Here is a 57,671-nt window from a genome sequence, read left to right as displayed (position 1 = left end):
CGCACGGTTTTAGATCGACACTCATCACCCGGTGACCTTGATCAAGCAGGTATTTGACAGCGTGACGCCCGGCCTTGCCAGCGCCGCCGGTGAAGAAGATCCGCATTGTGGGTTCCCAGCTTATGTTTGCGCTAACGATATCAATTTCACTGGGAACCGTCGAGGTAAAATCCGGTGCCTGTTTGAACTCGTTGTAGTAGATCGCCATTCTTACGGGCGAACCTTGTGGAGACAATTGCACTTACGCTGTCCGTCGTCAGGGTTTTGGGAACCAAGAGTTGCTTAAACAAGTAAAGAGTTTGGCTCGTCTGGTTGATGTTATTATGCGGCGCGCTGTCTGTGATGCAAGCGCCGCGCTTCGAGCGTCTTTCGTTTGATCCTTTCCCGTTGTCTTAGAATGGCTTTGTCACGCCCGAAGTAGACGTCGGCGGGTGTGACGTTGTTCAGGCTCTCGTGGTAGCGCTTGTGATTGTAGTGATCGACGAAGGCTTCGATCTGGGTTTCGAGGTCTCCCGGAAGGAAGTAGTTCTCCAATAGGATGCGGTTCTTCAGGGTTTGATGCCACCTCTCGATCTTGCCCTGTGTCTGGGGATGATATGGTGCGCCCCGAGAATGCTTCATGCCTTTGTCCTGCAGCCATTCAGCCAGATCGCCAGAGACGTAACTGGACCCGTTGCCGCTGAGGAGGCGGGGTTTGTGGATGACGTGAACCTGATCGCACCCTGATGCTTGTAGCGCCAAATCCAGGGTGTCCGTCACGTCCTCTGCCCGCATGTTCGTGCAGAGTTTCCACGAGATGATGTAGCGGCTGTAGTCGTCCAGGGTTGTGCTGAGATAGAACCAGCCCCAGCCAAGCACTTTGAGATAGGTGAAGTCGGTTTGCCAAAGCTGGTTGATCGCAGTGGTCTTGTCTTTGAACTCGTTTGCCGCCTTGAGCACGATAAAGGCCGGGCTGGTGATCAGATCGTGGGCCTTCAGGGCCCGATAGACTGAAGATTCCGAGACGAAGTAGCGCTCCCGATCCGTGAACGTCACTGCCAGTTCGCGCGGCGACAGCTCCGTCTCCTGCAGCGCCAGCTTGACGACCTTGCGCCGGACTTCGTCGGGGATGCGGTTCCAGACATGTCTGGGCTTAGGCGCTTGATCCACAAGGCCAGCGTCGCCGCGCTGCCGATACCGATCATACCAACGGTAAAATGTGGTGCGGGGGATGCCCAGCTTTGCCAATGTTCGACGAGCAGACAAATGCGACCCCTCAACAAGCCGGATGATCTCCAACTTCTCAGATGCAGCATACCTCATTCTTGGTCGCCCCCACCGCCGGTCATGCTTTTTTTGAGAAGACGCAGTTCCAGTGTTTGCTCGGCAACGACCTCCTTCAGGTCTCGGGCTTCGCGGCGCAGGTCCTTGACTTCGTCGGTCGTAGCCGCACGCGCCGTATCTCCAGCAAGCCGCCGTTTGCCAGCTTCCATGAAGTCCTTGGACCATTTGTAGTAGATACCTTGAGATATTCCCTCACGACGGCACAACTCAGCAATGCTGTCTTCGCCACGCAAGCCATCCAGCACGATCCGGATCTTCTCTTCTGACGAATACTGTTTGCGCGTCGCGCGCTTGATCTCTTTGACGATCTTCTCGCCGGGGCTCCTGCGAGTTCCAGTTGTCTGTCTCATGTCCCACTCCTCAGTGGTTACGATGAGCCAACAAAACTCTCTTATCAAATTAACCTAATTGGACCCATAGGCGCTGACTTCAGACACACTTACGCCTTGGCTGTCAAATCCGCCAAATTGCCGCGTGAGGTCAATTTGGGCTTTCGCATCCGGCGGGACCGTGAAATAGGGAGGCGTCAAACGAACCCTCCCGAGGAGACTTTCCATGGAGATTCGCGAGGCACTGACCTTCGATGATGTTCTACTTGTTCCGGCCGCTTCAAGTGTGCTGCCGTCAACGGCTGATACGCGCACAAAAGTAACGCGCGCGATTACAATGAATATCCCACTATTAAGCTCGGCGATGGATACAGTAACCGAAGGGCGAATGGCGATCGCCATGGCTCAGGCCGGCGGCATGGGTGTTATCCATCGCAATCTGGATGTGGAGCAGCAGGCCCGCGAAGTGCGGCGCGTAAAGCGGTTTGTCAGCGGAATTGTATATAGTCCGATCACACTAACCCCGGATCAGACACTGGCGGACGCCAAAGCGTTGCAGGCGCGGTACAGCGTGACCGGGTTCCCTGTGGTTGATGACGCAGGGCGGGTTTTGGGTATCGTGACCAATCGCGATATGCGCTTTGCCGAGGATGAAAAAACGCCGGTTCGGGTCATGATGACGTCCGACAATCTGGCGGTCCTGACGGAACCGGCAGATCTGGACGAAGCAAAGTCTTTGATGAAGGCGCGTCGGATTGAGAAATTGTTGGTGACAGACGGGCAGGGGAAATTGACCGGTCTGTTGACACTGAAAGACAGTCAGCAAGCGGTGCTAAATCCGCAGGCTTGCAAGGACGAGCTGGGTCGTTTGCGGGTAGCAGCGGCGACAACGGTAGGAGACGCCGGATTTGAACGCTCGGAGGCCTTGGTTGAGGCCGGCGTGGACATCATTGTGATTGATACTGCCCATGGACATTCCGAAGGTGTGGCTCGGGCGGTCGAGCGCGCCAAGTCCTTGTCTAACGAAGTTCAGATTATTGCCGGGAATATTGCAACTTCGGATGGTGCCAAAGCGCTGATTGATGCCGGTGCGGATGCCGTAAAGGTGGGAATCGGTCCGGGATCGATTTGTACAACACGTATGGTTGCAGGTGTTGGGGTGCCACAGATGACGGCGATCATGGATGCGGCATCGGGTGCTGGTGACACGCCGGTTATCGCAGATGGTGGCATCAAGTTTTCGGGCGACTTTGCCAAGGCAATTGCTGCAGGGGCGTCTTGTGCAATGGTCGGTTCGATGATTGCGGGAACGGATGAGTCACCGGAAGAAGTTATTTTATATCAAGGACGTAGCTTCAAAAGTTACCGCGGAATGGGCAGTTTAGGAGCCATGGCGCGCGGCTCGGCTGATCGATATTTTCAGAAGGGCGCCGCAAGCGACAAATTGGTGCCAGAAGGCATTGAAGGACAAGTTCCCTACAAAGGGTCGGCTGCGGCAGTAATACATCAACTTATCGGGGGATTGCGTGCCGCGATGGGGTATACAGGTTGCGAAACAGTTGAAAATATGCGACAAAATTGTCGGTTTGTGCGGATAACTGGCGCAGGGCTTAAAGAGAGCCACGTTCATGATGTCCAGATTACGCGCGAAAGCCCGAATTACCGACTTGGGTAAATCGGGTTGTGGGGTCCTCGGGTTGTTGCCTTCGTTTTGAGGGTTTTGTGTGTTGTATGAGTGTAGCGAGGGGTCATGGCAGATAGAGCTGTCCGTTCCGAAAATGAAAAAGATGAAGTCATTGACCTGTCCAATGACGAGCGCTGGCAAGCACGGCTTGAAGAGGCGCGTACAAGGCGTGCCGAGGCCCTGAAAAAGAAGGGCCAAGAGGATGCGCCGGTGCGCCGTCCACGAAAGCCCTGGGAAGATGAGCTGGACGCCAAGGCGCCGTTGCCTGATCCGATTATTTTCGATGAAGACGATGATGACGACGGTTTTGATTTTTACGACAGACTGGATGCGCTGAAAAAGGCGACAAAGGCGGCTGAGAAGAAAGCCGCACCGGCAGCCAAGCAAACCGCGAAATTGAATGAGCAGGATGCGCCTGAGCGTCCGGACAGCAATTATCATCCTGTCATGCGCAATGCTGGCATGGTTGGGTTGCCACCCAAGAAAGCCACGAAGGCACCGGAAGAAAAGCCGAAGGCAGAGGCCTCTGTACCAGCGACACCCGCCCCGAAGGCGGAACATGCGCCCGTTGACAGTTTCTTTGAGGAGATGTCGGCGAGTGGCCGTGTTCAAAGCGACAGCGCGGACGTCGAGGAACAACCCGTTTCGATATTGCTGAACGTTGAACCGAAACGCGCGCCTGAGGCACCGAGCCGTCCATGGTTGAATGATCGTGACGATGAGGAGGAAGAGAGGGCGGCGAAACGAGTTCACCTTCAGCCTCAGACCGAAGAAGAACCGGCGAAGAAGGGGTTTCGCGGTGGTTGGTTGGTTGTCGGTTTGATGGCTTTGGCTATTGGCCCTGTAATTACACTGGGTCCAAGTTGGATCAGTGGCGCGACTTTTGATGCTGGCCCATATTTTGCGACGGAACCGGCGCTTGGTGTTCCGGCGGCGTTCGTTGAGTTTCCGGTTGAAACGGTTTCTGGCGAATGGACCCCGATGACCAAAAGAGCGCCCGGTGGCCCGCTGGCGAAGACGCCGCAGGTTCCGCCTGCGTTTGCCACAAGTGTTGCGGCGTTGGTCTTTGTACCTGCGTCTGACCTTGCACCCGATATGCCGGCATCCAAAGCGCGACCTTACGACATTGCGCCAGGTGGTCGGACAGAGCCAGTTGCGTTGCCGTACAATATTTCGATGACGGATCGTATTGGGTCGGATCCAACTGCGTTTGTTGCTCTGCCTGCTGTTTTGGCCGGTGTGCATCCAAATTCGATCTATCCATCCCAGCGACCTGAAGAGCTTCCGCTGACGCAGTAAGGCTTGCGCGTCGTTCGGCACTTTGAAATGAGGCGTCAACGAAGCGACAACAGGTTTTGCCATGACACCGGCCGCACGATTACAGGCATCTGCAGATATTCTGGATCGGATTCTGGCGGGCGAGGCGGCGGAAAAAGTCCTGACCACCTGGGCACGCAAGAACCGCTATGCCGGATCGGGCGATCGCGCGGCCATTCGAGGCATCGTATTTGACGCCTATCGCCGCAAACGCTCACTTGGCTGGTTGGGCGGTGAGGAGACTGGGCGTGGATTGATCATTGGCAAATTGCGGGATCAGGGAACCGAGGTTTCTTCGATCTTTGATGGCCAGGGGTATGGACCCGTTGCACTTTCGGAGGACGAAAAAACCGCTGGCGTTGCGTTAAAAGATGCGCCCGCTGCGGTGCGTTTGGATGTGCCGGACTGGCTTGCCGAGACACTCATCGACGACCTTGGAAGTGAAGCTGAAGTTATTCTGGGGGTCATGCGTCATCGGGCTCCGATTTTCTTAAGGGCCAATCTGGCAAAAACGGATCGTGTGGGCCTTTTGGACAGGCTTGCGACGGAAGGCATTGGTGCCGGGTCGCACGCCTTAGCTGAGACGGCTGTCGAAGTTGAGGGTGAGCCGCGAAATCTTACGCGTTTGCCGTCCTTTGAGGACGGTTTGTTCGAGTTACAGGACGCAGCGTCGCAAGCGGTGATCGAACGGTTGAAGGACCATTTGGCTGGTGCGCGAGTGTTGGACTATTGCGCAGGCGGCGGCGGGAAGTCGTTGGCCATGGCCGCATTGGGAGCGAAAGAGGTCGTGGCCCATGATGCCGAACCTGGTCGGATGCACGACTTGCCAGCAAGGGCCGCGCGAGGTGCAGTATCGATAGAAATAGCACACGACCCACGCGGTATGTTTGATGTGGTTTTGTGCGATGCGCCCTGTTCTGGCAGCGGTGCCTGGCGACGACAGGTTGACGCGAAATGGACATTGACCGAAACGCGATTAAAAGAGCTTTGCGTTATTCAGCAGGACATATTGGAAAAGGCAAAGACGCTGGTGCAACCAGGTGGGACGTTAGCCTACGTCACGTGTTCGATGTTGAAAGTAGAAAACCACGTGCAGGTTCAATCTTTTCTTGATGCCAATCCCGGTTGGGATGCCGAGCTGATTGAGCAACTGACTCCGCTACAAGGCGGAGACGGTTTTTTCGCAAGCATTTTGCGCGCGCCAAGCGCTACCTGAACAATGGTGTTAACAGCCGGTTAACAAAGTTAACGCATCCTGACGCGGATCAAACGCTAAAGGGCGCGCAGTGGCGGATATTTCAATAACTTCTGGCATGAACCCCGAGGATCCGGGCTATGTCGTGCGACCGATGCCATTGCTGGTGCTGTCTGGGATTGCCTTGGGTCTTTCGCTGATTGCACCAGCAGAGTCCTGGAATGTCAGCCTGGTCGGCGCGGGTGCAGGGCTTATGACAACGGCCTCGATGTTGTGTCTGGTGCAGCGGGCTGACCGTATTCGCCACGCGATGTTGCGACATCGACTGGGGCCGATTGTGGCCCATGACCCAATGCCGGTTCTGGTCAGCAATGCGCGCGGTCGAATTCACCTGGCCAATGCAGCCGCCGAAAGAGAGTTCGGAATGACTGGCGCACCCAGATTGCCGGGTGTCCTTGGTCAGCGGCTGGCCGCCGGACCCGAGATCGTCGATCGTATGATACGCCGGGCCAAATTGTCCGGTCAGACTTCGGAGACCTTTGCAGATGGTTGCGGAAGCTGGAGTTTATCCGTCCAATTGGTTGGCAGCGCTCTGTTCCTTTGGCGAGTGCGCGACACTGGCGACTTCCCTGTTAGCTCTGAAACAGAAGATGCAGCGTCAGAGCCGGTCGCTGCGCTGAGGGATATTGATATTCTCGAGTTACTGCCTGTCCCAATCCTTAAGATTTCCAAGGAAGGCGCGACGGTCTCCGCCAATGTCTCAGCACGCAAGTTGCTGGAATTGAACAAGGGCGGATTGCCGCCGCTATATGATTTGGTTGAAGGAATGGGGCGTCCCATCAGCGAATGGCTAAGCGATGCGGCAGACGGCATTGGATTGATGAAGCCCGAGATAGTGCGGGCTAAAATACCCGGCAAAGAGCTTTATTTGCAAATTGCGCTTGGTCGGGTCGTGGAGGACGACACACCGCATCTGATTGGGATTCTGAACGACGCCACCGAACTGAAAACACTCGAGGCGCAGTTTGTTCAAAGTCAGAAAATGCAGGCTATCGGTCAATTGGCTGGCGGCGTGGCGCATGATTTTAACAACCTGTTGACGGCTATCAGTGGTCATTGTGACCTTCTTTTGCTTCGCCATGATGAAAGTGACATGGACTATTCTGACCTTATCCAGATCGGGCAAAACGCAAATCGCGCCGCCAGTCTGGTTGGACAACTTCTGGCTTTCAGTCGAAAACAAACTTTGCGGCCGCAGGCGCTGGAGCTGGCGGATACGATGTCTGAGCTGACTCACTTATTGAACCGCCTGATCGGCGAGAAAGTGACATTGGATCTTAAGATCTCGCCCATGGATCGGATCATTCGTGCCGACCGCCGACAATTTGAGCAAGTGATCATGAATTTAGTGGTCAATGCGCGTGACGCGATGCCAGACGGAGGACAGGTTGTGATTAAAGTCGATCACCATGTTCTGAGCGGAGATTTGGTACGAGATCGCGCAACGGTACCTGCCGGTGAATATGTTGTTGTGACTGTTTCCGACCAGGGCTGCGGTATAGGGGCGGACAAGCTGCCGAAAATATTCGAGCCGTTCTTCACGACCAAAAAGACCGGGGAAGGAACGGGACTTGGATTGTCGACGGCCTATGGCATCGTAAAGCAAACAGGCGGCTTTATTTTTGCCAACAGCACACCGGGCCAAGGTACTTCCTTTGAGCTTTATTTTCCGGCCCATTTGAAAGAGACCATTGCCACCGTCCAAAACGTGCAGAAAAAACCGGAGCGCCACATTGCAAGCGGCGAAGGGGTTGTGCTGTTGGTAGAGGACGAAGCGCCGGTGCGTGCCTTCGCGTCGCGCGCTCTGCGCATGCGTGGCTATACGGTTTTAGAGGCCGAGGATGCCGAGAAAGCGCTTGATACCCTTTCCGACAAGGAATTGAGCGTGGATGTTTTCGTGACGGACGTCATTATGCCGGGGCTGGATGGACCGACCTGGGTAAAGCGGGCGCTTCGGGATCGACCCGAAACTCGTGTTGTTTTCATGTCCGGATACGCCGAGGAAAGCCTCGCCGAGAATCAGGCGCGCATTCCAAACTCGGTATTTTTGCCAAAGCCCTTCTCACTGACCCAATTGACGAATGTAGTTGAAAGCCAAATCCACTAGGAAAATAACTGTTCCTTAACCCCCATATTTCACAGTGATTGAATAAAACTATTGAAATGTTCTCTTTTTGATCTCATAACACGAAATAAGAACAAGAGGCGAACATGAGCAACATTGCCGCCAAATGGTGGCTGTGGAATAAGGAACAAGACCAATGGCAATGGCGAACATTCTGGACATGACTGACAAAAAAGCGAGCGACAAGGCAAAGGCCCTTGATTCTGCCCTGGCCCAGATCGAACGACAGTTCGGCAAGGGCTCGATAATGAAGCTGGGTGGCGACAATGCTCTGCCCGAGATTGAAGCAACATCAACCGGCTCGCTGGGCCTGGATATTGCCCTGGGCATCGGTGGTTTGCCGAAAGGGCGGATTGTCGAGATTTATGGCCCCGAGTCTTCGGGCAAGACAACCCTGACCCTGCATTGCGTTGCTGAGGAGCAAAAGAAGGGCGGAGTTTGTGCGTTTGTCGATGCAGAGCATGCGCTTGATCCTCAGTATGCCAAGAAACTGGGCGTCAATCTGGATGAGCTTCTGATTTCGCAACCAGATACCGGCGAACAGGCACTTGAGATCGTTGATACGCTGGTGCGCTCGGGCGCGGTGTCGATGGTAGTCGTCGATTCAGTTGCAGCCCTGACACCCAAAAGCGAGTTGGAAGGCGATATGGGCGACGCCAGCGTGGGCGTCCACGCCCGCCTGATGAGCCAGGCAATGCGTAAACTGACCAGTTCTATTGCCCGATCCAATTGCATGGTGGTCTTCATCAACCAGATCCGGATGAAGATCGGTGTGATGTTCGGCAGCCCCGAAACAACGACGGGCGGCAATGCATTGAAGTTCTATAGTTCGGTGCGTCTGGATATCCGTCGCATTGGGGCGATTAAGGACCGCGACGAAGTTGTCGGGAACGCGACCCGTGTGAAAGTGGTGAAGAACAAAGTTGCTCCGCCGTTCAAACAAGTCGAGTTTGACATCATGTATGGTGAAGGCATTTCCAAAATGGGCGAGTTGCTGGATCTGGGTGTGAAAGCTGGCGTGGTTGAAAAATCGGGTAGCTGGTTCAGCTATGGCGACGAGCGGATCGGCCAGGGTCGCGAGAATGCAAAGACGTTCCTGAAGGAAAATTCCGACATCGCGTGGGATATCGAAGATAAGATCCGTGCAGCACATGGGTTAGAATTTGACTCGCCTAAAGGTGACGTCGCCGATGACGATGATCTGATCGAAGCCTAATGGGATTTACGCCGCCTGTCGGCGGCCCCATTGCCTTCGGCGAAAGTATTTTTTGGACAGAAGAAGGAAGGATGGACCCCGGATGCATTGGTGGTTTTGGTCGAAAGGCTCTTTCTTTCTGGGTGAAATACTCCGGGGAGTGTGAGGGGCAGCGCCCCTCACTTACCGCGGCGCGCTTGGCGCGGCGCAAAACCTGATACTTGATCCTGTCTTTACCCTTTTTGTGGAACCGGTTATCCCGGCATCTGTTCCCACAGATTGTGTAGAAAATGACCAGCCTCAACGATATTCGAACCACATTCCTGGACTACTATCGCTCGAAAGAACACCGCGTCGTCGACAGTTCGCCGCTCGTGCCGCGCAATGATCCGACGTTGATGTTTGTCAACTCGGGCATGGTGCAATTTAAGAACCTGTTCACTGGTGTCGAGCATCGTGATTATACACGTGCCACGACTTCGCAAAGGTGTGTTCGCGCCGGCGGCAAGCACAACGATCTGGACAATGTCGGCTATACTGCCCGGCATCACACTTTCTTTGAAATGCTTGGTAATTTCTCGTTCGGCGACTACTTCAAGGAAGAAGCGATCCCGTTTGCCTGGGATTTGCTGACCCGCGAGTTCGGTATCGATAAGTCAAAGTTGCTGGTCACGGTTTATCACGACGACGAAGAAGCCGCTGATATCTGGAAGAAATATGCTGGCCTCAGTGACGACCGGATTATTCGCATCGCCACGGATGATAACTTTTGGATGATGGGCCCGACCGGGCCTTGCGGGCCGAGCTCGGAGATTTTTTACGATCACGGCGATCATATCTGGGGCGGACCGCCGGGGAGCGCAGAAGAAGACGGGGATCGTTTCATCGAGATCTGGAACCTGGTTTTCATGCAGTTTGAGCAATTCGAGGACGGGTCGCGCCGCGAACTTGCAGCCCAGTCCATTGACACTGGCATGGGGTTGGAGCGCATCGGGGCGTTGCTGCAGGGTAAGCATGATAACTATGATACGGATTTGATGCGGTCGCTCATTGAGAGTGCTGCGCACCTCACATCCAGCGATCCTGATGGTCCCGGCAAAGTGCATCAGCGGGTCATCGCAGATCACTTGAGATCAACCTCTTTCCTGATCGCCGACGGAGTCATGCCGTCCAACGAGGGTCGCGGATACGTCTTGCGCCGTATCATGCGGCGGGCCATGCGTCATGCGCATCTCTTGGGCGCAGATGATCCGGTCATGTATCGGCTGGTGCCCGCGCTGGTGCGCGAAATGGGTCAGGCATATCCCGAATTGGGACGTGCGCAGTCGCTGATTGAGGAAACTCTGAAGCACGAGGAATCGCGATTTCGCGAAACCCTTGATCGGGGTTTGCGGCTTTTGGATGATGAGTTGGGCAAAATTCCGGAAGGTGCGGATTTGCCTGGGGCGTCGGCTTTTAAGCTTTATGACACCTTTGGGTTTCCGCTTGATTTGACCCAAGATGCATTGCGCGAAAAGGGGCTTGGCGTCGACGTGGCCGGATTTGACGCCGCCATGGAGGCTCAGAAGGCCAAGGCGCGTGCTGCCTGGGCGGGATCGGGCGAATCCAAAGATGCTGCGATCTGGTTTGACATAGCCGAGGCACACGGCGCGACCGAATTCCTGGGCTATGACACCGAAGTCGCCGAGGGTCAGGTGGTTGCGATTGTCAAAGACGGCAACTCGGTCAAGGAGGCATCGAAGGGGGATGTCGTCGAGGTTGTCGTTAATCAGACGCCGTTTTATGCCGAATCCGGTGGCCAGGTCGGCGACACCGGTGTTTTGCGCATGGAAAGTGGCAGCGCAACGGTGACCAACACGTTGAAGTCAGCCGGTGTGTTTCTGCATGTTGCCGAGGTCAAGGAAGGGTCGATAACTGTTGATGAGGGCGCGGAACTGATCGTTGATCACGATCGCAGAAGGTCAATCCGGGCCAATCATTCCGGCACCCACTTGTTGCACGAGGCCTTGCGTCAAGCGCTCGGCGATCATGTAGCACAGCGCGGATCCTTAAATGCACCGGATCGATTGCGGTTTGATTTCAGCCACAACACAGCTTTGTCTGTCGATGAGCTGGGACGCGTGAATGACGAGGTGAATGCATTTATCCGTCAGAACGCGCCGGTTGAAACCCGCATAATGACCCCGGATGATGCCCGCGACATGGGTGCACAGGCACTGTTTGGGGAAAAATACGAAGATGAAGTGCGTGTGGTCTCAATGGGAGCGGCAGGCACGGGCAAGGGGTCGGATGGTCAGACGTATTCCATCGAGCTTTGTGGCGGCACCCATGTGGAACGCACCGGCGATATTGGCGTGTTTGTCATCCTTGGCGACAGTGCCTCTTCGGCAGGTGTTCGGCGTATCGAGGCTTTGACGGGCAAGGCGGCCTTTCAGCACCTGAGCGATCAGGATCAGCGGTTAAGCGGGCTTGCCACGCAGCTAAAGGCACAGCCAACTGAGGTTGCAGAGCGTGTTCGTGGGCTTCAGAATGATCGCAAGGCGATGTCTTCGGAGATTGCAGATCTGCGGCGACAGTTGGCGATGTCCGGTGGTGTCCCGGGCGAACCAGAATCCGAAGATATCGGCGGTATTCCCTTCGTTGCGCGGGTTCTCCAGGGCGTCTCGGGCAAGGACCTGCCACCTATGATTGATGAGCATAAAGAGCGCCTGGGATCGGCCGCAATTTTGCTGATCGCAGATACGGGCGCTAAAGTGGCTGTGGCTGCTGGTGTCAGCAGTGATCTGACGGACCGCGTTTCTGCGGTTGATATGGTGCGGGCAGCGGTCGCCGAACTTGGTGGCAAGGGCGGCGGCGGTCGTGCAGATATGGCGCAAGGCGGCGGGGCGGATGCCTCGAACGCCGATGGTGCCATTGCTGCGGCACGCAAAGTTTTGGAGGGATAGATGGGCGCGCTTTGGATTGCACATGTAGATGTGACGGATGAAGAGAAATACGGAACCTATATCAAGGTGGCCTCGGTGGTCATTCCTGAACATGGCGGGGTGTTTATCGCGCGCGGCGGTGAATTCACTCAGTTCGAGGGACGGGAACGCAAGCGCAACGTCGTGGCGCGTTTTCCAGATATGGAGTCTGCGGCTGCGGCCTATAATGACCCCCGCTATCAGGAAGCGGTTAAACTGGCCAAAGTGGCGTCTGAACGCGAGTTGATGATTATCGAAACGTCTGAGTAGTGGCGCTGGAAATCTCGGAACTGATGGCCCGGTATTCGAATCCGGGGCGTGTTGAGAAGATTTTCTTGCGGCCGGCACGGCTGGTTGAACCTTTGCCGGTTGAAGATGCTCACATTGCCGTAGGTGGTTTGGTTGGCGACCACGGGTCAGCAGGCAAACGGGCCGTCACGCTTATTCAAGCAGAGCATTTGCCGGTTATTGCGGCTTTGGCAGGGTGTGCTGATGTGGACCCGGCGCTTTTGAGGCGCAACATTGTTGTGTCAGGGCTGAATTTACTGGCCTGGCGTAAGTCGAGATTGAAAATTGGCGATGCGGTCATCGAGGTGATTGGTCCCTGTCCGCCGTGTTCGCGGATGGAGAATATTTTGGGCCACGGGGGATATACCGCCATGCGCGGGCATGGTGGTATTTGCGGCGAAGTTGTCGAGCCAGGGCAGATCGCCGTTGGAAGCTCTGTTGTTCCGGTGGCGAAATAATATTTTGCCTTCGGCGAGAGTATTTTCGCCAGAAAGAACGACAATTTTACATAAGTTTTAGAGGATTGAGAGCCGCAATTGGCTTGAGCCTCTAGGCTATTGCCCTTGCTGTCCGTTTGCGTTCGTGGGGATCAAGGTGACGTTTTCGCAGGCGAATGGCGTTGGGAGTGACTTCGACCAGTTCGTCGTTATCAATATAGGCGATGGCCTCTTCCAGGCTCATGCGGATCGGAGTTGTTAGCCGCACGGCTTCGTCGGTGCCGGAGGCGCGCACGTTTGTCAGCTTTTTGCCTTTGAGAGGGTTCACTTCCAGGTCGTTTTCGCGGCTGTGTTCGCCGATAACCATGCCCTGATAAATCTGTTCCTGAGCGCCGATGAACATGCGACCTCGATCTTCGAGATTAAAGAGTGCGTAGGCGACCGAAACGCCTGCTTCCATAGAGATCAGAACGCCAGCGCGACGGCCGGGAATGGCACCCTTATGTGGGGTCCAGCCGTGAAAGACGCGGTTCATAACGCCGGTGCCACGGGTGTCGGTCAGAAACTCGCCGTGGTAACCGATAAGGCCCCGGGATGGGGCCAGTGCAATAATGCGTGTCTTGCCGCTGCCTGCTGGTTTCATTTCCAAAAGCTCGCCGCGGCGTGGGCCGGTGATCTTTTCGATGACGGCGCCGGTGTATTCGTCATCAACGTCGATGGTGACTTCTTCGACCGGTTCGCTTTGAACGCCGTCCAACTCGCGCATCAGAACTTGCGGGCGAGAAATGGAAAGTTCGAAGCCTTCGCGGCGCATGTTTTCGATGAGTACGCCCATCTGCAGTTCACCGCGTCCGGCCACCTCGAAGGCGTCGCCGCCGGGTGTGTCGGTAACCCGGATGGCGACGTTGGTTTCGGCTTCGCGCATCAGGCGTTCGCGGATCACCCGAGATTGGACTTTCTTGCCATCGCGGCCCGCGAGTGGGCTGTCGTTGATGCCGAAAGTGACACTGATAGTTGGCGGATCAATGGGTTGTGCTGGCAGGGGGTCTTCTACGGCAAGTGCGCCAATGGTGTCGGCGACGGTTGCTTTGGACATGCCAGCCAACGAAACGATGTCGCCTGCGACGGCTTCGTCAATAGGCTGTTGGGCGAGGCCACGGAAGGCCAGGATTTTCGAGACCCGGAATTGTTCGATTTTCTGGCCGGTGCGCGAAATAGCTTGCACGGAAGCACCAGCTTTCAAGCGGCCGCTTTCGACCCGTCCTGTCAACAGGCGGCCGAGATATGGGTCGGCGCTGAGCGTAGTGGCCAGCATCCGAAAATCGTCACCATCTGCAGATTGTTGGCGGGGGCGCGGAACATGAGCAACGACAAGATCAAAGAGCGCTGCCAAGTCCTGACGCGGCCCATCGAGTTCGGCATCAGCCCATCCGCTGCGACCTGATGCATAGAGGTGGGGAAAATCCAACTGGTCTTCGTTGGCGTCCAGTGCCGCGAAGAGATCAAAAACTTCATCGAGGGCACGATCCGGATCGGCATCGGGCTTATCGACTTTGTTGAGGACCACAATTGGTCGCAGTCCGAGGGCGAGGGCTTTGGACGTTACAAACTTGGTTTGCGGCATGGGGCCTTCGGCGGCGTCCACCAACAGCACGACGCCATCGACCATGGACAAGATGCGCTCGACCTCGCCGCCGAAATCGGCATGGCCAGGGGTGTCGACAATGTTGATGCGCGTGGTTTTCCATTCGACAGATGTGCACTTGGCCAGAATAGTGATCCCGCGTTCCCGTTCGAGATCATTGGAGTCCATGGCGCGTTCTGCCACGTCCTGACCTTTGCGAAACGCGCCGGACTGCTTCAAGAGCTCATCCACGAGTGTGGTTTTCCCATGATCAACGTGCGCGATAATCGCGATGTTTCGGATGTCCATCTGCTCTTTCCTTTGTTCGCGCCTCCTTTAGAGGGGCCAGTTGGGAAAGACCAGCGCGAACCGGCCTGAAATATAGTCAATTCATGGGGTCAGATCTGACAGCCCTAGGCAGCCTCAGAGATTAGCACCTCATAGAGCTCGGCAAGGTCTTCGATAGAGGATGCAAGAACATCCTCCGGCACTGTCAGGGCCACGCGGATATGGCCGGCAGCGGCTTGTCCGAAACTTTCGCCAGGCATGACAGCAATATGACGGTCCGCAAGCAATCGATAGGCAAAGTCTTCGCCCGAAAGACCGGTTCGGCGGATATCAACCATCAGATACATGGTGGCAGATGAGGGCACAGTTGGCAGACCGCGTTTAGCCAATTGGTCCAGCGTCGCGGCGTGGCGGTGGCGGAACGGCTCGGCGATTTTGTGCTCCAGTGGTAATCCTTGGTTTAACGCGAAAAGTGCGGCGTCCTGAACAAAACCGGCAACGCCGTAAGTTGTGTGGGTCGCGAGAGTTGCCAGGTGATCGACGACGTTTTCCGGGCCGGCCAACCATCCGATGCGACTGCCTGTCATGGCATGGCTTTTGGACATTGAACCGACGACGATTGTGCGGTCTTTCATGCCAGGCAGAGCGCGAGGGCTGAAATGCTGTCCCTGCCAGATCATCGTTTCATATACTTCGTCCGAGATCAGCCAGATGTCACGATCACGGGTAAAATTAGCGATATTGCGCATAGTTCCGGACGTATAAACTGCGCCTGTGGGATTGTTGGGCGAGTTGATCAGCAGACTTTTTGCCGCGTCAGGCGCAACATTCAGATCATCTCGGCTTAATTGAAACCCGGTTTCTACGCGGGCCGTTATCGCAACTGCCTTCGCGCCGACGCCGCGAAGTGTTCCGGGATAGGTGGCATAGTATGGATCGATAAATAGAGCGGAGTCTCCTGCGTCACAGGTTGCGGCGTGGGCAGCAAACAGGGCTGATTGCCCGCCCGGCGTAATCAGAATGTTGCCTCGCTCGGTTGCCACCCCGGTTCTTTCTGTGATCCGCCGAGCAACTTCATCGCGAAGGGCGTCTGTGCCGGGCAGAGTCGCATAGCCGGTGTGACCGCCCAGTGCGGATTGATGCATGGCATTCAGGATGGACGGATCAGTGCGGCGGTCATGCTCGCCTATGGTCAACTCCACTATGTCATGATCAGCTGCCTTCATTGCTCGGGCTTTGTAAAAGACGTCCCATCCATCCGAGCCGCCGCCCGTCAGCCCTGTTATGCGATCCGATAGTTTCATGGTGTTGAGAGGGCCAAAATCGCCGGTTCAAGTCAATCGAATGTTCCTGATAGCTGACATCAAGGTTTTTGAGCTGCCACGAAGTTCACTTGTTTTTGGGTAACGCCAATGCCGTCCATTCGATTAAGAGTCTTGGCAAATTGAGCAACTGGTCCTATGAACGGCGTCATGAACCGGAACATTTGCATCATCTGCTGCATTATTATCGCCTGACATCACGTCGCGCGGGCCGGTCCTCTTTTATCCAAACTCTGACCTTGTTAAAGCCCGCGCGGGACACTTATGCCCGAAGGAATAGGCTATGACGGAAATCACGCTCTACAATACGGCAAACCGCCGGAAAGAGCCGTTCGCGCCCATTGATCCATTGAATGTGCGGATGTATGTCTGTGGTCCGACGGTGTACGACCGTGCGCATCTGGGCAACGCGCGACCTGTCGTGGTTTTCGATGTTCTGAATCGTTTGCTGCGGCATGTGTTTGGGGCAGAGCATGTCACCTACGCGCGCAACTTCACGGACATTGATGACAAGATCAACGCGCGGTCTCGCGAAACCGGTCGACCCATTCGCGACATCACAGATGAAACCATCGCATGGTACCTGGATGATATGGCCGCTCTTGGCGCGGACGCGCCGGATGAAATGCCGCGTGCGACCGAATGGACGTTGCAGATGGTCACGATGATCGAAGAGTTGATAGATCGTGGCCAGGCCTATGAAGCGGAAGGGCATGTTCTGTTTCGTGTCCGGTCCTACGACGAATATGGTGCGCTGTCGGGCCGCTCGGTTGACGACATGATCGCCGGAGCACGTGTGGAAGTTGCGCCATACAAAGAAGACCCGATGGACTTTGTGCTATGGAAGCCGTCGGACGATCAAACTCCGGGTTGGGAGAGCCCTTGGGGCAGGGGACGCCCTGGGTGGCATATCGAATGCTCGGCCATGGCTTATGAGTTGCTAGGCGAAACCTTTGACATTCATGGGGGCGGCAATGATTTGCAGTTTCCGCACCACGAAAACGAGATCGCTCAATCAAAGTGCATGGGCCATGGCTTTGCACGCGTCTGGATGCACAACGAGATGCTTCAGGTCGAGGGAAAGAAAATGTCCAAGTCGTTGGGCAATTTTTTTACTGTGCGCGATCTGTTGGATCAGGGCGTCGAAGGTGAAGTGATCCGCTATGTCTTCCTGTCCACGCATTATCGCAAGCCGATGGATTGGACAGCCGAAAAAGCGCGCGAGGCCAAAGCGACCTTGCGCAAGTGGTATCGGCTTGCCGGTGAAGCCACGGCAGCTGCGGAGATGCCCAGCGCTGTGGTGAATGCGCTTGCCGATGATCTGAACACGCATGCTGCGCTGTCTGAACTGCATAAACTTCATGCAAGCGGTGACGGCGCGGGTTTACGCGCTGGTTTGCAATTGGTTGGCCTGATGGATGGTGGCGTGCCTGCCTGGGTGGACGCCGGTCAGGATCGACTGGCCGAATTTGCCGAACTTTTGGTCAAGGCCCGCGAAGCGGCCATGGTCAGCAAAGATTTCTCCAAAGTGGATGCGCTGAAGACTGGATTGATGTCGGCAGGCGTTGAAGTGCGGATGAGTAAAGCGGGCGTCGAGCTATTCCCTGCGGATGGGTTTGACCCAACAAAACTGGAGACCCTGCGATGACACGCGAGCATCTATCCCTTTTCGATACAACGTTGCGCGATGGGCAGCAGACTCAAGGCGTGCAGTTTTCATCGGATGAAAAGACGCAGATTGCGCGCGCACTGGATACGTTAGGTGTGGATTACATCGAAGGCGGGTGGCCGGGGGCCAATCCGACCGACAGTGCGTTTTTCGATCACCGACCTCAGACGAGGGCCACGTTTACAGCCTTTGGAATGACCAAGCGCGCCGGACGCAGTGCTGAAAACGACGATGTTTTAGCGGCTGTGTTGAATGCCAATACCCCAGCGGTTTGTTTGGTGGGCAAAACCCATGACTTTCATGTCGACAAGGCGCTTGGCATCACTTTGGAAGAAAACCGCGAAAACATTCGCGCATCGGTGGCGCATTTGGTGGCTCAGGGACGCGAGGCATTGTTTGATGCCGAGCATTTCTTTGACGGCTACAAAGCCAATCCTGAATATGCGCTCGAGTGTCTGCACGCCGCATACGAGGCTGGTGCCAGATGGGTCGTACTCTGCGACACCAATGGTGGCGCATTGCCAAGCGAGGTTGGCGATATCACAGCCAGGGTGATCGCCTCGGGAATCTCGGGCGACCGCTTGGGCATCCATACCCATGACGATACGGGCAATGCGGTTGCTGGGACATTGGCGGCCGTCGATGCCGGTGCTCGACAGATCCAAGGCACCCTGAATGGACTTGGGGAACGTTGCGGCAACGCTAATCTGACCACGATCATTCCCACGCTTTTGTTGAAGGAACCATACAAGAGCCAGTTTGAAATCGGTGTTGGCATGGACGCGCTGGCCGAGTTGACGCACACCAGTCGCATGTTGGATGACATCCTGAACCGGGTGCCGCTTCGATCCGCGCCCTATGTCGGGGCATCGGCCTTTGCGCATAAGGCCGGGCTGCATGCCAGTGCGATTGTCAAAGACCCGACGACATACGAACACATTGAACCAAAAGCTGTTGGCAACACCCGCATTGTCCCAATGTCAAATCAGGCTGGGCAGTCGAATTTGCTACGTCGGCTGGCTGAAATGGGCATCGATGCGCAAAAAGGCGACCCTGCATTGTCGCGTATCCTGGACACCGTGAAGGCGCGTGAAACGGACGGTTATGCTTACGACAGTGCTCAGGCAAGTTTCGAGTTGCTGGCACGCCGCGAAATAGGATTGGCGCCAGAGTTTTTCGAGGTTGAGCGGTACCGCGTGATCACCGAACGCAGACGCAATGCCCGTGGCGAAATTGTCGTGGAGTCCGAAGCAGTCGTGACCACGTCTACACGCGAAGGCGCACGCACGAGCTTTTTCAAAAACGAACACTCGCAGGACATTCAGGATGACGGGCCGGTCAACGCCTTGTGGCAGGCGCTAAAGTCCGACCTAGGCCCGTATCAGGACATGGTCGAAGATATGCGTCTTACAGACTTTCGCGTGCGCATTACTCAAGGCGGAACGGAAGCGGTGACGCGGGTCATTATCGATTTTGCTGATGATCAGGGTCGTGCATGGGCCACAGTGGGCGTTTCTGCGAACATCGTGGACGCTTCATTTGAGGCACTGCTGGACGCGATCAACTGGAAACTGGCGCACGACAACAGCGCTGTTGTTGGGGCCGCCGAGTGAGCCTGCAGGCTTGCGCTGACATCGTTCGCAAGGGCGACCCCGACAGGTTTCGCGCTGCGATGGCGGTGCCAGTTGCGGCACGGGAGATCTTGTTTCCCATCTATGCATTTAATGTTGAGGTTGCGCGCGCGCCCTGGGTGACAGAAGAGCCGATGATTGCTGAGATGCGCCTGCAATGGTGGCGGGACGCCTTGGAAGAAATTGCCAGCGGCACAACGGTGCGCAAACATGAGGTCACCACGCCGTTGGCGGCAGTGCTTGATGAGACCGCGTGCGAGGTTCTGGATAAAGCTGTGCAAGCCCGCCGTTGGGATATCTACAAGGATGCTTTCGAGGATGCGGGGCATTTTTCTGAGTATCTGGGTGACACCGGTGGCGGTCTGATGTGGGTAACCGCGCGCGCTTTGGGAAGTTCATCTGAAAACGGCGTCCGCGCCGTCGGCAAGACCTCTGCCTTGGCGAATTTCTTTGCCGCAATTCCAAAGCTGGAATCGCGGGGTAGGGTGCCCTTGGTGGATGGGCGTGCGGACGCCATTCGGCAGTTGGCGCGGGATGGATTGTCGGAACTGCGCCTTGCTGAGATTGATAAGCTGGCGCGAGTCGCAGCGCTTTCAGGTTGGCGATCTCGAGCAATTCTCAATCAGGTCATTGCCGATCCCTCGCGCGTTGCGAACGGCGAATTGGATCGGGTTGAAATTAGAAAGCGTGTCAGCTTGCTTTGGCAGTCGTTGAAGCTCTGAACGCTCCCGTCAGGACGCCAGCCCGTCGCTGTTGCGCGCGCGAAGCAACAGCCAGATTAGCGCACCACCAGCCAACACCAGGAATGGACCCATCGCCAGATTAACGGCATTCCAACCCTGAACAACATCGCCGCCCGAACAATTCATCAGACCGCCGGATGACAGCGAGGCAACGGTGACGCCCCCCATTACCATCATGTCGTTCATCCCCTGAACACGCCCGCGTTCTTCCTGTGTGTGTGTGTGGGAAAGCATGGTCGTGGCCCCAATGAACGTGAAATTCCAGCCGAGGCCCAATAAGATCAGGGCGATAAAGAAGTTCATGAGTTCGGTGCCCGCCAAAGCGACGGCACCTGCGCCAAAGAGAATGATCAGACCAATCGCAATAATGCGTTCGGTGCCAAACCGGTGGATTAAATGACCGGTTACGAATGAGGGAGCGAACATCGCCAGAACGTGGCCCATGACCACATCAGCTGCGTTATGTGTCGTGTATCCGCAGCCTACGACGGCCAACGGAGTCGATGTCATGACAAGGTTCATCAAGGCATAGGCAACCATAGCGATGATGATGGCGACCGCAACTTCGGGTGTCTTCAGCAATTCCCACCGGGACCGTCCGGGGCCAGATGCTTCGGGGTTTTTGCGTGGCCTTGGCGTGTCGAGGAACAAAAACACCGACGAGCCGATGATATTCAACGCGATGACCGCCAGATAGGTCCCCAAAAACGGCACCACCATAGCTTCGGCAGTCACTTTAACAAGTTGCGGCCCAATGATTGCGCTTAAAAGCCCGGCTGCACCAATTGCGGCGCCCAAGGTTCCGCCGGTGACGCCAACGAAGAACCCGGCCTTGCGTCCAAAGCGCTGCATGACAGCCGACAATGGCGACGCCGTAAGCATTGATCCGACGATAATCAGCGAAATCGGCAGCGTTGCCAGACAGATATTTGGCGCTAGCGATTGCCCGGCCAGACCACCAACGATGAATATCATTGGCATCTGCGAGCCCAGAACGGCCTGTGCGGCGATCAAAACCATCACATTGCGCCGCGTGCGGCTATCGTTCGGAGCTTCGGTCATGGGCATTGCATATGCCTGTGCCAGAATGGCGGCAAGACACTTCACTGTGCAGAAATCGTCACGTGACTTGTGCTTTCAAATGGCGTGGCCGGGGGGTAGGTTTCAGCGACTGCACACAACGGTTCAGGGGGGACGAGTGGACAACTCTGTTGGTCGGATAATCAAAACACCTGCCTGCGTTGCCGAAGGCGCTGATTGGTTGGCGGGTCACGACCAGAGGTTTGCTCAGGCGTTGGAATTGACCGGCCCTTTGCCGTTGCGGTTGCGCAGCGACGGGTTTGCGTCGCTGTTGGATGCGATTGTCAGCCAACAGGTTTCAGTTGCGGCCGCAAATGCTATTTGGGGGCGCTTGAAGGCAGCGGGTCTGACCGGCCCGCGCAAGATCAAATGGGCCAGCGACGACGAATTGCGGGCCTGTGGACTGTCGCGTCAGAAAATTCGATATGCGCGGGCGTTGTCAGAATCCGGTATTCGTTTTCAGGGTCTCAGAACCATGCCAACTGGCGATGTGATCAAGACCTTGATCGAGGTGCCTGGGATTGGGGCCTGGACGGCCGAGATCTATGCAATGTTCTCGTTGGGCCGGGCGGATGTCTTTGCGCCGGGTGATTTGGCACTGCAGGAATCGGCGAGGGTTTTGTTCGATCTGCCAGACCGCCCAAGCGAAAAAGAGCTGCGGCGGATGTCTGAAGATTGGGCACCCTGGCGAGGAGTTGCGGCCCGGCTTTTGTGGGCCTACTACCGAGTGGATAAAAAACGCGAGGGCATCCGGTGAGCGAATTAGAATTTAAGCGGCGTGGGTCGGCATCGGGCGAAGATAGCTCTGTTGTCATGTTCCTGCACGGCTATGGGGCTGATGGAGGTGATTTACTGGGGTTGGCTGAGCCTCTGGCGCAGCATCTACCGGATACAGTTTTTGTCGCGCCGAATGCACCGGATCGTTCAATGGCCAATCCGATGGGGTTCCAGTGGTTCCCGATACCGTGGATCGACGGTTCGTCTGAAAGTGCTGCTGCGGAAGGGTTGATGCGGTCGGCCAAGGTCCTGAATGATTTTATTGACAAGGTGTTGGCAGACGAGGGCTTGTCGCCAGATCGGCTGGTGCTGTTCGGATTCTCTCAGGGCACGATGATGAGCCTACATGTCGCGCCGCGCCGGGCGGAACCTGTGGCAGGTATCGTTGGGTTTTCCGGACGCTTGATGTTCCCCGAGGCACTGCAATCAGAGACTTTGTCCAGACCGCCAGTATTGTTGGTCCACGGCGACGCCGATGATGTAGTTCCCTTTGAGGAAATGCAAAATGCCGGTGCCGCGCTGCAAGGTGCCGAGTTTCAGGTCTTTGGTCATGTCATGGAAGGGACGGCCCATGGAATTGCACCGGACGGGCTGTCAATTGCATTGGGCTTTATTCATGAGGCGTTGAACCCAAATCCCTCTGACTAAAGCGTGCCTTTCTCGAAGGGGTTTCCGCTGAATGTTCCGCATACCGTCACAAAATAGTCATTCAGTTCCGGCATATAGGCATGGACCGAGCTAGATAATGAGGCTTGCCTGATAGCGAGCGCCATATATAGTCCGATGCAAATGCCGGGACGGGCCGTCCCGTCCGGGTGCCAAAAAAGAGCAGTTTGGGCGGCATCGGAGTTTGGTATGAATACAGAATTCAGAACGAGTTTCGTGCGGGAGCCGAATTCTCTACGACACAATCCGGCACTTGTGTTGAATGCGGATTACAGACCTTTGTCGTATTACCCTTTGTCGCTATGGCCCTGGCAGGATGCGATCAAAGCGGTCTGGTTAGACCGCGTGGATATTGTTGCGGAATACGACAAGGTGGTGCGCAGTCCTTCAACCGAGATCAAGATACCATCGGTTGTGGTTCTGAAGGACTATGTGCAACCCCAGAAACGAGTGGCCTTTACGCGGTTTAATTTATTCTTGCGGGATCAGTTTTGCTGCCAGTATTGCGGCGCACGCGGTGATCTGACTTTCGATCATGTCGTGCCCCGCGCGCGTGGCGGGATCACCAGTTGGGAAAATGTGGTGGCGGCTTGTTCCAGGTGTAACCTCAAAAAAGGGTCACGGTCTTTGCGGCAGGTGGGGATGTCTTTGCAACGTCCGCCACGGCGACCGGCCGCCGAAGAATTGCGCAATACTGGTCGAAAATTTCCGCCGAACCATTTGCATGCGACCTGGGTCGATTTTCTATACTGGGACGCGGAACTGGAAGAATAGATTTCAACCCGCCTTTGTCGGCCGAGACGAGGCCGCGCCTGTTGGGCGCGGCCATTTGATTAACAGGGGTGCTGCCCTGCCGCCCTTTCGGGCGACTCCCCGGAGTATTTTGCCAGAAAGAAAGTGCTATGGATCAGGCGTAATTTCAGGCCGAGCAGCTGGCGCCGCCGAGGACACAAAATTTGGCGCAATGCGGATGATTGAGGCGCACAGGTTTTTCAGCCTCTTCCAGAGTAGTGCCAAGTTCAAATTCAGCATCGTAGGGCAGAAGGGTGCAGGCAAGGACCGCTGGCTTTTCTGCGCCTTTGCGTTTGACCACCATGCGGGACGATGAGCACATCACCGCATCAGGGGATTTACCAAGGATGCCCCAACACGCAGCAGTGATTTCAGGCACCTCGACGGTTTCATCCATTTCTGGGAATAAAACCGTCATGCCGGGGTTCTGTGCTTCGATGTCAAACCCTTCGCTTGCATAAAGACGCGCATAACCTTCGCGGGATTGGGCTTCGGTTTCGCCCCAGACGGTGCGCCCAGCGACTGCCATTCGGATGCCGGCACTTTTAAGCCATCGCATGCCGTCCAGTGTGCGATCAAAACTGCCTATGCCGCGCTCGACATCGTGATGTTTGGCGCTCCAGTGGTCGACGGATATTCGCAAGGTAAGTTTGTCGCCAAATTGATTTTGGAGATCGACCAGCCCAGCTTTTACGGCTTTGCGCATCATCGGGCGCATCGCATTCGTCAGGATAAGAACCTCGTATCCGCGTGCCAGAGATCGACGGGTGATTTCGATCATGTCAGGGTTCATGAAAGGCTCGCCGCCGGTAAAGGCAATTTCACGAACATTCCAATTGCGAAATTCCAGCTGGTCCAGATAGTCAGACACTTCATCGGCAGTAATATAGACCAACCGGTCATTGGTGGGCGACGACTGGATATAGCAGCTTGCGCATTCGATGTTGCACAGCGTGCCGGTGTTGAACCACAAGGTTTCAGGATTGGTGAGCGCCACCTCGGCGCGGTCTTCACCCTTTGCCGTCAAGAACGGGTCCTGAAATTTGTGAGCATTCGCCCGAATGTCGATTTGGTCTTTCATTTTCCGCCTCTCAGACGTCGGTTGCGACTTAGTTAGGGCTTGAAGTGTGGGTCGGAAAGATAAAGGTTTTCATTACCACGCAGTTGTGATGTGCCAAGACCAGTCTGGACTTGGTGATGAATTCCGGTTATCGGCTGCGGCAATTGAATGTTAGCGGTAATACTAACTGAGAATTTGAGGGATTGAGCAATGGTTTCGCGCGTCATTCCAGTGGATACGTTTGATCTGGTAATCTTTGGCGGCACGGGCGATTTGGCGCGCCGTAAGATCCTGCCAGGCCTGTTTCGACGTTTTCGGTCGGGTCAGATGCCGGATGACGCCCGTATTATCGGAGCAGCCCGATCTGATATGGACGACGATGGGTTTCGCGCACTTATTCAAGGCGCCTTCGAGGAATTCGTCGAACCTTCAAATCGCCCGCAGGCCGATGTGGACCGGTTCCTCGCAAGGCTGAACTATGTTTCCATCGATGCAACGGGCGAGGGTGGCTGGTCGAAGCTGAAGGAACTTGTGCGCTATGATGTTGTGCAGGCGTTCTACTTTTCGGTTGGTCCAAGTCTGTTCGGGGCCCTTGCAGAGCGCTTGCATTCCAACGGGATAGCCGGTCCATTGGCGCGGATCGTCGTTGAAAAGCCCTTTGGGCGTGATCTGGTCACTGCACAAGAGTTGAACGCGACATTGCGCGACCATTTCGACGAAAAACAGATCTATCGGATTGATCACTATCTGGGCAAAGAAACCGTTCAGAACCTTATGGCTGTTCGCTTTGGGAATGTCCTGTTCGAACCCCTTTGGAACGCCCAATACGTGGATCATGTGCAGATCACAGTGGCTGAAACAGTCGGGATTGGGGGCAGGGGCGCCTATTACGATAAATCAGGTGCTATGCGCGATATGGTTCAAAATCACCTGATGCAACTTTTGTGCCTGATCGCTATGGAACCGCCGTCGCGGTTTAACCCTGATGCCGTTCGCGACGAAAAGCTCAAAGTTATTCGTGCGTTAGAGCCCATTGAACGCGATGATATTGTGCGGGGCCAATATGTGAGCAATGTGTCGGGCGAAAGCTATCTGGACGAAGTCGGCAACCCAGACAGCATTACCGAAAGCTTCATTGCAATGAAGTTGACCGTCTCGAACTGGCGGTGGGCCGGAGTGCCATTTTATCTGCGCACGGGAAAGCGCCTAAAGGGGCGGGCTTCGGAAATCGCGATTGTCTTTAAGGATGCCCCGCATTCGATCTTTGGCCAGGATGCGGGACATCACCGAAATATTCTGTCCATTCGTTTGCAGCCCAACGAAGGTATGACGCTGGGTGTGACGATTAAGGAACCGGGTCCAGGGGGCATGCGTCTTGTGGATGTTCCGCTGGACATGACATTTGCCGAGGCACTGGGTCCGGAAGCAGACAACGTGCCGGATGCTTACGAACGCCTGATTATGGACGTGATCCGAGGCAACCAGACATTGTTTATGCGCGGCGACGAGGTCGAAGCTGCGTGGGCCTGGACGGATCCGCTCATCGAAGGATGGACCAATCGCGGTGAGAAGCCGCAAACTTATGAAGTTGACTCGACTGGTCCGGAAGATGCCGCTGTTCTGATGTATCGCGAAGGGCGGAAGTGGTTGGAAATCAAGGCATAACGACGCGATTTTAATGGGCAGCGCAATGGAACTGATTGAATACCCCGATGCTGAAATGATGATGATGGATCTGGCAAACCGAATTGCTGGCGAGTTGAACACACATCTTTTGGAACATGACACCGTATCGTTAGCCGTTCCGGGCGGAACAACGCCGGGGCCGATGTTTGATGCCCTGTCTGCAGCTGATCTGGATTGGCCACGGGTTAACGTTCTACTTACCGATGAACGCCGGGTGCCGGCGGATCATCCGCGATCCAATGAACGTCTGGTTCGTGAGCGCCTTTTGACGGGGCGGGCCGCCAAGGCGAATTTCATACGTCTGGTGCCTGAGACTGACAATGACTGGCCCGAGGTCCTGGATAAGTTGGCGAAAGACCTGCCGATCTCGATCCTGCTGCTTGGGATGGGTGCCGACATGCACACTGCATCTCTGTTCCCCGGCGCCCCAGAGTTACCAGCCGCTTTGGATGCACATGCACCGGCGATGATGGCCATCACCCCGTCTGGCGGTGACCTCGAGCCGCGTTTGTCACTGACAGCGCCGGTCCTGAAGCATGCTATGAGCACACATGTATTGATTTCTGGCGATGCAAAGCGCGAAGCGCTTGAGAAAGCCCGAAAATTGGGAGCGGAAGACGCTCCGATTTCTACCGTTCTGGGACATGCGGTCATTCATTGGGCGCCTTGAAGAGATGAGCAAGATGAACTGGACTTCGCTATCCATTGCAGCCCGTGAGGCCGCGCAAACTCCAATCCTGAAGCGATTTGATGATGCAGATAGAGCCGCCGATTTCTCTGTTTCGGCAGGCGATCTGTTATTTGATTATTCGAAGACCTCGATGGATGAGGACGGGCGGCAAGTGTTGCTGGACCTCCACCAAGAAGCTGGTGTCCCAGTTCGACGCGAGGCCATGTTCAACGGGGCAAAGATTAACGATACCGAGGGGCGCGCTGTTCTGCACACTGCACTCCGCAACCTTGATGGCAATCCTGTCTTCGTGGACGGCGAGAATGTTATGCCCGAAGTATTGGCGACACTGGGCCGGATGGAGACATTTGCAGGCGACGTTCGCGAAGGTCGTTTCACTGGATCCGGTGGCAAAATCACAGATGTAGTCAATATTGGCATCGGGGGTTCAGACCTTGGGCCAGCAATGGCGACACTGGCGATGGGGCCTTATCACGACGGTCCCAACTGCCATTATGTTTCCAACGTCGATGGGGCGCATATAGCGGATGTTCTTCGAAATCTGGACGCGACGACGACGTTGGTTGTTGTTGCCTCCAAAACATTCACAACCATCGAAACAATGACGAATGCTGCGACTGCTCGCGCTTGGATGAGCGAAACGGTCGCCAATCCCGGTGCGCAGTTTGCGGCACTGAGTTCGGCAACCGACAAAACCACCGCGTTTGGGATTGATGCATCGCGGGTTTTTGGGTTCGAAGACTGGGTCGGCGGACGCTACTCGATTTGGGGTCCAATTGGATTTCCGTTGATGATCGCAATTGGAGGCGAGGCGTTTCGGGCATTTTTGTCCGGTGGTCAGGCGATGGATCTGCACTTTCGCAGTGCTACACCCTTGGAAAACTTGCCAGTCATGCTCGCCTTGACGGGTATCTGGCACAATCAAGGACTTGGTCACACCACGCGCGCGGTTCTTCCCTATGAGCAACGCTTGTCGCGTCTTCCGGCCTATCTTCAACAGCTGGAAATGGAGAGTAACGGTAAGCGCGTTGCTATGGACGGCAGCGATCTGACCGTTGATAGCGGTCCGGTTGTATGGGGCGAACTAGGCACCAACGGCCAGCATGTATTTTACCAGTTGATCCATCAGGGGACGCGTGTTGTGCCCTGTGAATTTATGGTGGGCGCTGAAGGCTTTGAAGATGATCTGGCGCATCAGCACACGTTGTTGGTGGCAAACTGTCTGGCTCAATCAGAAGCCTTGATGCGGGGCCGTTCTCTGGATGAAGCGCGTGCGATCATGGCTGCGAAAGGTGCCACTGGCGACGAAGCTGAACGCCAAGCCCGGCACAGGGTGTTTCCGGGCAACCGGCCCTCGACTACTTTGGTGTATCCAAAGCTGACGCCGTTTGTATTGGGTCAGATCATTGCGCTTTATGAGCACCGCGTATTCGTCGAAGGCGCGATGTTGGGGATCAACAGCTATGATCAGTGGGGAGTTGAATTGGGCAAAGAACTAGCCGTTGCCTTGGAACCAGTGGTCAATGGTACCCAGGATGCTTCTGAAAAGGACGGTTCAACCGCTCAACTTGTCGCGGCAATACAAAGGCATTCGCGTTAAGTATTGATCCCTTGCCGGATTACTCTGCTGTCAGCGCGATCAATGCCTCGTAACCGGCTGTGAACCCGGAAAGTGACATTGTCAGGTCGACAGTTTGGTCCGGCGCCGCGGCCGGGACGATGCGGATCATCGCTGATGCGCCACGTCTAAAAGTATCGATATCCTCGTCCGTGAAACCCATACGCGAGATACATCCGATTTCAGTGCAGAACCTGAACGGGTAAATTTTCGCCTGACCACCATCAACCGACAATCGCACTTGTTCAATGAGCAGGGTTTCCAGTGGTGTGATGACTGTTGCGCCAGCGGCCGCCGGTCCTCCGGGCGGAACCTGAAAGATGTTCATCTCAGCCACTGAATTTCCCTGAGAATCCCTCAATAGCTGGTAAAGTTGACAGGGATCATTGCCGGTTTCTGTCAGAACACAGCGATGCTCCCAATCAGAGAAAGTTTCGCGAATATAGGTCTCGCCGACGCGGGGTTGAGCGGAGTCGGTTGCACCCAAGGCAAGATCGTTGGCAGCTGTCCCGCTGGTCCCTGTATCGCTATCTGTCGTTGCGTCCTGCGCTTGTGCAGCCATCGCGAGAACCAGAAATGCGGCAGCCGATGTCGTTATCACTTGACCAAATATATTCATTACGTTCCCCGCTGGGTGCCATTTGTTCGACATGCGCTTTAGCACGACAAAATAGGGGTGTCAGTCCGTAATCCGGACTTTGGCAAGCAGTTGCCCATAGCAATATTGTGAGCACAAAAAAAGCAGGGTCCGAACGGACCCTGCTTTCTTATCACTCCCTGCCGGACTGGCCGACTTATCATTGGCGGGACCCTAGGTGACAGAAATTCCTGCGTCAACCGGAATTTGATCACTTTTTTTTAAGTAAGATTCTAAACAGAAAAAGGCCGCGCGGGTTGCGCGCGGCCAGTCGACAGGGAGGAAGTCGTCGCCCGATCACAGAATGCAACCGGGGACAGGTTCATACTGGCATAGATCAGTTAACAAGCTATGCTCGCGCCGATGAACGGCGCATTAAATGGGGGATGCTTTGTCCGAGACGATTTTCATTGGCGGCGGCGGGCCGGAATACGGCGACAAGCAGGGGCTGCTTTTAAAGTATGCGAACCGTCATGGTTTGGTCGCTGGGGCGACCGGGACAGGTAAGACCGTCACCCTGCAAATTATGGCTGAAAGTTTTGCGGCCAATGGTGTTCCGGTGTTTTTGTCGGACGTGAAAGGTGACTTGTCAGGCCTGGCCAAAGCGGGCCGGGAAGACTTCAAACTGCATGACGCGTTCACCTCGCGCGCCAGCAAAATCGGCTTCGACGACTACACATACGAAGCCTTTCCAGTCACGTTCTGGGACCTTTACGGCGAGCAGGGCCATCCGATTCGCACGACCGTCAGCGAAATGGGGCCGCTGCTGCTGGCCCGCTTGCTGGAACTGACCGAGGCGCAGGAGGGTATTCTGAACATCGCGGTGCGGGTCGCCGACGAAGAAGGCTGGCCAATTCTGGACCTGAAAGACCTACAAGCCTTGCTGGTTTGGCTGGGGGAAAACCGCCAATCGCTGTCGCTGCGCTACGGAAATATCTCGACCGCCTCGATTGGCGCGATCCAAAGACGATTGCTGGTTATGGAAAACCAGGGCGCGACGCAGTTCTTTGGCGAGCCCGCGTTGGAACTGGCTGACATTATGCGCACCGACACCGACGGGCGCGGGCGCATCAACATCCTGGCTGCGGACAAGCTGATGGGCGCGCCAAAACTTTATGCCACCACGCTGTTGTGGCTTCTGTCCGAATTGTTTGAAGAATTGCCTGAAGTGGGTGATCCGGACAAACCCCGGTTGGTGTTCTTTTTTGACGAGGCCCATCTGTTGTTTGACGACGCACCAAAGGCGCTGGTCGACAAGGTGGAACAAGTCGCGCGGCTGATCCGATCCAAAGGTGTGGGCGTTTACTTCGTGACCCAGAACCCGGCGGACGTGCCGGAAGATATTCTGGGCCAGTTGGGCAATCGCATTCAGCACGCCCTGCGGGCTTTTACCGCCAAAGACCGGCGCGAGCTGCGACAGGCGTCCGAAACCTATCGCGACAATCCCCGGTTCTCGACCGAAGATGCGATCCGTGAGGTCGGAGTGGGTGAGGCCGTGACCTCGATGCTGGAAAGGAAAGGCGCGCCTGGCGTGGTCGAACGCACATTGATCCGCCCGCCGTCGTCGCAACTTGGGCCCATCACGGCGGCCGAACGCCAAACCGCGATGGCGGCCTCCCCGATCGCCGGCAAATATGACACCGCGAAGGATCGCGAAAGCGCTTACGAGGTGTTGATGGCGCGATCAGCGAAGGCGGCAAAGGATGCTGAAGAAGCAGAAAAGCGCGAGGAAGAAGCAGAAGCTGCAGAACGCGAGTATCGCAAGGGACGAAGATACAAAGGCGAACGCGTAGGGCGGTCTACATCGCGGAAAACGTCACGCTCCAGCGGCGCGTTCGGAGATGCGCTGGCCAAGATTGTCGTCAAAGAGTTGAAAGGCACAACCGGACGACGGATTGTGCGGGGCATATTGGGCGGGTTATTTAAGGGACGCTAGTTTCCCCTCGCTTCACGAGGCGATCCACCGGGGGACGCTGTCCCCCGAGACCCCCTGGAGTATTTATGATCAGAAGAAGGTATGAGGTTTCGAGAATGATCAGGCGATTGGTGGCGGTTTTGGCCTTTGGGCTTTTGGCGGCCTGTGGTGTGTCAGAGACGGAATTGCCGACGGGCAGCAATCTGGAGATTGCTGAGCTGGCAAAATCCATCCGCGGGCTTGGACCGGAGGTCGATGCGGCTGAGGCGGATCGTGCGGCGCGTCTGGCTTATGAATACACCGCTGTTTTAAAGGAAGAATATCAGATCACCTCAGCGCCCCTGGTCCATAATTCGCTGGTGAATATCGGGCTGAAACCGCGAGGGCTTTGCTGGCATTGGGCTGAGGATATGGAACTGCGCCTGAAGGCCGAAGGGTTTGAAACCCTTTCGATCCATCGCGCCATTGCCAATTCCGATAACCCGTTTCGGATCGAGCATTCCACAGCCATTGTCTCGCGCATTGGGGATACGATGATTGACGGTATCGTGCTGGATCCCTGGCGGTATGGTGGGTTTTTGTTCACCTCGCCTGTGCGCACAGACGGCGATTATAACTGGTTGCCGCAACAGGAAGTTTTGGCCAAGAAGCGCGCGAAGCTGCTGCGCGAACGACAATTTGGACCCGCTGTTTAGGTCCAGACAACAGACGATTTAAGGAGACGCAATATGGCGTTTGGCAAGGGCCACCACCTGCATCTGATTGACGGTTCGGCGTTTATATTCCGGGCTTATCACGCGTTGCCACCACTGACGCGGCAGTCCGACGGGTTGCCGGTGGGGGCAGTTTCGGGCTTCGTCAATATGCTGTGGAAGATGATCGAGGCAAACACGGGCGATGATGCGCCGACCCATGCCGCGGTGGTGTTCGACAAGGGCAGCCACACGTTTCGCAACGATCTCTACGATCTTTACAAGGCCAACCGGGATGAGATGCCCGAAGACTTGCGCCCTCAGATGCCGCTGACCCGCGATGCAACGCGGGCCTTCAATATCGCCTGTCTGGAACAGGAAGGTTTTGAAGCCGACGATATCATCGCGACCCTGGCCTGCCGCGCGCGCGACGCTGGTGGTCGGGCCACCATTATTTCGTCCGACAAAGATATGATGCAGTTGGTGGGCGGTGGCGTCGAGATGTACGACGCCATGAAGAATAACCGCATCGACAGTGATGGCGTGGTGGCCAAGTTTGGCGTGATGCCGGACAGGGTAATCGACGTGCAGGCGCTTGCTGGTGACAGCGTCGATAATGTGCCCGGCGCGCCCGGGATCGGGGTGAAGACCGCGGCTTTGCTAATTAATGAATACGGCGATCTGGAAACGCTGCTGGCGCGGGCCGAAGAGATCAAACAGCCCAAGCGTCGCCAGACGCTGATTGATAACGCTGACCAGATCCGTCTGTCGAAGACTTTGGTGACGCTGGATTGCGATATGGCGCTGGACTACGGGCTGGACACGCTGGAAGTGAAGGAGCCGGTCGCGGATGATCTGCTGGGGTTCCTGACCCAGATGGAGTTTCGCACGATCACCAAACGGGTTGCCGAGGCTTTGGGGGCCGAAGCACCGGTTATTGCCGAAGTTGAACCTAAAGGAGGCGGTGATGGTGCCGCGCCGGAAGATATTCCTTTCGATCACGCCAATTATCAGATGGTTGGGGATGCAGAGACGCTGCAGGCGTGGATTGATCAGGCCTACGCGCGCGGCTGGGTGGCTGTGGATACCGAAACGACGGGCCTGAACGAGATGACCGCAGATCTGGTGGGCGTTTGCCTGTCGGTCGAAGTCGGGCATGCGGCCTACGTGCCGGTAGCCCACAAAGCAGCGGCGTCAGATGATTTGTTCGGTTCGGACGATCTGGCTGAAGGACAGATGCCCATCGACGACGTGTTGAAGATGTTGAAGCCAATGCTGGAAGACCCCTCGGTTCTGAAAATCGGCCAAAACATGAAATACGACGCCAAGATCCTGGCTCGTTACGGCATAAATATTGACCCCATCGACGACACGATGCTGATGTCCTACGCAATGCACGGAGGCCTGCATAACCACGGCATGGATTTGCTGTCCGAGCGTTATCTGGGCCATCACCCGATTGAGATTAAATCGCTTCTCGGCACCGGCAAAAGCCAGATCACTTTCGACCGTGTGCCGCTGGAAGATGCCGTAAAATACGCCAGCGAAGACGCCGATATTACGCTGCGCCTCTGGCAGACCTTCAAGCCGCAATTGCACCAGAACAAGGTCACCACGGTCTATGAAACACTGGAACGCCCGCTGGTGCCGGTCCTGGCGGAAATGGAGATGTCCGGCATCAAGGTCGACCGCGATGTGCTTTCGCGCATGTCCAACGCCTTTGCCCAGAAGATGGCCGCGCTAGAGGATGAAATTCATGAACTGGCGGGCGAGAAGTTCAATGTAGGGTCCCCCGCACAGGTCGGCGAGATTCTGTTCGAGCGCATGGCACTGCCCGGCGGCAAAAAGGGCAAAACCGGCAAATACGCGACACCTGCGAACGTGCTGGAAGACCTGGCGACCGAACACGACTTTCCCGGACGCGTGCTGGACTGGCGGCAACTGCAAAAGCTGAAATCAACCTATACGGACGCTCTGCAAGACCACATCAATACCGACACGGGCCGGGTCCACACCTCCTATTCAATCGCTGGGGCCAACACCGGACGCCTCGCTTCAACTGACCCGAACCTGCAAAACATCCCTGTGCGCACAGAAGAAGGCCGCCGCATTCGCGAGGCCTTTGTCGCCACCGAGGGTCACACTCTGGTCTCGCTGGACTACAGCCAGATCGAACTCAGGATCCTCGCCCACATCGCCGGGATCGACGCGCTGAAACAGGCGTTCCGCGAAGGGCAGGACATTCACGCCGCCACAGCCTCCGAAATGTTCAATGTGCCGCTGGACGAGATGACACCGGATGTCCGCCGTCAGGCCAAGGCGATAAACTTCGGTGTGATTTATGGCATCTCTGGCTGGGGGCTTGCCCGAAACCTGCGGATCCCAAGGGACGAGGCGCAGGGCTTCATCGACCGGTATTTTGAGCGCTTCCCCGGTATACGCACCTATATGGACGATACCGTAGCTTTCGCGAAGGAACACAACTACGTCCAGACGCTGTTTGGTCGGAAGATCAACACCCCCGAGATTAACAACCGCGGGCCCCATGCAGGCTTTGCCAAACGCGCCGCCATCAACGCGCCCATTCAAGGCACCGCCGCTGATGTGATCCGTCGCGCGATGATCCGCATGCCAGACGCGATCACTGATCTGCCCGCCACGATGTTGCTTCAAGTGCATGACGAATTGCTCTTTGAAGTGCGTGACGATGCCGTTGATGACCTGATCAAGATTGCAAAGGGTGTGATGGAGGGCGCGGCGGATCCTGCTGTTCGTCTTGATGTGCCGCTGATTGTTGATGCGGGGCAGGGCGCAAACTGGGCAGAAGCGCATTAGAAATACTCATATGCAACAAGCCCTTGGCGCAACCTTGCGGCTTTTCGGTCGCAAAGGGTCAAAATGCCCACGGATTGCCTCAATTCTGCGCCAAATGCAGGGGTAGAAAGCTCCTATTACATCTAGGTGAATAATTTTGGGATTTAACTTATGAGCGAAGAGCCAACGGCCTCACGCGAACTGGCCGAGACTATCGCCAGCCTTGCGCCGGTTCTTCAGTCCGGAACTTTTGTCTTTTGCTCAATGTTCAACACGTCCGGCTCGCAGGATGCAATCTCAGTTTCCCGCGCGATATTTGTCGAGGATGAAGGGCTTTCAATGATCATGCCCCGCACGGAAGCCGTGCGTTTGGGAATGATCTTTGACACCACGTTCCGGCAGATCACCTTAATGGTTGATTCCACTTTGGACAGTGTGGGTCTGACGGCGTCGGTGACCAGTGCGTTGGCAGTGAAAGACATCTCGGCCAACGTGGTGACTGCCAGTCAACATGCGCATTTGTTTGTACCGTCGCGCGATGCAGATCGGGCTGTTGATGCTTTGCGTGAATTACAGCAACAAGCCCAGGCGGCGTTCGTCTAAGAATTTTTGAGCCGTTGCCGGCGAACCGCGACCGATTGGCCCTTTCCCCCATGCCGCTGGTCTTCTAAGAGACGCCTCAAGCAGTCATTACCGGGGGCAGCATGACCGAGCCAGCCATCACCGAAGACCTGATCGCAGCGCACGGGCTGACCCGCGACGAATACGCCGACATCATTCGGATTATTAACCGCGAACCCAGCTTCACTGAACTTGGCATCTTCTCGGCCATGTGGAACGAACATTGTTCCTACAAATCCTCCAAGAAATGGCTCCGCACCCTTCCAACCACCGGCCCGCAGGTCATCTGTGGGCCCGGCGAAAACGCTGGCGTGGTTGATATCGGTGACGGGCAGGCGGTGGTCTTTAAAATGGAAAGCCACAACCACCCCAGCTATATCGAACCCTATCAGGGTGCCGCCACCGGCGTTGGCGGTATCCTGCGCGATGTCTTCACCATGGGCGCACGTCCCATCGCCGCCATGAATTCCCTGTCGTTTGGCGAGGTCAGCCACCCTAAAACCAAACGTCTGGTCGCCGGCGTGGTCGAGGGCATTGGCGGCTACGGAAACCCCTTTGGCGTGCCAACCATCGGTGGTGAAGTCCGCTTTCACGCCGCCTACAACGGCAACTGTCTGGTAAACGCTTTCGCTGCCGGATTGGCGGATGCCGACAAGATTTTCTACTCGGCGGCCTCCGGCATCGGAATGCCTGTCGTCTACCTCGGCGCCAAAACCGGGCGTGACGGGGTAGGCGGAGCAACAATGGCTTCCGCCGAGTTTGACGACACGATCGAAGATAAACGCCCAACTGTTCAGGTCGGCGACCCCTTCACCGAAAAGCGGTTGCTGGAAGCTTGTCTGGAACTGATGGCCAGTGGGGCTGTCGTTTCGATCCAGGATATGGGCGCGGCAGGTTTGACGTGTTCGGCTGTCGAAATGGGCGACAAGGGCCATCTGGGCATCAAACTGAACCTCGATCTTGTGCCTGTGCGCGAAGAACAGATGACAGCCTATGAAATGATGCTGTCCGAAAGCCAGGAACGCATGTTGATGGTCCTGAAGCCGGAAAAAGAGGCCGAGGCGAAGGCCATTTTCGACAAATGGGACCTCGATTTCGCAGTGGTCGGCGAGACATTGGAGGAAGATCGCTTCCTGATCGTGCACGACGATGTGGTTATGGCCGACCTGCCGCTGTCAAAACTGGCCTCGACCGCCCCCGAGTATGACCGCCCGTATGAAATTCCGGCACCGACGCAATACCGACGCGATACCGACGTAATACCGACGTCACCGCTCGATGCCCTTAAAACTTTGTTGAAATCGCCAAATTACGCACGAAAACAATGGGTTTGGGAACAATACGATAGCCAAGTGATGGCCGATACGGTGCGCGCCTCTGGTCTGGGGGCAGGCATCGTCCGCGTCCACGATACCGACAAAATGCTGGCCTTCACGTCGGACGTAACCCCCCGTTATGTAAAGGCAAATCCGGTCGAAGGTGGCAAGCAAGCCGTCGCCGAAGCCTATCGCAATCTTTGTGCCGTCGGCGCTAAGCCTTTGGCAACAACGGATAATCTGAACTTCGGTAACCCCGAAAAGCCCGAGATCATGGGCCAGTTCGTCGGCGCCATCAAAGGTATCGGCGAAGCGTGCCAAGCCCTTGATATGCCTATCGTTTCCGGCAACGTCTCGCTCTATAATGAAACCGACGGGCAGGGCATACTACCCACCCCAACCATTGGTGCCGTTGGACTGATTGAAACCGCCGACAATCTGATCTCTGGCCACGCTAACGAAGGCGATTTTGCCATTCTTATCGGGGGCTTAGGCACACACCTCGACCAATCCGCCCTGATGGCCGAGGCTTTCAACGACGAAAACGGTGACGCACCCCACGTTGATCTTGAGGCTGAGCGCCGAAACGGCGAATTTGTCCGCAATAACAACACCCTAATACGCTCCGCCGCCGATCTGTCCGATGGCGGATTGGCATTGGCTGCTTTCGAAATGGCCGATGCCGCTGGTCTGGGTGTTTCCCTCGAAGCCGATGATATCACGGCGCTTTTCGGCGAGGATCAGGCCCGTTACCTGCTGGCTATCGCCCCCGGCAAAGCCGAAGATCTGCTTGCTCGCGCCAAAGCCGCTGACGTTCAGGTCGGTATCGTCGGAAAATTTGGCGGCAATACAGTCAGTTACGGCACGCATGCCGCCCGACTTGCCGAACTTTCCAACCTCTTCCGGTCCGCCTTTGCCGACGCCGTCGCCTGACACCCACCTGAAGCCCGACTGCGCCTCTTGCGCCGCACTCTGTTGCATTGCGTTGGACATCGAAAAGGGAGATCTGTTCCCAATCGACAAACCCGCCGGCGTGGCATGTCCAAACCTGAATGATCGCCACCTATGCCGCATCCATTCCAACCTTGAGAACAAGGGGTTTGGCGGATGTATCCAGTTTGATTGCCTTGGCGCAGGTCAACGGGTTGTCCAAGACCTTTTCAACGGGGTTTCCTGGCGTGATGATCCCAAAATCTTGTCGCCGATGTCCCAGGCTTTCCGCGATTTGCGCGACATCCATGAAGCGTTACAGCTTCTGTTCTCAGCCCGCGCCCTTCCTTTGTCCAAGGATCAAGCTCAGAAATTAGAGCGCTTTATCAACGCCCTAACGCCCGAACGTTGGACGATGCCTCTTATCGAAGCAGTCTTTGCGAACAAGACGCTGGGTCAAACTTCGGCATTCTTAAGGTCTCTTGCAGACACCGCAAAAAACAATCCCGGATCAACGCTTGCGGCGAACCCGCCCGCGCCCTAGATCTGTGACAAGACGAAAGGATCATCCATGCCGATGCAGGCCAACGAAATCGAAGCGCTTTTGCGTGAAACGTTCCCTGACGCGGACATCACCGTGCAGGGCGATGACGGCGTGCACATGTCCGCCATGGTCGTGGATGAAAGCTTTCGAAGCCTGAACAGGGTGCAGCAGCAACGCGCCGTTTATGCTGCCCTAAAGGGCAAAATGGATGGCTCTAATGGTGAGCTTCACGCGCTGGCACTGACAACCCGCGCGCCCGATTAAACCGATATTTACAATTTCGAAAGAGAGTCAGACATGAGCGCTGAAGATCAAATCAAGGAAACCGTGACCGCCAACGACGTCGTGTTGTTTATGAAAGGCACAAAAACGATGCCGCAATGCGGGTTTTCCAGTCGGGTGGCCGGTGTGTTGAATTTTATGGGCATCGAATATGCCGATGTGAACGTGTTGTCCGACGATGGTATTCGCCAGGGGATTAAGGAATTTTCTGATTGGCCAACCATTCCGCAGCTATACGTCAAAGGCGAGTTTGTTGGTGGTTGTGACATCATCACTGAAATGACTTTGTCCGGTGAACTTGACCAGTTATTCGAACAAAATGGCGTCGGCTACGACAAAGAAGCCGCCGAAAAGATCCGGGAACACAACGCCTAGGTCCTTCTTTTTGGTGAAAATACTCAATCAATAAAACGAAAAAGGCCGCCCAAAAGGCGGCCTTTTCATTTTGATTTCAAAGACTTCAGTCTTCGTCTTCAACTCGATCATCAGACGAGGTGTCTTCCGCAGATTCGGCTACAGGGCCATCATCGTCGCCAGACTGAAGCTCGTCCAACTCGGCAGCGCCGATGTCTTCGAACAGTTCGGCAATCTCGATTTCAGCCTGCGCTTCTTCTTCAGCGGCGCGATCAGCGATGTTAACGCCTTTCGCCTGAAGTTCAGCTTCTTCGGTCGAACGCGCAACGTTCAATTCGATAGTCGCATCGACCTCAGGGTGCAGGGTCACAGTGACCTTGTGCATGCCCAAATCTTTGATCGGTGCTGTCAAAGCTACCTGCTTACGATCAACCGAAAAACCAGCCTCGGTCGCCGCTTCAGCCGCGTCACGCGTTGTGACCGACCCATAAAGCGAACCACCATCAGAAGCAGACCGGATCACGATGAACTGTTGACCGTTCAGACGGCCAGCCAAATCTTCGGCTTCGGACTTTGTTTCAAGGTTGCGCGTTTCTAGCTGAGCTTTTTGCGCTTCAAACTGCTCGATGTTCGTCGAAGACGCCCACAAAGCTTTCTTTTGTGGCAACAGAAAGTTGCGCGCATAGCCGTCTTTAACATCGACGACGTCGCCCATCTGACCCAGCTTTGCCACACGTTCTAAAAGGATAACTTGCATGTCGTTCTCCTTATTTCACAGCGTAAGGCAACAACGCCAGGAACCGGGCGCGCTTGATCGCACGGGCCAGTTCGCGCTGCTTCTTAGCGCTGACAGCGGTGATACGGGAAGGAACGATTTTGCCGCGCTCAGAGATATAGCGTTGCAACAGTTTCGTGTCCTTATAGTCGATTGTCGGCGCGTTATCACCCGAGAAAGGGCAGACTTTGCGACGGCGGAAAAATGGTTTTGCAGCCATGACTTAGTCCTCCTTAGCGGCGCTCACGACGACCGTCACGGTCATCGGATTTGCGCATTTGAACCGAAGGGCCTTCTTCGTGGGCGTCGACCTTGATGGTCAGGACGCGCATCACGTCTTCATGAAGGCGCATCAGGCGTTCCATTTCCTGAACAGCCGGGGCAGGTGCCTCGGTTTTCAGAAAGGCATAGTGGCCTTTGCGGTTCTTGTTAATCTTGTAGGCCATCGTTTTGACGCCCCAGTATTCGCTTTCAACGACGTTTCCGCCATTGTCCGTAAGGACGGTGCCAAAATGTTCAACAAGGCCCTCGGCTTGCGTGTTGGACAAGTCCTGACGCGCAATCATAACATGCTCATAATGTGGCATGCATTTCTCCAGTTTTGCTCGGGCGCACTTCAAAGGATGGCGTTAAGTCCGCTGCTCCCATCCACGAGAGGTTGCGCCGGTCAAGTCGTCTTGCGGCGGACTGCGCGCTTATACACGTCCATAATCCTGTTGCAACCCCGTCCAAATACTGCCGTTTTTCGCCGTTATCCATGTTTCAATCGTTGACCCGTTAAGGACAACAGTGGATGAGCGCGATGCGAACAATTTATAACGCCGAAGACGAACAGCCGGCCCTGAAAATGATTGATACCCCATGGGGATTTCGATTGCGCCCTGCGGATATGCAGGAGCAAGCGGGCGAGGCGGTTACCGAGTGGGCTTTGACGTTTCTGGGTATTGTGCTGCTGCTCAGTGCATTCGGACAGTGGATTCTTCCCGGTTCGATGTATGGCGGCGATATGATTGCCATGAAACTGATGTTGACGGCAGTCCTTGGGGTCGCCGGAGGGCTTATCCTTTCAATTTCCGCACGCGGGTTCCGCCCCGAGGTCCAGGTCGACAAATCGCGCTCTGAAATCCGATTTGTATCTCGCAATCCTCGCGGTCGCGGCGAGATACTGGCGACGGTTGAACTGGAAAATATCATCGGCGTCGGAATGACCCGCTCCATTGATGGACCGGACTGCCACTGTTTGATTTATTTGCTGAACGGTAAGAAGCCGCTCCGGCTCGCAACCGGAACAGAACGCGAGATTAAACTGATCCGCGGGCGAATGGATGACTATGTCACGACACCCGCAGACCGCCTGGCAGCAAAGATGAGCGGTTCAGCTGCAATGGCGTGACACTGGGGGGCGGGAATTTTCCCAACGGTCATAGTCAATATCTGTTTTTTGGACACCAAATTCAAAATCGTCAGTTGCACCACAGAACTGTCCCCGACAAAGTGTGGCTCAACTTTTTGTGGGGACAACTGGGATGCCAATTTTGGATATTGATTTCGTTCGCTCGCAGTTTCCTGCATTTTCAGAAACCGATATCAATGCAACCGCTTTTTTTGAAAGTGCAGGGGGATCATATCCGTGTCGGCAAGTGGTCGATAGGCTCGAGCGCTTTTATCGCGAGCGCAAAGTCCAACCCTATTGGGCATTTGATCAAAGCCGTGTTGCTGGCGAAGAAATGGACGAAGCCCGCACCCGCCTTTCTGCAATTCTGGGCGTTGATGAAGATGAATTATGCTTTGGGCCCTCAACTACGCAGAACTCTTATGTATTGGCACAGGCGTTCCGCCAGTGGTTGTCTCCTGGCGATGCGATCATTGTCACCAATCAGGATCATGAAGCTAACACAGGCTTTTGGCGTCGATTGGCGGCAGAGGGTATCGAAGTTCGTGAATGGCTGATTGACCCAGAGACCGGACATCTTGATCCCAGGGATCTTCCGGGCCTTTTGGATGGAGCGAGATTGCTTTGCTTCCCGCATTGCTCGAATGTGATCGGTGAAATTAACGACGTGACATCGATAACCGGGATCGCTCGACAGGCTGGGGTTTTTACCTGTGTGGACGGCGTCAGCTATGCCCCGCACGGGTTTCCAAATGTCACCGATCTTGGCGCCGATATTTATCTGTTTTCGGCCTACAAAACCTACGGACCTCATCAAGGCGTAATGGTGGTGCGTCGTGAATTGGCAGAAAAACTTCCAAACCAGGGCCATGGATTTAACGCGGGCTATCTTAATAAAAAGTTTGTTCCCGCAGGGGATGACCACGCTCAAATTGCCGCCTGCGCGGGAATGGCTGATTATGTAGATGCGCTATATGCATCAATGGGTTTGGATCATCGCAATGCCAGTGAGCGTGCGGGCGCTGTACACGATGCAATGCGTCAAACCGAGATCGAGCTTCTTCAGCCCCTACTGGACTTTGTAGTCTCAAAAAATTCGTTAAGGCTGATCGGTCCGACGGACGCAGAGAAACGTGCGCCAACAGTATCGATTTTGTCTTCCAGGCCAGGCGAAGAGATTGCGGGCGAGTTGGCGCATCACGGTATCGCTACGGGCGGCGGCGATTTTTACTCACCAAGGCCTCTGCAGGCCATGGGCATCGATACTGACCATGGAATTCTTCGTCTCAGTTTTACTCATTATACTTCCCGTAGAGAACTTGACCGGTTGATTTCTGCGCTAGATCACGTCTTGTAACGGGCTGTGGAAACGATGGACGGAAGTTCTCCTATCATATGGTGGGTCAGAAAGGATTTGCGGCTTTCTGATAATCAGGCGCTGCAATGTTGCCTTGAAACCGGGCAACCGATCATCCCTGTTTTCATCCTTGATGAAGTGTTTGAAACCTATGGTGCCTGTCCATTATGGCGTTTTGGGCTGGGCGCGAAACACTTTGCCGAAACCCTTGGCTGTATCGGATCAAAACTGACGTTTCGTCGGGGCAATGCTCTTCAGGTTCTAAAAGACTTGGCTGCCGAAACCGGCGCAACGGGCATTTTTTGGTCACGCGCCTATGACCCCGATCAAGTTGCCCGCGATCGAAACGTCAAATCGGCATTGGAAGAAATTGGCATTCCATCAAAAAGCGTGCCGGGCCATCTTTTGTTTGAACCGTGGGACGTTAAGACCAAGGCTGACGGGTATTATCGCGTTTATTCGCCTTTTTGGCGGGCCGTGAAAGACCGGCAAATCGATGTCCCATTAAGGGTGCCGACTGGTATACCTAGCCCCGGCAACTGGCCACAATCTGATGACCAGGCGGAATGGCGTCTGCGTGACCGAATGCAACGTGGTGCCGCGATAGTCGCCAATCATGTGGCTATTGGTGAAGAGGCGGCGCAAGGTCGACTTGATCGGTTTTTAAGCACTTCTGTCGGTGCGTATCGCGAACAACGCGATATTCCTTCACAGCCTGCGACGTCGGGACTTAGTGAAAATTTGGCCTGGGGCGAAATCTCACCGCGCGTAATATGGCATTCGGGTATGCGTGCCTTAAGCGAAGGCAAACATGGGGCTGAACACTTCCTGAAAGAACTTGTATGGCGCGAGTTTGCGTATCATCTGGTCTGGCACACGCCCCACATCGTCAAAGACAATTGGCGAGATGGATGGAATTCATTTCCTTGGGGCGAAGACCCGAGAACACCCGAAGTTCGGGCATGGACGCAAGGGCGCACAGGCGAACCTTTCGTCGATGCCGCCATGCGTGAGCTCTACACCACGGGATACATGCACAACCGGGCGCGGATGATCGTTGCCTCTTATCTGACGAAACATCTTCTGACTCACTGGCGCATTGGGCAGGAATGGTTTGCTGATTGCCTGTTGGATTGGGATCCGGCGTCAAATGCAATGGGCTGGCAGTGGGCAGCAGGGTCGGGGCCGGACGCTTCGCCCTTCTTTCGGATTTTCAATCCAACAACTCAGTTGAAGAAATTTGATCCCGACAACATCTACCGCGACCGCTGGATTGCAGAACTGGCCAATCCGAAAACTCAGACTTCGCTGGACTACTTCAAAGCAGTGCCCAAATCCTGGCAGATGCAGCCGGATGACGAATACCCAATGCCAATCGTTGAACTGGCCGCTGGTCGGCACAGAGCGCTAGATGCCTACAGGTCCAGGGATTTCTGATCAGGACTGGCGGATCCTCAAAAACTGATTATTCTGCGCGCGCAAACGGTTCGCGCGAGAATGCTGCGCCGCAATAGGAGTTTTGAACTATGTCGCTCAAGGGGAAAACTGCCGTCATAACAGGATCAAATTCTGGTATTGGCTTGGGCATCGCACGCGAGTTGGCGAAAGCCGGGGCAAATGTGGTTTTGAACTCATTCACTGACCGTGATGAAGATCATGCACTTGCCGACGAGATCGCAAAGGAAACCGGCGTTAATGCGCGTTATATTAAAGCGGATATGTCTAAAGGCGATGAGTGCCGGGACCTGATCGAGCAGGCTGGCGTTTGCGATGTTCTGATCAACAATGCAGGTATCCAGCACGTCGCGCCGGTTAACGAATTCCCGACAGAAAAATGGGATGCGATCATCGCGATAAACATGTCGTCGGCATTTCATACAACAGCCGCGGCATTGCCGAAGATGCGTGCCGCGGGTTGGGGCAGGGTAGTTAATATCTCATCCGCCCATGGCCTGCGCGCAAGCCCGTTTAAATCGGCCTATGTCACTGCAAAACATGGCGTCGTCGGTATGACCAAAGTTGTTGCACTAGAGACGGCGAAAGAACCGATCACAGCGAACGCGATCTGCCCAGGTTACGTTCTGACCCCCTTGGTCGAAGCGCAAATCCCGAACACAGCCAAAGAGTACGGCATCTCAGAAGACGAGGCTATTGAGAAGGTTATCTTGCTAAAGCAACCTTCCAAGGAATTCGTAACTGTTGAACAGATTGGGGGCATTGTGAAATTCCTGTGCTCGGATGCTGCTGTACAAATCACTGGCACAACCATCTCCGCCGACGGCGGCTGGACATCTCAATAGGCGCTCGGTTTGGTAAAGAAGATCAATTTGGCCCTTCAGGGCGGCGGTGCGCATGGCGCTTTCACCTGGGGTGTCCTGGACCGTCTTTTGGAAGACAAGACAATCGAGATTGCAGGAATTTCCGGAACATCAGCCGGTGCGCTGAACGGTGCAGCTTTGAAAGCAGGTTTGGTGCAGGGAGGACGTGAGGGCGCGCGGGAGAACCTGGATTGGCTTTGGAAACGTGTTGGTGCGCTTTCAGACGGCCCCATAAGCGACTGGATCGAGGCCGTGTCGCCCAACACCGAACTGCTCAGCCGAACAATCGAAAACTCGCTACCGTTTACTTTTGTTGACGCGGCATCGCGTATCGTTTCGCCCTATCACTACGGACCGTTCTACAAGAACCCGCTTGAGAAGATCACACGCCGGCTTCATTTCGACGCGATTTGCGGCGATCAAGGTCCGGCACTCTACGTCTGTGCGACAAATGTCCGAACCGGCAAGATCAAGGTTTTTTCGGGCGATGAAATCTCTACCGACGCGCTTTTGGCATCTGCCTGCCTACCATGTTTCAGGCAGTTGAAATCGATGGTGAAGCCTATTGGGATGGCGGTTACAGTGGAAACCCGGCCTTGTTCCCGCTGTTTGACGTTGAACTGCCGGACGACATAGTCATCGTTAATATCAATCCACTGGTGCGCGACGAGATACCAAAAGAACCCCGGGACATCCTGAATCGGATCAATGAGATCAGTTTCAATTCATCCATGTTGCGTGAACTGCGGGCCATCGCCTTTGTGAAAAGGTTGATCACCGAGGGAAACGCGAACTCTTCTGGTATGAAGAATGTGCTAGTTCACATGATCGCCGATGACGAACTGATGACCGATCTTGGTGTCGCTACAAAGACGATGCCTACGCCGGCGATAATTCGGCGATTGAAAGAGGCGGGTCGTATTGCTGCGGAAGAGTTCCTGAATTCTCATAGCGACGCGATCGGCGTTAAATCCAGCGTCGATCTGTCATCAATGTACGAATAGTCCGGCGGATTACTCCAGCGGTGAATCAATCAATGTGGCCGCTAGAATGATCAGGAACAATAGCGGAAGCACAAAACCGCCCGAGCTTGAAGCGCCGGCCACAATCGACTCTGGCTCCATAACTTCGGGTTCGATGCGCGGCGCGGCAGCACCGCCCGCGTGAAGTGGCGAAGCTGACATTGCGATGGCCGCGGCAATTGCTGTTGCTGGCTTGGTATACTTCATTGTCGCATCCGATCTCATGTGGCCGCAACGCTGTGTGGCACGTAACGTGCGCTAATATACCAGAAAATCGCCCTCGGCTGCAGGATAACTTCGCGGAATATGAAAATGGTGTTCTCTCCACCACACAGACAAGACCCATTTTTCTCCTGCGCCCGGCCCAAACCCTACATGCGCGCTGTCGGGGTGTGTGATGTTCTGACCGGGTAAAGTGTTCTGCATGACCAAAACGCGACCTAGTTTAGGGCGCACGGCAACCATTAAGTTGGGAAAAGCTGTTTGGCCTTCTTCCTCGACGTCGTTTAAATAGCATAACGTTGTAAACAACCGCTGGCCGCCGCGATGAAACAGGTCGCTGGACTCGCCGTGTTCTGGCGGTATTCGAACAATTGCAGAGATGTCAGTCATCAACTGCGTCAGAACGGGATCTGACCACTGGTCCACCAGGGCTGCCTGATTGGTGTGTTTTTCGCCCACAACCCGCCCATCCTTGGTGCCATATGATGGCTGCTCCAATCGATCCTGACCGGCGGCAATGGCAGCATCCGCCACTTCCTGTCCAAAGACACCGTCAAAGACTGCAATCAACGGATTTACGTTCAGAATTCTGCTGTCCATGTTCAGACGCCTCGCCGGTATTCATTTTGCGAACGATACAGGCCGCGACCGTCAGTTCAAGAGGCGCGCGCAGGTGGCTGCCGCACTTCTCCAATGGGTGTTGGCTTGGCGCTCTTGCCGTTGGGGTAAACAAGGCCTGCGGAAATCACCAGTTTTGCTGCGTCCTCCACCGACATGTCCAATTCCACAACATCGCTCGTTGGCACAAACAACAGAAAGCCGGACGTCGGGTTTGGCGTTGTTGGTAGAAAGATCGCAGTCTTGCCTTCTTCGAGCGGGATCTTGCTCGAAATCTCACCCTTGGCATCTGTGGAAATAAAGGCAATCGCCCAGATGCCTTTGCGCGGATACTCAACCAGACAGGCCTTATCGAAAGACGTTTCGGATTGGGCAAAGACCGTTTCAGCTATTTGCTTCAAGCCATTATAAACCGATCTTACCACCGGTAGACCTTGAACCAAACTTTCAGCCCAGCCTAACATCGACCGCCCGATCAGGCCCTTTGCCAACCATCCTACAAACACGGTGAATATCAAAAAGACCAAGACGCCGATCCCGCGTATGGAAAGGCCCACGTATTGATCCGGGCGCAACCAGGCAGGAACAAACGGCAAGACCCAACTGTCGACCCAGCCCGCCATGGTCCAGATCAACCACAATGTCAGACCAATCGGTGCAATCACCACCAGTCCGGTCAGAAACGACGCTCTGAACGAACCAAACGGGCCGCGCCGTTTCTTTTGTGGTTTTTTCTCGTCGTCAAAGGGTTTGGACATTCGGGGTCTTCCGGCAGGACAATGTTAAAATAGGGGGCAAAAAAGCAGGGAACAATGCCCAGAAACAGAAATCACCGCATACCAGGCCGATTTGCCAGGCATTTGGCGATTTCCGACGCAAGGCGCGCATTATTTAATACCAACTCGATGTTGGCTTCCAGAGATGCGCCATTCGTTAGCTCAAAAATGCGCTGTAACAAAAACGGCGTTACATCTTTTCCCCCAATGCCTTGTTGATTGGCCTCGTCGTTAGCCTGCGCAATGATTGGAGCAAGAACGTCTGCGGAAATCTCGGCTACTGCCGGTATCGGGTTAACCACTAGCTGACCGCCGGACAATCCCATGTGGCGACGCATCGCAAAAGCATTGGCGATATCTGCCGGTACATCCATACGCAGTGGGGCCTGGATGCCAGATGCCCGCGACCAGAATGCTGGCACTTCATCCTGGCCAAAAGCAATCACAGGAACTCCATTCGTTTCAAGAACTTCCAGCGTTTTTGGTATGTCCAAGATGGCTTTTGCACCTGCCGCGACAACAATAACCGGTGTCTTCGACAACTCCTGCAAATCCGCCGAGATATCGAATGACCGCTCGGCTCCCTTGTGCACACCGCCGATGCCGCCGGTGGCGAATACTTCGATACCAGCCAACTGCGCGGCGATCATCGTCGCAGCAACTGTTGTCGCTCCGTTCCCTTTATCTGCGATGCAAACCGCTAAGTCCGCGCGCGAAAGTTTCGCAACATTGTCTGCCCTGGCGAGTTTATCAAGTTCGCTTTCGCCAAGACCTATCTTCAGACGCCCCCCAAGAATGGCAATTGTTGCCGGAACCGCACCGTTTTCGCGAACGCAAGACTCAACTAGTCGTGCGGTTTCTACGTTCCGGGGAAATGGCATCCCAGGAGTGATAATTGTCGATTCAAGGGCGACAATCGGCGCACCTGATTCTCGGGCCTTGGCAATTTCTGCCGAAAAATCCATTGGCACATTCACGATGGAACATCCCCAGATACATATACTGCGGCCGCATTCAGGGCCGCTTCCAATGCTTGCTGCCCATCTTGTCCGCGAGCTTCGGCTGCCATGTGCGAAGCCATGAATGTGTCGCCAGCACCGGTCACCCGGGTCACCAGAACTTCTGGCGGGGTGGCGACCAGTATTCCGTTTTTCGCCGCATGCGCCGCTGCGCGGCCGCCGTCAGTGACCAATACTTGTGCGGCGCCACGGTTTAACAACGCTTCCGCCGCTTCGGGAGCTGATGCAAACGTCGTTTTGCACAGCAAACCGGCTTCCTCAAGATTGACGTACAGAGTGGCGTAAGGACAAGCTAGCAACGGCATAAGGCGTTCTGCTTTTCCCGGCGACGCCGGAGCGACACGTAAATCAGCCTTGGCAAAAAGTGGGCTCTTTGCGATTTCCATCAAAAGGCTTTCCGTCAAGTTGTCGTCCAGGGCTATTTGCCCGGAATAGGGTGATTGAGCCGACCCCAATCGACCATTTTCCAACGGCCGTAATATTTTAGCGCCCGCCGCTTCAAGCGAATGCGCATCAGCGATGGCTGCAATTAGCCCGTTTGCGCCTTCAACGGCCATATATCTATCGGTTGGCAAATCGTCGGAACGGTAGATGAACTGGGTGTCCATTCCCAACCGGTTGGCCGCATTGACCAACTCGTCACCTTCTTCGTCCCGACCGATAGCGGTCAGCAACACAGGCTGCATCGAAAACCGGCGCAATGTCATTGCGATGTTCATCGCTACACCGCCGGGAAGCCGCGTGATCCGTCCTGGCACATCCGAACCCACACGCATCACGGCGCTGGCCCGTCCAATCACGTCCCACAACACTGACCCAATGCACAATACTTGAAGTTCTTTTGTCATGGCGTCGGTTTGGCGAAGCTAGTTGCAGATGGCAAGCCCCAGTGACGTGTAGAACGGCCTTCTACTTATCGCGTAGTTTAGCGCCTTCCGGGTCAAATGGTGCCTGTTCCAGCACACGCGCAACATGAGGCTTGCCCAGAATTGCAACATGAACTGTATCGCCGGGCTCGGCTGTTCCAGCACGTAGATAGGACAAAGCCAGAGATTTCTCGACGCTATATCCGTATGCTCCTGAACTGACCTGACCAATCGGCGTGCCATCCAACGCAAAGATCGGTTCACCACCCGAGGCATCCGCCGTCTGCACCTCGATCTCAAGCAGCCGGAGCATTTCACGGGCTGGCTGCCCGGAAATTTCCTCCCAGGCATCCTTGTTCATGAACTCTTTGTCGGCTTTGATCAGGCCAGCAAGCCCGGATTCATGTGGCCAATACTCGGGGCTGTAATCGCGTCCCCATGAACCATACCCTTTTTCCAACCGCATACTCATCAAAGCACGGCTGCCAACAGGGCCAGCGCCAAGGGCAGGGGCCTCGGCCAAGAGCGCCTCATAGAGTTTAAGCTGGTCGTCGGCGGCGCAATGCAACTCCCAACCCAGATCACCAGTGAAAGAGACGCGGATTGCGACGCAATCAACCCCCGCGACGGTAATGCGTTGCGAACGCATAAACGGGAACGCTTCATTGGAAAGATCTGCGTTCGTCAATCTAGCAAGCAAATGCCGCGATTGCGGGCCAGCAATGTTAAACCCGCAATAGCTCTCAGTTAGACTTTCGAATTTTTTGCCCTCCGGAAGTGGCAGGGCACGGAAAAATCGCAAATGGAAGCGCTCGGCCATTCCAGATCCGATGATCCAGAACGTCTCTTCATCAAGTCGAGTTACCGTGAAGTCCCCGGCAACACCGCCACGTTTCCCAATCAGCGGGGTTAAACAACTACGGCCAACACCTTTCGGCATTCGATTGGCAAATAAGGCGTTCAACCAATCTTCGGCACCGGAGCCCTGAACGCGATATTTGGCGAAGTTGGAAATATCCAGGATACCAGCATTTTCGCGCAGCATCCTGCATTCGCGCCCCACGGGTTCAAACCAGTTCTGGCGTGCAAACCCATAACTTTCCTCTTGCGGTTCACCGTCTTGAGCGAACCAAAGCGGATGCACCCAGCCATAGTTCAGTCCAAAATGCGCCCCCATGGATTTTTGCAGACCGTATGCCGGACGCACACGCGCCGGACGCCCTGCCGTGCGTTCTTCGTTCGGAAAGTGGATTTTGAAGCGGTTCGCATATTGGTCACCAACCCGTGCCTTGGTGAACTCTTTGCCAGCCCAATGCCCGTAACGGGCTATATCCCAACCAAACAAATCCAGTGTTGGTTCACCTTCGACCATCCATTCTGCCGAAAGCTTGCCCAACCCGCCGTTCTGGCTGAAACCGGGGATGATCCCGCAGCAGCAGAAATACCCGGTCAGTTCCAGTACCGGCCCAAACAGAGCCGAACTATCCGGCGACCAGATCATCGGCCCATTGATCACACGCTTGATGCCTGCTTCTCCAACAGCGGGAACCCGATCAATAGCGCGCATCATGTTGTCTTCTATGCGCTCCAGATCATCGGCAAAAAGCTCATGGCCAAAGCCTTGTGGCGTTCCGTCTTCGGCCCAGAACCTTACGTCGCGCTCATAAGCGCCCATCAAAAGACCCTGTCCTTCCTGACGAAGATAGTATTCCCCATCCCGATCAGCGACCGATGGTAAGCGACGGTCCATTCCCGCGATTTCATCTATCGTCTCAGTCACGAAATACTGATGCTCGGTTGGCAAAAGCGGCAATTCAAACCCCGCCATTGCCGCCACTTCACGAGCCCATAGACCGGCAGCATTCACAACCCAGGGTGTGCGGATATCACCCTTGTCAGTGCGAACGATCCAACTACCATCAGGTTGCTGTTCAGTTCCTGTCACCGGTGTAAATCGATGGATTTCCGCGCCTCTCTGCCGCGCTCCAACGGCGTAGGCATTCGTGACCCCGGATGGATCAACATTGCCGCCGTCGGGTTCAAACATAATGCAGCGAATGCCATCGTAGTTCACCATCGGATGCAGCCGTTCAGCCTCATCTCGGCTGACTTCATGGAAGTTCATCCCAAACCGGCGCGCTTTGGCTTCCTGCAATCGAAGTTGATGTTCGCGCTCTTCGGTCTGCGCCAGATAAAGGCTACCGGGTTGAAATACCCCGCAACTTTGCCCGGTTTCTGCCTCCAACTCGGCGTATAGGTTCATCGTATAGTGCTGCAGCCGCGAGATATTCGTGGAGTCATGCAAGCCATGGATATTGGCAGCGGCATGCCAGGTGGAACCGCTTGTCAATTCCGAGCGCTCCAACAGAACCACATCTGTCCACCCAAGTTTGGTCAGATGATAAAGGATCGAACAACCGACAACACCGCCCCCGATGACGACTGCCTGCGTGTGAGATTTCATGAGATTTTCCAAGTCATAATCATTGATGTTTTAATGCAGCTTATGATCACTACGGCGAAACGATCTGGTAAAAAAGCGCCATTTTAACCGGTCAAAATGTCGGAGAAGTAACCCGTGCTTTTCGGGAGTGATTAACCTGCCGCCGAGAACGCTGTAGGCACTTTTCTTGAGATCTTTGTCGGACTACTCTTGCGCCACCGCGCCTCAAGGGAAAGCTGCCAATGTCACTCACAAATGAAACCTTTGAATTTCTGGCTGACCTTGAAAAGAACAACACAAAGGCTTGGTTTGAAGACAACCGTGACCGATACGAGCAGCATTGGAAGTCTGCTGGTCTGGCCTTTATCGATCAGTTTGCCGCCTTGGTGGCAAAACAAGACCCGGCTTTGAAAGCCGAGGTACGGCTGAACGGCTCATTGCGTCGGATCAACCGGGACGTCAGGTTTTCCAAAGATAAGTCCCCATATAACGCCCGCCTGCATATGATCTTCTGGAGCGGTAGCCACCCGACAAGGTCACCCGGCCTCCATATCGTTTTGCAGCCTGGTGGAGTTGGCTTTGGTGCTGGGCATTTTGCCATCGACCCCAAAGCGCTCGCCGCCTACCGCGCCCGAATATTGGACGACAAAGATGCAGAAACTTTGCAGTCCGCAATAGCATCGGCCAAGGCTGTGAATTGTTCGCTTGGCCCGCCCGATCTGGCGCGGATTCCCAAGGGATTTGATGCCAATCATCCCCGTGCCGAACTTTTGCGCTACAAAGCCTTCGTTGCGCGCACATATGACAAACCCGTGTCGGCAAAGGTTCTTGGACCCGACAAAGCCGATGCCTGGATGCAGAAAACAACGGCAGCTCTGATGCCGCTGATCCGCTGGCTGTCTTAAGCCTTAGGTGCGCTGGCCGGCAAAACGGGCCTGCCACTCGTCCCGCTCTTCGTCGCTGATCTTTCGGAAAAGAACATCGGGAACAGTAAAGTCATGCTCTGCCGGAAGGGCGTTCAACGCCGCCTCAACATCCTCGGGCCATTCCATGTCCAACGTGTTCATGGCTGACAGCATGCGCGCCGAAGCGTCCGGGATAAATGGTGCCGAGATGACGGCGTAAAACCGGATCAGATTCAAAGCCATGCGGACCACAGCGGCGGCGCGATCCGGATCTTCCTTGAATGCGGCCCAAGGAGCCGCTGATTGCAGATATTCATTGCCCTGCACCCAAAGTGCGCGCAGTTCTGCGGACGCCTTGCGCACTTCCATGGCCTCCATCTGGGTTTGGTATGCGTTCAACCCTTTTTGCAATCTTTCGATCAATGCCTGTTCGTCCGGCCCCCAATCGCCAGCGCCCGGAACTGTCTCTCCAAACTTGGAACGGCAAAACTTCGTGACGCGGCTAACGAAGTTCCCCAGCACATCCGCCAGGTCTTTGTTGACCGAGACCTGGAAATTCTCCCAGGTGAATTCACTGTCCGAACTCTCCGGTGCATGGCTCAATAGCCACCAACGCCAGTAATCCGCAGTTAGGATCTCCAGCGCCTGATCCATGAAGACGCCGCGCCCCTGGCTGGTGGAAAACTGCCCGCCGTCATAATTCAGATAGTTGAATGACTTGATATAATCGACCAACTTCCAAGGCTCTCCAGAACCGATGATGGTCGCGGGGAATGACAGTGTATGAAACGGCACATTGTCCTTGCCCATGAACTGGACATATTTGACGTCATCGGCCCCTTTATCGGTGCGCCACCAACGCTCCCACTCGGCATCGGACGCGCCGCGACCGTCCGACCATTCCTTGGCGCAGGCGATGTATTCAATCGGCGCATCAAACCAAACATAGAAGACTTTGCCTTCCATGCCCGGCCAGTCTGCGTCCCCGCGCTTCACCGGCACCCCCCAATCCAAATCGCGGGTAATGCCCCGGTCCTGCAAACCATCACCGTCGTTCAGCCACTTCTTGGCAATCGACGTTGTCAGGATTGGCCAATCCTTCTTGCCATCAATCCAGGTCGACAGGTCTTCTCTTAACGTTCGCTGCTTCAGATAAAGATGCTTTGTTTCGCGCACTTCCAGGTCGGTCGATCCCGAGATCGCCGAACGCGGCTCAATAAGATCAGTTGGATCCAACTGTTTGGTACAATTCTCGCATTGATCCCCGCGGGCGCGGTCATAACCACAGTTGGGGCAGGTGCCTTCAATGTAGCGGTCTGGCAAAAAACGACCATCTGTATTGGAATAAACCTGACTTTCGACCACCTCATCTATCAGTCCGGCATCTGCCAGACGCCCGGCAAAATGCTGAGTCAGAGCGTGGTTCTGCGGCGAAGATGACCGTCCATATTTGTCAAATGACAAACGGAACCCGTCCGCCAGATCCTTTTGAACCTGCCACATCTCAGCACAATATTCGGCCACCGGCTTGCCTGCCTTCGCAGCCGCCAGTTCAGCAGGGGTGCCATGCTCATCCGTGGCGCATAGAAACAGAACCTCATTGCCGCGTGCCCGCATATAGCGCGCATATAAATCCGCAGGCAGCTGCGACCCAACCAGATTGCCCAGATGCTTGATTCCATTGATGTATGGAATTGCCGATGTAATGAGGATCCGTGCCATGAAATTCGCGTTCCCTTAAAGCGCGCGATCTCATAACGCAGGGCAGGGCGGTCGTCACGCTCATTCTTTTCTTATGCATTCTTCTTGGGTCAAATACTCCGGGGAGCGCGAGGGGCAGCGCCCCTCGCCACCGCGACCGCAAAGCGGGCGCAACAACGCCCTTGCATTCTTTGCTGAACCGGCCTAAACGGCGCGCACTTCACAGGCAGGGCTTGGGTCTTCGGGGGAGAAATCCTCGAACGATCCGCCGGTTGGGAGAAATCCCTTGATGGCTCTGCCGAGGCGCGAAACCGGAAAAGGAATATGGACATGGCGCTCCCTGATTTTTCAATGCGCCAGCTTCTCGAAGCTGGTGTGCACTTTGGTCACCAAACCCAACGTTGGAATCCCCGTATGGGCGAATTCATCTATGGCGACCGCAACGGCATTCACATTCTCGATCTGACACAGACGGTTCCCATGCTGGACGCCGCTCTGAACGTCATCCGCGAGACTGTGGCCAAGAACGGCCGCATCCTCTTTGTCGGCACCAAGCGTCAGGCCCAAAAGCCAATCGCTGACGCCGCTGAGAAATGCGCACAGTATTACATGAACCACCGCTGGCTTGGCGGCACGCTGACCAACTGGAAAACCGTTTCCCAGTCGATCAAGCGTCTGAAAGCTATCGACGAAAAAATGGCCGAGGGTGCCGAGGGCCTGACCAAGAAAGAACGTCTTGGTATGGAGCGTGAGCAAACCAAATTGCAGGCATCGCTTGGCGGTATCCGCGAAATGGGCGGCGTGCCGGACCTGATCTTTGTTATCGACGTGAACAAAGAAGACCTGGCCATCGCAGAAGCCAAAAAGCTGGGCATTTCGGTTGTTGGCATCGTTGATACAAATTGCTCGCCAGATGGTGTGGATTACATCATCCCCGGCAACGACGACGCAGCTCGTGCCATCGCGCTATACTGCGATCTGGCCAGCCGCGCCGCGCTCGACGGAATGAGCGCCCAACTGGGTGCGGCCGGTGTTGACCTTGGCGCTTTGGAAGAAGCTGCCGAAGAAGCGATTGAACCAGAGGCTGCTGCACCTGTAGAAGCACCTGTTGAAGAAGTTGCAGTCGAAGAAACGCCCGCTGCTGAAGACGCAAAAGCCGAGGAAGCAAAAGCCGAATAAGGCCGCTGCTGTCACGTTATTGAAACTGGGCGCGGCAATTGTCGCGCCCGATGAATTCCAGATATTGAGGAGAGCCAAAATGGCAATCACGGCTGCACTTGTAAAAGAGCTCCGCGACAAATCCGGCGCGGGCATGATGGACGCCAAGAAGGCGTTGACCGAAAGCAATGGCGATATGGAAGCCGCAGTAGACTGGCTGCGCACCAAGGGCCTTGCAAAAGCTGACAAAAAAGCAGGTCGTACAGCGGCAGAAGGCTTGGTTGCAGTAAAAACCGACGGCGGCAACGCTGTCGCAGTCGAAATCAACTCGGAAACAGACTTCGTCGGCAAGAACGCCGAGTTCCAGGAAATGGTCGCAGCATTTGCTGATGCCGCTCTGGGTGTTGATACGGTCGAGGCACTTGCTGGCGCCCCAGTTGGCGCTGCCGGCAAGCCAGGCAGCGAAGTTCTGACCGATGCAATCGCCAAGATTGGTGAAAACATGCAGCTGCGTCGCATGACCAAACTGTCGGGCGAAAACGTTGTATCTTACGTCCACAACGCCGCAGCGGCGGGCATGGGCAAAATCGGTGTTCTTGTTGCCTTCACAGGCAGTGACACAGGTGTTGCCAAGCAGGTCGCGATGCACATTGCGGCAGTGAACCCTGCTGCTCTGTCCGAAGCTGATATGGATCCAGCTGTTGTTGAAAAAGAAAAGCAAATTCAAATGGATATCGCCCGCGAAAGCGGCAAGCCCGAGCAGGTCATCGAAAAGATGATCATCGGTCGCATGAAAAAATTCATCGGCGAATCCACATTGCTGAACCAGTCCTTCGTTGTGAACCCTGATCTCACAGTCGGTGCAGCAGCAGCCGAGGTTGGTGTCGAAATCACTGGTTTCGCACGCATGGAAGTCGGTGAAGGCATCGAAAAGAAAGTGGAAGACTTCGCCGCTGAGGTCGCAAAAGCCGCTCAAGGCTGATTGATCCACATAGAATAAGGGCGACACCGTCGGGATACGGTGTCGCCCTATTACTGTTTACCCACTCTGCGCGCGACCAATGGGGATGAGGTAATCACGCAGACCCAACTCGTTCAGATAAGCGCCGACCTTCCAGCGTTTAATTCGCTCTCAGGCCGGCATCGGTTTCCCGATGACCCTCACTGTGACACCCGAAATTACGAGCGATGTCCGAGGGAAGTTCCTAGGCTAATGCCACCACTCACGGAACACGCCTACTATGACCCTGATATTGACGTAGGGGAAGTGTGGGAATCCCTACCGACCACAGAATTATTGCTGCTGTGGACGTCGAATTCGAATGTAAATCGATTTAGATTTCCGCAATAAATATTTGCCGTTGCAACGAAGCCTTCATAACGGCCTGAGCGGTTGTATCGGCTTCAAGTGATTCTCGCGCTTTTCGAAGGTGTTTTTCCACTGTTCCAGCGGTCAATCCAAGGATCGTCGCGGCGTCCTGCACTGTCTTTCCTTCGCTGACCCACTCAAGAACTTCTCGCTGACGCGCTGTCAGCTTCTGTAGTCGACGCGGATAGGGTAGGGAGCTGATTTTCAGGTGCGCCACTTGATTCAGAAGTAGAATTTCGTCGCCATCGCGTTCCCAAATCTGATCTGCTTCCTCTTGATCGATGCCGCAACGCGCAGTCAAACCAATCGCAGCCTTCTGCCGTATCGAACTGTCCGGAAACGAAATCGTAAATCCGGACCGCACATCGTGTTGTTGATTGAATTCGAGAACCTCCATCTGAGCCGCCGTAAAACTGGCCCGGTTTTCTTCAAGCCATCGCCAAGACATGACACCGACGTTCTCCAATGCCCATCCCACCATCGGCGCAAACGTAAACATCTTTGATTGCACGAACTTCTCAACGTAGTCGTCTGAAAAATTTGACAAAATCATCATATCGCCCGGGTCGCCGAGATTGGATTTTGTCCGAAATAATGTGAAGCCGTATATCAGCCGATCAAAGCCAAACCGCGCCATTTCGGTCGTCAAAACTGCCCAGGCTGCTTCTACAGTCTGAGCTTCAACAATTTGCTTCAGTGCTTCCTTGGTCACTTCCGGTCCGTCAAATGCTGGTCAAGCGCTTGCAGCGCCAGAACGTAGCCATGAATACCGAAACCGGAAATAATGCCTAAGGCGACTGATGTGATAAAGCTATGATGGCGGAACGTTTCGCGCGCATGGATGTTGGACACATGAACTTCGACTGTTGGCACTTCAATTGAAGCAATCGCGTCGCGAATAGCTATCGAAGTGTGAGAATATGCGCCTGCATTCAACACGATACCATCAAACTTGTCCCGCGCTCCGTGAAGTGCATCAATCAATACGCCTTCATGGTTTGACTGCAGAAACTCGACGCTATGTCCCAGGTTCGTTGCAGCCGCCAGGCAGTTCGCTTCAA

The 57,671-nt window shown here is 55.2% G+C and carries 52 protein-coding genes and 1 pseudogene (2 of these 53 cut by a window edge); 33 read left to right on the top strand and 20 right to left on the bottom strand.

The window, feature by feature from the left end; genetic code table 11:
• On the bottom strand, positions 1–106 hold the beginning of the coding sequence (locus GKR98_05260) for an NAD-dependent epimerase/dehydratase family protein (GenBank protein QMU59978.1). Its footprint begins 785 nt before the window's first position; the window shows 106 of its 891 coding nt (coding positions 1–106); the start codon lies at positions 104–106; its stop codon lies beyond the left edge, outside the window.
• Positions 107–321: 215 nt separating this feature from the next.
• Positions 322–1,673 (bottom strand): IS3 family transposase gene (locus GKR98_05255; GenBank protein QMU57659.1). Its coding sequence is split into 2 segments (ribosomal slippage): positions 322–1,337 and positions 1,337–1,673, totalling 1,353 coding nucleotides; the frame shifts between segments, so codons are not numbered across the junction.
• A 205-nt stretch (positions 1,674–1,878) separates the two neighbouring features.
• On the opposite strand from GKR98_05255, the gene guaB reads away from it, so the two are divergent.
• The 8 genes from guaB to GKR98_05215 all read left to right on the top strand — a co-directional run bounded on the left by guaB (position 1,879) and on the right by GKR98_05215 (position 12,937).
• On the top strand, positions 1,879–3,327 hold the full coding sequence (gene guaB, locus GKR98_05250) for an IMP dehydrogenase (protein ID QMU57658.1): 1,449 nt from the start codon (positions 1,879–1,881) through the stop codon (positions 3,325–3,327).
• 75 nt (positions 3,328–3,402) lie between these two features.
• Complete coding sequence (locus GKR98_05245) at positions 3,403–4,635, top strand: hypothetical protein (protein QMU57657.1); 1,233 nt, start codon at positions 3,403–3,405, stop codon at positions 4,633–4,635.
• A 61-nt stretch (positions 4,636–4,696) separates the two neighbouring features.
• Entirely contained in the window at positions 4,697–5,869 is a 1,173-nt protein-coding gene (locus GKR98_05240; protein QMU57656.1) for an RsmB/NOP family class I SAM-dependent RNA methyltransferase, read from the top strand.
• 97 nt (positions 5,870–5,966) lie between these two features.
• Positions 5,967–8,015: a response regulator gene (locus GKR98_05235; GenBank protein ID QMU59977.1), complete on the top strand. Its 2,049-nt coding sequence runs from the start codon at positions 5,967–5,969 to the stop codon at positions 8,013–8,015.
• 154 nt (positions 8,016–8,169) lie between these two features.
• Positions 8,170–9,249: a recombinase RecA gene (gene recA / locus GKR98_05230; GenBank protein QMU57655.1), complete on the top strand. Its 1,080-nt coding sequence runs from the start codon at positions 8,170–8,172 to the stop codon at positions 9,247–9,249.
• 269 nt (positions 9,250–9,518) lie between these two features.
• Positions 9,519–12,173, top strand: coding sequence for an alanine--tRNA ligase (alaS, locus tag GKR98_05225; GenBank protein QMU57654.1), 2,655 nt, complete (start codon positions 9,519–9,521; stop codon positions 12,171–12,173).
• Complete coding sequence (locus GKR98_05220; protein QMU57653.1) at positions 12,174–12,461, top strand: DUF1330 domain-containing protein; 288 nt, start codon at positions 12,174–12,176, stop codon at positions 12,459–12,461.
• A gap of 23 nt (positions 12,462–12,484) precedes the next feature.
• A complete protein-coding gene (locus tag GKR98_05215; protein QMU57652.1) occupies positions 12,485–12,937 on the top strand; it encodes an MOSC domain-containing protein in 453 nt (150 codons plus the stop codon).
• A gap of 91 nt (positions 12,938–13,028) precedes the next feature.
• Here GKR98_05215 and typA read toward each other — a convergent pair whose 3' ends face one another.
• The 3 genes from typA to GKR98_05200 form a co-directional block, all read right to left on the bottom strand.
• A complete protein-coding gene (gene typA, locus GKR98_05210) occupies positions 13,029–14,849 on the bottom strand; it encodes a translational GTPase TypA (protein ID QMU57651.1) in 1,821 nt (606 codons plus the stop codon).
• A 104-nt stretch (positions 14,850–14,953) separates the two neighbouring features.
• The gene (locus tag GKR98_05205) at positions 14,954–16,132 is read right to left on the bottom strand and encodes an aminotransferase class I/II-fold pyridoxal phosphate-dependent enzyme (protein QMU57650.1); all 1,179 of its coding nucleotides are present in this window, start codon (positions 16,130–16,132) and stop codon (positions 14,954–14,956) included.
• Positions 16,133–16,191: 59 nt separating this feature from the next.
• Positions 16,192–16,332 (bottom strand): hypothetical protein, encoded by a 141-nt coding sequence (locus GKR98_05200; GenBank protein ID QMU57649.1) that lies wholly within the window; start codon positions 16,330–16,332, stop codon positions 16,192–16,194.
• 101 nt (positions 16,333–16,433) lie between these two features.
• Here GKR98_05200 and GKR98_05195 point away from each other — a divergent pair, with 101 nt between their 5' ends.
• Genes GKR98_05195 through GKR98_05185 form a run of 3 tightly spaced genes read left to right on the top strand, consistent with a single transcriptional unit; the run spans position 16,434 to position 20,172 of the window.
• Positions 16,434–17,798, top strand: coding sequence for a cysteine--tRNA ligase (locus tag GKR98_05195; GenBank protein ID QMU57648.1), 1,365 nt, complete (start codon positions 16,434–16,436; stop codon positions 17,796–17,798).
• The gene (locus tag GKR98_05190; GenBank protein ID QMU57647.1) at positions 17,795–19,432 is read left to right on the top strand and encodes a citramalate synthase; all 1,638 of its coding nucleotides are present in this window, start codon (positions 17,795–17,797) and stop codon (positions 19,430–19,432) included. Before GKR98_05195 ends, GKR98_05190 begins: the two co-directional genes overlap by 4 nt.
• The gene (locus GKR98_05185) at positions 19,429–20,172 is read left to right on the top strand and encodes a phytoene synthase (protein QMU57646.1); all 744 of its coding nucleotides are present in this window, start codon (positions 19,429–19,431) and stop codon (positions 20,170–20,172) included. Before GKR98_05190 ends, GKR98_05185 begins: the two co-directional genes overlap by 4 nt.
• 9 nt (positions 20,173–20,181) lie before the next feature.
• On the opposite strand, the gene GKR98_05180 is transcribed toward GKR98_05185, so the two are convergent.
• Complete coding sequence (locus GKR98_05180; GenBank protein QMU57645.1) at positions 20,182–21,255, bottom strand: MFS transporter; 1,074 nt, start codon at positions 21,253–21,255, stop codon at positions 20,182–20,184.
• Positions 21,256–21,334: 79 nt separating this feature from the next.
• On the opposite strand from GKR98_05180, the gene GKR98_05175 reads away from it, so the two are divergent.
• From GKR98_05175 to GKR98_05165, 3 genes are all read left to right on the top strand, one after another.
• Positions 21,335–22,030 (top strand): DNA-3-methyladenine glycosylase 2 family protein, encoded by a 696-nt coding sequence (locus GKR98_05175; protein ID QMU59976.1) that lies wholly within the window; start codon positions 21,335–21,337, stop codon positions 22,028–22,030.
• Between the two features lie 56 nt (positions 22,031–22,086).
• Positions 22,087–22,698, top strand: coding sequence for a prolyl oligopeptidase family serine peptidase (locus GKR98_05170; protein ID QMU59975.1), 612 nt, complete (start codon positions 22,087–22,089; stop codon positions 22,696–22,698).
• Between the two features lie 207 nt (positions 22,699–22,905).
• Positions 22,906–23,490, top strand: coding sequence for an HNH endonuclease (locus GKR98_05165; protein QMU57644.1), 585 nt, complete (start codon positions 22,906–22,908; stop codon positions 23,488–23,490).
• A 145-nt stretch (positions 23,491–23,635) separates the two neighbouring features.
• Here GKR98_05165 and GKR98_05160 read toward each other — a convergent pair whose 3' ends face one another.
• On the bottom strand, positions 23,636–24,589 hold the full coding sequence (locus GKR98_05160) for a radical SAM protein (GenBank protein QMU57643.1): 954 nt from the start codon (positions 24,587–24,589) through the stop codon (positions 23,636–23,638).
• Positions 24,590–24,778: 189 nt separating this feature from the next.
• Here GKR98_05160 and zwf point away from each other — a divergent pair, with 189 nt between their 5' ends.
• The 3 genes from zwf to GKR98_05145 are packed head-to-tail and all read left to right on the top strand — an operon-like array spanning position 24,779 to position 28,545.
• A complete protein-coding gene (gene zwf, locus GKR98_05155; protein ID QMU57642.1) occupies positions 24,779–26,233 on the top strand; it encodes a glucose-6-phosphate dehydrogenase in 1,455 nt (484 codons plus the stop codon).
• Positions 26,234–26,258: 25 nt separating this feature from the next.
• Entirely contained in the window at positions 26,259–26,924 is a 666-nt protein-coding gene (gene pgl / locus GKR98_05150) for a 6-phosphogluconolactonase (protein QMU57641.1), read from the top strand.
• Positions 26,925–26,937: 13 nt separating this feature from the next.
• On the top strand, positions 26,938–28,545 hold the full coding sequence (locus GKR98_05145) for a glucose-6-phosphate isomerase (GenBank protein ID QMU59974.1): 1,608 nt from the start codon (positions 26,938–26,940) through the stop codon (positions 28,543–28,545).
• A 19-nt stretch (positions 28,546–28,564) separates the two neighbouring features.
• Here the strand turns inward: GKR98_05145 and GKR98_05140 are convergent, their stop codons facing one another.
• A complete protein-coding gene (locus GKR98_05140; GenBank protein ID QMU57640.1) occupies positions 28,565–29,182 on the bottom strand; it encodes an invasion associated locus B family protein in 618 nt (205 codons plus the stop codon).
• Between the two features lie 409 nt (positions 29,183–29,591).
• On the opposite strand from GKR98_05140, the gene GKR98_05135 reads away from it, so the two are divergent.
• The 8 genes from GKR98_05135 (at position 29,592) to grxD (ending at position 38,689) form a co-directional block, all read left to right on the top strand.
• A complete protein-coding gene (locus GKR98_05135; GenBank protein QMU57639.1) occupies positions 29,592–31,136 on the top strand; it encodes a DUF853 family protein in 1,545 nt (514 codons plus the stop codon).
• Positions 31,137–31,231: 95 nt separating this feature from the next.
• Positions 31,232–31,810, top strand: coding sequence for a hypothetical protein (locus GKR98_05130; protein ID QMU57638.1), 579 nt, complete (start codon positions 31,232–31,234; stop codon positions 31,808–31,810).
• A 33-nt stretch (positions 31,811–31,843) separates the two neighbouring features.
• A complete protein-coding gene (gene polA / locus GKR98_05125) occupies positions 31,844–34,642 on the top strand; it encodes a DNA polymerase I (protein ID QMU57637.1) in 2,799 nt (932 codons plus the stop codon).
• Between the two features lie 150 nt (positions 34,643–34,792).
• Complete coding sequence (locus GKR98_05120; protein ID QMU57636.1) at positions 34,793–35,224, top strand: ACT domain-containing protein; 432 nt, start codon at positions 34,793–34,795, stop codon at positions 35,222–35,224.
• Positions 35,225–35,325: 101 nt separating this feature from the next.
• Positions 35,326–37,491 (top strand): phosphoribosylformylglycinamidine synthase subunit PurL, encoded by a 2,166-nt coding sequence (purL, locus tag GKR98_05115; GenBank protein QMU57635.1) that lies wholly within the window; start codon positions 35,326–35,328, stop codon positions 37,489–37,491.
• Positions 37,427–38,032 carry a hypothetical protein gene (locus GKR98_05110; GenBank protein ID QMU57634.1) on the top strand — a complete coding sequence of 202 codons (606 nt, stop codon included), beginning with the start codon at positions 37,427–37,429 and terminating at the stop codon, positions 38,030–38,032. Before purL ends, GKR98_05110 begins: the two co-directional genes overlap by 65 nt.
• A 27-nt stretch (positions 38,033–38,059) precedes the next feature.
• Positions 38,060–38,296, top strand: a complete 237-nt coding sequence (locus GKR98_05105) for a BolA/IbaG family iron-sulfur metabolism protein (GenBank protein QMU57633.1) — start codon at positions 38,060–38,062, stop codon at positions 38,294–38,296.
• 33 nt (positions 38,297–38,329) lie between these two features.
• Entirely contained in the window at positions 38,330–38,689 is a 360-nt protein-coding gene (gene grxD, locus GKR98_05100; protein QMU57632.1) for a Grx4 family monothiol glutaredoxin, read from the top strand.
• An 85-nt stretch (positions 38,690–38,774) separates the two neighbouring features.
• Here grxD and rplI read toward each other — a convergent pair whose 3' ends face one another.
• Genes rplI through rpsF form a run of 3 tightly spaced genes read right to left on the bottom strand, consistent with a single transcriptional unit; the run spans position 38,775 to position 40,030 of the window.
• Positions 38,775–39,425 carry a 50S ribosomal protein L9 gene (gene rplI, locus GKR98_05095; protein ID QMU57631.1) on the bottom strand — a complete coding sequence of 217 codons (651 nt, stop codon included), beginning with the start codon at positions 39,423–39,425 and terminating at the stop codon, positions 38,775–38,777.
• A 10-nt stretch (positions 39,426–39,435) separates the two neighbouring features.
• A complete protein-coding gene (gene rpsR, locus GKR98_05090; GenBank protein ID QMU57630.1) occupies positions 39,436–39,663 on the bottom strand; it encodes a 30S ribosomal protein S18 in 228 nt (75 codons plus the stop codon).
• A 13-nt stretch (positions 39,664–39,676) separates the two neighbouring features.
• Entirely contained in the window at positions 39,677–40,030 is a 354-nt protein-coding gene (rpsF, locus tag GKR98_05085; protein QMU57629.1) for a 30S ribosomal protein S6, read from the bottom strand.
• A 206-nt stretch (positions 40,031–40,236) separates the two neighbouring features.
• On the opposite strand from rpsF, the gene GKR98_05080 reads away from it, so the two are divergent.
• The 5 genes and pseudogenes from GKR98_05080 (at position 40,237) to GKR98_05060 (ending at position 45,515) form a co-directional block, all read left to right on the top strand.
• On the top strand, positions 40,237–40,836 hold the full coding sequence (locus GKR98_05080; protein QMU57628.1) for a hypothetical protein: 600 nt from the start codon (positions 40,237–40,239) through the stop codon (positions 40,834–40,836).
• A gap of 133 nt (positions 40,837–40,969) precedes the next feature.
• Positions 40,970–42,193, top strand: a complete 1,224-nt coding sequence (locus tag GKR98_05075; GenBank protein ID QMU57627.1) for an aminotransferase class V-fold PLP-dependent enzyme — start codon at positions 40,970–40,972, stop codon at positions 42,191–42,193.
• Positions 42,194–42,208: 15 nt separating this feature from the next.
• Positions 42,209–43,630, top strand: coding sequence for a deoxyribodipyrimidine photo-lyase (locus GKR98_05070; protein QMU57626.1), 1,422 nt, complete (start codon positions 42,209–42,211; stop codon positions 43,628–43,630).
• Positions 43,631–43,719: 89 nt separating this feature from the next.
• Complete coding sequence (locus GKR98_05065) at positions 43,720–44,493, top strand: 3-hydroxybutyrate dehydrogenase (GenBank protein QMU57625.1); 774 nt, start codon at positions 43,720–43,722, stop codon at positions 44,491–44,493.
• Positions 44,494–44,502: 9 nt separating this feature from the next.
• Positions 44,503–45,515, top strand: a pseudogene (locus GKR98_05060) (patatin-like phospholipase family protein).
• Between the two features lie 9 nt (positions 45,516–45,524).
• Here GKR98_05060 and GKR98_05055 read toward each other — a convergent pair.
• The 6 genes from GKR98_05055 to GKR98_05030 form a co-directional block, all read right to left on the bottom strand.
• Positions 45,525–45,740, bottom strand: a complete 216-nt coding sequence (locus GKR98_05055) for a hypothetical protein (protein ID QMU57624.1) — start codon at positions 45,738–45,740, stop codon at positions 45,525–45,527.
• 51 nt (positions 45,741–45,791) lie between these two features.
• Positions 45,792–46,355 carry a hypothetical protein gene (locus GKR98_05050; GenBank protein QMU57623.1) on the bottom strand — a complete coding sequence of 188 codons (564 nt, stop codon included), beginning with the start codon at positions 46,353–46,355 and terminating at the stop codon, positions 45,792–45,794.
• 56 nt (positions 46,356–46,411) lie between these two features.
• On the bottom strand, positions 46,412–47,131 hold the full coding sequence (locus GKR98_05045; protein QMU57622.1) for a DUF502 domain-containing protein: 720 nt from the start codon (positions 47,129–47,131) through the stop codon (positions 46,412–46,414).
• Positions 47,132–47,202: 71 nt separating this feature from the next.
• Positions 47,203–48,114 carry a pseudouridine-5-phosphate glycosidase gene (locus GKR98_05040; GenBank protein QMU59973.1) on the bottom strand — a complete coding sequence of 304 codons (912 nt, stop codon included), beginning with the start codon at positions 48,112–48,114 and terminating at the stop codon, positions 47,203–47,205.
• A gap of 8 nt (positions 48,115–48,122) precedes the next feature.
• Positions 48,123–49,016, bottom strand: coding sequence for a kinase (locus tag GKR98_05035; GenBank protein QMU57621.1), 894 nt, complete (start codon positions 49,014–49,016; stop codon positions 48,123–48,125).
• A gap of 61 nt (positions 49,017–49,077) precedes the next feature.
• Positions 49,078–51,498: an FAD-dependent oxidoreductase gene (locus GKR98_05030; protein ID QMU57620.1), complete on the bottom strand. Its 2,421-nt coding sequence runs from the start codon at positions 51,496–51,498 to the stop codon at positions 49,078–49,080.
• Positions 51,499–51,719: 221 nt separating this feature from the next.
• Between GKR98_05030 and GKR98_05025 the strand changes: the two genes are divergently transcribed.
• Positions 51,720–52,382: a TIGR02453 family protein gene (locus tag GKR98_05025; protein QMU57619.1), complete on the top strand. Its 663-nt coding sequence runs from the start codon at positions 51,720–51,722 to the stop codon at positions 52,380–52,382.
• A 3-nt stretch (positions 52,383–52,385) separates the two neighbouring features.
• Here GKR98_05025 and GKR98_05020 read toward each other — a convergent pair whose 3' ends face one another.
• The gene (locus GKR98_05020) at positions 52,386–54,104 is read right to left on the bottom strand and encodes a methionine--tRNA ligase (GenBank protein ID QMU57618.1); all 1,719 of its coding nucleotides are present in this window, start codon (positions 54,102–54,104) and stop codon (positions 52,386–52,388) included.
• A gap of 309 nt (positions 54,105–54,413) precedes the next feature.
• Here GKR98_05020 and rpsB point away from each other — a divergent pair, with 309 nt between their 5' ends.
• Both rpsB and GKR98_05010 read left to right on the top strand, forming a co-directional pair.
• Positions 54,414–55,262, top strand: coding sequence for a 30S ribosomal protein S2 (gene rpsB, locus GKR98_05015; protein QMU57617.1), 849 nt, complete (start codon positions 54,414–54,416; stop codon positions 55,260–55,262).
• A gap of 79 nt (positions 55,263–55,341) precedes the next feature.
• Positions 55,342–56,223 (top strand): elongation factor Ts, encoded by an 882-nt coding sequence (locus GKR98_05010; GenBank protein QMU57616.1) that lies wholly within the window; start codon positions 55,342–55,344, stop codon positions 56,221–56,223.
• A 352-nt stretch (positions 56,224–56,575) separates the two neighbouring features.
• On the opposite strand, the gene GKR98_05005 is transcribed toward GKR98_05010, so the two are convergent.
• Together GKR98_05005 and aroQ are read right to left on the bottom strand one after the other, a co-directional pair.
• A complete protein-coding gene (locus GKR98_05005; protein QMU59972.1) occupies positions 56,576–57,247 on the bottom strand; it encodes a LuxR family transcriptional regulator in 672 nt (223 codons plus the stop codon).
• Positions 57,248–57,318: 71 nt separating this feature from the next.
• Positions 57,319–57,671 carry the 3' portion of a type II 3-dehydroquinate dehydratase gene (gene aroQ / locus GKR98_05000; protein ID QMU57615.1) on the bottom strand. Its footprint extends 91 nt past the window's final position, so the window shows 353 of its 444 coding nt (coding positions 92–444); its start codon lies beyond the right edge, outside the window; it ends in the stop codon at positions 57,319–57,321.

Origin of the sequence: Boseongicola sp. (assembly GCA_014075275.1) — a bacterium.
Classification (GTDB): Bacteria; Pseudomonadota; Alphaproteobacteria; order Rhodobacterales; family Rhodobacteraceae.
This window is presented reverse-complemented; position numbering and strand designations above follow the sequence as displayed.

What these genes read in the sequence shown, in the direction of transcription:
- guaB (QMU57658.1), top strand. Translation starts at nt 1,879, where the DNA reads ATGGAGATTCGCGAGGCACTGACCTTCGATGATGTTCTACTTGTTCCG.
- GKR98_05245 (QMU57657.1), top strand. Translation starts at nt 3,403, where the DNA reads ATGGCAGATAGAGCTGTCCGTTCCGAAAATGAAAAAGATGAAGTCATT.
- GKR98_05240 (QMU57656.1), top strand. Translation starts at nt 4,697, where the DNA reads ATGACACCGGCCGCACGATTACAGGCATCTGCAGATATTCTGGATCGG.
- GKR98_05235 (QMU59977.1), top strand. Translation starts at nt 5,967, where the DNA reads ATGAACCCCGAGGATCCGGGCTATGTCGTGCGACCGATGCCATTGCTG.
- recA (QMU57655.1), top strand. Translation starts at nt 8,170, where the DNA reads ATGGCAATGGCGAACATTCTGGACATGACTGACAAAAAAGCGAGCGAC.
- alaS (QMU57654.1), top strand. Translation starts at nt 9,519, where the DNA reads ATGACCAGCCTCAACGATATTCGAACCACATTCCTGGACTACTATCGC.
- GKR98_05220 (QMU57653.1), top strand. Translation starts at nt 12,174, where the DNA reads ATGGGCGCGCTTTGGATTGCACATGTAGATGTGACGGATGAAGAGAAA.
- GKR98_05215 (QMU57652.1), top strand. Translation starts at nt 12,485, where the DNA reads ATGGCCCGGTATTCGAATCCGGGGCGTGTTGAGAAGATTTTCTTGCGG.
- typA (QMU57651.1), bottom strand. Translation starts at nt 14,849, where the DNA reads ATGGACATCCGAAACATCGCGATTATCGCGCACGTTGATCATGGGAAA.
- GKR98_05205 (QMU57650.1), bottom strand. Translation starts at nt 16,132, where the DNA reads ATGAAACTATCGGATCGCATAACAGGGCTGACGGGCGGCGGCTCGGAT.
- GKR98_05200 (QMU57649.1), bottom strand. Translation starts at nt 16,332, where the DNA reads ATGCAGCAGATGATGCAAATGTTCCGGTTCATGACGCCGTTCATAGGA.
- GKR98_05195 (QMU57648.1), top strand. Translation starts at nt 16,434, where the DNA reads ATGACGGAAATCACGCTCTACAATACGGCAAACCGCCGGAAAGAGCCG.
- GKR98_05190 (QMU57647.1), top strand. Translation starts at nt 17,795, where the DNA reads ATGACACGCGAGCATCTATCCCTTTTCGATACAACGTTGCGCGATGGG.
- GKR98_05180 (QMU57645.1), bottom strand. Translation starts at nt 21,255, where the DNA reads ATGACCGAAGCTCCGAACGATAGCCGCACGCGGCGCAATGTGATGGTT.
- GKR98_05175 (QMU59976.1), top strand. Translation starts at nt 21,335, where the DNA reads ATGGCGTGGCCGGGGGGTAGGTTTCAGCGACTGCACACAACGGTTCAG.
- GKR98_05170 (QMU59975.1), top strand. Translation starts at nt 22,087, where the DNA reads ATGTTCCTGCACGGCTATGGGGCTGATGGAGGTGATTTACTGGGGTTG.
- GKR98_05165 (QMU57644.1), top strand. Translation starts at nt 22,906, where the DNA reads ATGAATACAGAATTCAGAACGAGTTTCGTGCGGGAGCCGAATTCTCTA.
- GKR98_05160 (QMU57643.1), bottom strand. Translation starts at nt 24,589, where the DNA reads ATGAAAGACCAAATCGACATTCGGGCGAATGCTCACAAATTTCAGGAC.
- zwf (QMU57642.1), top strand. Translation starts at nt 24,779, where the DNA reads ATGGTTTCGCGCGTCATTCCAGTGGATACGTTTGATCTGGTAATCTTT.
- pgl (QMU57641.1), top strand. Translation starts at nt 26,259, where the DNA reads ATGGAACTGATTGAATACCCCGATGCTGAAATGATGATGATGGATCTG.
- GKR98_05145 (QMU59974.1), top strand. Translation starts at nt 26,938, where the DNA reads ATGAACTGGACTTCGCTATCCATTGCAGCCCGTGAGGCCGCGCAAACT.
- GKR98_05140 (QMU57640.1), bottom strand. Translation starts at nt 29,182, where the DNA reads ATGAATATATTTGGTCAAGTGATAACGACATCGGCTGCCGCATTTCTG.
- GKR98_05130 (QMU57638.1), top strand. Translation starts at nt 31,232, where the DNA reads ATGATCAGGCGATTGGTGGCGGTTTTGGCCTTTGGGCTTTTGGCGGCC.
- polA (QMU57637.1), top strand. Translation starts at nt 31,844, where the DNA reads ATGGCGTTTGGCAAGGGCCACCACCTGCATCTGATTGACGGTTCGGCG.
- GKR98_05120 (QMU57636.1), top strand. Translation starts at nt 34,793, where the DNA reads ATGAGCGAAGAGCCAACGGCCTCACGCGAACTGGCCGAGACTATCGCC.
- purL (QMU57635.1), top strand. Translation starts at nt 35,326, where the DNA reads ATGACCGAGCCAGCCATCACCGAAGACCTGATCGCAGCGCACGGGCTG.
- GKR98_05110 (QMU57634.1), top strand. Translation starts at nt 37,427, where the DNA reads ATGCCGCCCGACTTGCCGAACTTTCCAACCTCTTCCGGTCCGCCTTTG.
- GKR98_05105 (QMU57633.1), top strand. Translation starts at nt 38,060, where the DNA reads ATGCCGATGCAGGCCAACGAAATCGAAGCGCTTTTGCGTGAAACGTTC.
- grxD (QMU57632.1), top strand. Translation starts at nt 38,330, where the DNA reads ATGAGCGCTGAAGATCAAATCAAGGAAACCGTGACCGCCAACGACGTC.
- rplI (QMU57631.1), bottom strand. Translation starts at nt 39,425, where the DNA reads ATGCAAGTTATCCTTTTAGAACGTGTGGCAAAGCTGGGTCAGATGGGC.
- rpsR (QMU57630.1), bottom strand. Translation starts at nt 39,663, where the DNA reads ATGGCTGCAAAACCATTTTTCCGCCGTCGCAAAGTCTGCCCTTTCTCG.
- rpsF (QMU57629.1), bottom strand. Translation starts at nt 40,030, where the DNA reads ATGCCACATTATGAGCATGTTATGATTGCGCGTCAGGACTTGTCCAAC.
- GKR98_05080 (QMU57628.1), top strand. Translation starts at nt 40,237, where the DNA reads ATGAGCGCGATGCGAACAATTTATAACGCCGAAGACGAACAGCCGGCC.
- GKR98_05075 (QMU57627.1), top strand. Translation starts at nt 40,970, where the DNA reads ATGCCAATTTTGGATATTGATTTCGTTCGCTCGCAGTTTCCTGCATTT.
- GKR98_05070 (QMU57626.1), top strand. Translation starts at nt 42,209, where the DNA reads ATGGACGGAAGTTCTCCTATCATATGGTGGGTCAGAAAGGATTTGCGG.
- GKR98_05065 (QMU57625.1), top strand. Translation starts at nt 43,720, where the DNA reads ATGTCGCTCAAGGGGAAAACTGCCGTCATAACAGGATCAAATTCTGGT.
- GKR98_05055 (QMU57624.1), bottom strand. Translation starts at nt 45,740, where the DNA reads ATGAAGTATACCAAGCCAGCAACAGCAATTGCCGCGGCCATCGCAATG.
- GKR98_05050 (QMU57623.1), bottom strand. Translation starts at nt 46,355, where the DNA reads ATGGACAGCAGAATTCTGAACGTAAATCCGTTGATTGCAGTCTTTGAC.
- GKR98_05045 (QMU57622.1), bottom strand. Translation starts at nt 47,131, where the DNA reads ATGTCCAAACCCTTTGACGACGAGAAAAAACCACAAAAGAAACGGCGC.
- GKR98_05040 (QMU59973.1), bottom strand. Translation starts at nt 48,114, where the DNA reads ATGGATTTTTCGGCAGAAATTGCCAAGGCCCGAGAATCAGGTGCGCCG.
- GKR98_05035 (QMU57621.1), bottom strand. Translation starts at nt 49,016, where the DNA reads ATGACAAAAGAACTTCAAGTATTGTGCATTGGGTCAGTGTTGTGGGAC.
- GKR98_05030 (QMU57620.1), bottom strand. Translation starts at nt 51,498, where the DNA reads ATGAAATCTCACACGCAGGCAGTCGTCATCGGGGGCGGTGTTGTCGGT.
- GKR98_05025 (QMU57619.1), top strand. Translation starts at nt 51,720, where the DNA reads ATGTCACTCACAAATGAAACCTTTGAATTTCTGGCTGACCTTGAAAAG.
- GKR98_05020 (QMU57618.1), bottom strand. Translation starts at nt 54,104, where the DNA reads ATGGCACGGATCCTCATTACATCGGCAATTCCATACATCAATGGAATC.
- rpsB (QMU57617.1), top strand. Translation starts at nt 54,414, where the DNA reads ATGGCGCTCCCTGATTTTTCAATGCGCCAGCTTCTCGAAGCTGGTGTG.
- GKR98_05010 (QMU57616.1), top strand. Translation starts at nt 55,342, where the DNA reads ATGGCAATCACGGCTGCACTTGTAAAAGAGCTCCGCGACAAATCCGGC.
- GKR98_05005 (QMU59972.1), bottom strand. Translation starts at nt 57,247, where the DNA reads ATGGCGCGGTTTGGCTTTGATCGGCTGATATACGGCTTCACATTATTT.